The organism is Clostridioides sp. ES-S-0049-02 (genome assembly GCF_020658465.1).
In the GTDB taxonomy this organism is placed as follows: domain Bacteria; phylum Bacillota; class Clostridia; order Peptostreptococcales; family Peptostreptococcaceae; genus Clostridioides.
On the sequence record NZ_JACVWG010000012.1, the window covers coordinates 1 to 57,671 of the forward strand.

A 57,671-nucleotide genomic window follows, 5' to 3' on the forward strand; every position below is an offset into this window, starting at 1 on the left:
TGTGGTTACAATAGCAGAGAGGATACACCTGTTCCCATTCCGAACACAGAAGTTAAGCTCTCTAGCGCTGATGGTACTTGGTGGGAAACTGCCTGGGAGAGTAGGACGTAGCCACGTAATTTTTTTTGAGTAAATTTATAAAAAATAAAAAATTTTTATTTTTTGTGTTTAGACATGGCAAATTTGGGACATAATATAATTGTAAAACTTAATAGCAAAAATAAATTACTCAATCTCCCCCACTTAAAGGCCTCTATCCCCCATAGAGGTCTTTTTTATTATGTCTAATTTGCTATATCAGTTATTTTATTTATTTTAATTCTATCTTATTAGTCAGTATATTTATTTAAGTTTAGTATAATTTAACAGAAAATATATGTGATTTAACATCTATTTTAATAAATTTACTATATGTTCACTTTGTCTTAATATGCCCTTTACAAATAAAGAGTATTATTAATTTATAAGTAAATCGTATAACTAAACAAAGTATTTTGAGGAGGATAAAAAATGGCAGATATAAGACTAGAAAATGTCACAAAATCTTATGATAAAAAGAACACTGTTATAGAGAACTTGAACCTTACTATAGAAGATGGTTCTTTTACGGTATTGGTAGGCCCAAGTGGCTGTGGAAAATCTACTACACTAAGAATGATTGCTGGGCTTGAAGATATAACTTCAGGTAATTTAAAAATTGAAGAAAATGATGTAACAAGAACTGATGCAAGTAAGAGAGATATAGCTATGGTATTTCAGAATTATGCATTATATCCACATATGACTGTAAAAGAAAATATAGAATTTGGTTTAAAGAATAAAAAAGTTCCAAAAGAAAAAAGAGAAGAACTTATAACAGAGGTTATTGATATAGTTGGATTACAAGAATATTTAAATGTAAAGCCAGGAAATTTGTCTGGAGGACAAAGACAGAGAGTAGCATTAGCTAGAGCAATGGTTAAAAATCCAAAGGTATTTTTAATGGATGAACCATTATCAAATTTAGATGCAAAACTGAGAAATCAAATGAGAACAGAATTAATACAGTTACATCAAAAATTAAAATCTACATTTGTTTATGTAACTCATGACCAAGTCGAAGCAATGTCAATGGCGGATAAAATAGTTATAATGAACAAAGGAGAGATAATGCAAATAGGTTCTCCAAAAAAAATATATCAAGACCCTAAAAATTTGTTTGTGGCACAATTTATCGGAAATCCTTGTATGAACATATTAAATATGAAGGATAATATCAAACTTGGATTTAGGCCTGAAAAAGCTGTATTAGAAAGTATAAATATAGATATAAAAAATGATGATACTTTTAATTTGCTTGGAAAGGTTATAACTAAAGAGGTATTAGGAAACGAAACTATATACTGTTTATCTGTTCTTGACAGTGAAGTAAGGGTTAAAACAGAAAACGATATATTTGATATAGGGAAAACTTTGAAAGTAAATGTATTAGAAAAGGATTTATATTATTTTAATAAAGATGGGCAAAGAATAAATGATATAAAAGAATGTAAGAATATGTATTCTAAAATCAAAGGAGATATTTATGAAAAAGCAATTTAATAAAGCATATTTGTACATAACACCTGCAATTATAGGAACTTTACTGTTTATAGTATATCCAATAATTAAGACAATATCGCTGAGTTTCAAATCAGGAAGTCTTCTTAGTTCAACTTTCGAAAATGTAGGATTAAATAATTACACAGAGCTTTTAAAAAATCCAGAGTTTATACAAACTATAACGAATACTGCAATTTATACTTTTTTTATGGTAATTATATCTATATCACTAGCTATAGTACTTGCTGTTTGGTTAAATAAAAACTCTATAATACACAATTTGACACAAAGTATAATCTTTACACCACATGTAATTTCACTAGTATCTGTAGCTGTATTGTGGCTTTGGATTATGGAGCCACAGTATGGCTTTTTAAACTGGATACTGTCAACATTGCATTTACCAACATCAAAATGGCTTTCAAGTGAAAGTTCAGCTTTAATGTCATTGATTCTAATAGGAATATGGAAAACTCTTGGATACAATATTTTAATCGTGTTATCAGGTCTTAAATCGATACCAAACTATATATATGAGGCTTCTAAACTAGACAATGCAAACAAGATAACGAATTTCTTTAAGGTAACATTGCCATTATTATCGCCAACAATATTTTTTCTCATGATAACAACAACAACAGCATCATTTCAAGTGTTTGACGAAATAAGCATAATGACACAAGGTGGTCCATTAGGTTCAACTAACATGTTATCTTATTATATATATGAGTCTGGATTTATATATTACGATATAGGGCAAGCAAGTGCAGCAAGTATGTTTTTATTAGCCATAGTTATGATTGCTACATATGCTAATTTCAGACTATTATCAAAAAAAGTTCATTATCAATAAATAAAAAATATATATTATAAGGCGTGTTAAAAAGGAGGACAAAATGGACATTATAAGACCTATTAAAAAAGATAAAGCTTATATAAAGAAAATAGTATCAAAATCAATAGAAGTATTAATTCTACTACTTTTATCTGCAATATTTATATTCCCTTTTATATGGATGCTTTCAACATCTTTTAAAAACCCACAAGAAATGATGCAACTACCACCTACAATAATACCAAATGATATAGTACTAGGAAATTATACTACAGCATGGAATTCAGGACCATTTTTTAGATATTTATTAAATAGTATCTTTGTGACAGGTAGTATTTTAATTGTACAGTTTTTAGTGATGGTTCCTGCAGCTTATGCATTTTCTAAGATTAAATTTAGAGGTGAGAAGGTATTGTTTGGACTATTACTCATAGGACTTATGATTCCTCCACAAGTAACTTTTTTACCTGTATATATGATGATGAGTAAATTTGGATTTATAAATACATATGTGCCACTTATAATTCCATTTATGACATCTTCATTTGGTATATTTCTGCTTAGACAAAATTTTATGCAGATATCAGATGAGATTATTGAAGCAGCTAAATTAGACAATACTTCGGACTTAAAAATAATGTTTAAAATAATGGTTCCTATGGCAAAACCAGCAGTAATAACATTTATATTATTTAATTTTATATATCATTGGAATAACTATTTCTGGCCTTTAGTAATGACAAATACAGATGCAATAAGGACTTTACCAATCGGAGTAGCTCTTCTTAAATCTTCAGAAGGAATTACTGCATGGAATGTAATAATGGCAGGAAATATAATTTTAATTTTACCAATAATTCTTGTTTATATATTTGCAAATAAAAAAGTAAAAGAAGCTTTTATGTATTCAGGAATAAAATAAAAAGTCAAAAACTAAATTTGGAGGATGGAAATGAAGCTTAAAAGAAAATTAGCAACAGGATTAGCAATAACATTATTATTAGGTTCTTTAGTTGGGTGTTCAAATTCTAATGACTCAAATACATCTAAAGGAGAAAAGACAGATAGCAATATTACAAAGATAGATTTCTGGGCACCTTTGGGTGGAACTAATGGTGAAACTGCACAAAAAATGGTTGACCAGTTTAATAGTGAACATAAAGACATACAAGTAAATATGCTAAAACAAAAAGATTACTATGAAAATGCAACAAAATTACAAGCTGCATTAACTTCTAAAGACCAACCAGATGTAACATTATTAGAAATAACTCAAACAGGTACATTTGCATCAGCAGGAGCTTTAGTAGATATGAGTAAATACTTTGATAAGGCATACCAAGAAAGATTTTTTTCTGGTCTTCTAACAAATTCATATTATGAAAATAAGTTTGTTGGTATGCCATTTAATAGAAGTACACCAATACTATACATAAATAAGGATATGGCAGTTAAAGCAGGCCTTGACCCTTCAGGACCAAAGTCATGGGAAGAACTTAAAACATATGCTAGTAAAATGACAAACAAATCAGAAGATACGTATGGATTTGAAACTCCAATAGATATTTGGTTCTATGAAGCTATGGTAATGCAAAGTGGAGGAGAAATAACTGATGGAAAAAAAGTAGCATTCAATAATGAAGCAGGTCAAGCACCAGTTAAATTCTGGCAAGATATGATGAAATCTGGAATAATGAAAATGCCACCTGGTGAAGATTATAATGCTTGGGATGTAGCAAAGCAAGATTTTGTAAATGGTAAAGTTGGTATGATATTTACATCAACAGCAGATTTAGCAGGTCTTATGCAACAAACAGACGGTAAGTTTGAAATATCAACAGCATTTTTACCAAAAAATCAAAAATATGCAACGCCTACAGGGGGAGCAAACTTAGTTATGCTTGAAGGTGGAACAGACAAAGAAAAAGATGCAAGTGCAGAATTTATGGAATGGATGACTCAAACAGATAAAATAGTTCAATTTAGTTCATCAACAGGATATCTGCCAACAACTGAAGATGCAACTAAATCAGAAAAATTACAAACATTGTATAAAGAAAAGCCACAATATAAAGTTGCAACTGACCAATTACAATATGCTGTTGCCCTTCCAATGTTAAATGGATATAAAGAAGCAACTGATAAGTTAATGGATGAAATTAAAAAAGGTCTTACTGATTTAAATGTGGCGCCAAAAGATGCAGTAAGCAAAGGAACTTCTGCAATGCAAGCAGTAATAGACAAGACTAATAAATAATTATAGACAGGTATGAAATGTTGATGAAATATCACCTGTAACATATATAGATTATAGATTGATTGAATGTATCCAATAATATATGAATGAAGAGGTAATGTAAATGACAAAAGTTATAGTATTATCAGTAGATTCTTTATTTGAAAAAGATTTAGAATTTGTAAAGAATCTACCAAATTTTAAATCTATCTTAGAAAATTGTTCTATGGTGAAAAATATAAATTGTGTATATCCAACTTTAACATATCCTTGTCATACAAGTATGGTTACAGGAGTATATCCTAAAAAACATGGAATATATCATAATGAAAAATTTGACCCCAATAAAGAAAATAAAGATTGGTATTGGTATTCAAAAGATATAAAAGTAAAGACAATTATAGATGTAGCAAAGGACAATAATCTGACTACTTCTAGTATCTTATGGCCTGTAATGGGTGCAAATCCAAATATAGATTATAATATTGCAGAGATATGGGCTCCTAATAGAGAAGATGACCCAAGAGAAATTTTTGAAAAAAGTTCAAGTAAGGTTATAATGGATAGTATTTATGATAGACATTGTCACTATATTGATTGGAAATTAGAGCCTAATATGGATTTGTTTGGAGTAAATTGTGCTATAGATGTAATAAAAGAATATAATCCAGATTTAATGTTAATACATCTAGCAACTTTGGACCATACACGACATAACCATGGTTTGTTTAATGAAAAAGTAAATGAAGCCTTGAAAATGAATGATAAATGGTTAGGAGATATAATTCAAGCTACAAAGGATGCAGGTACATATGAAGATACAAATTTTATAATACTTGGAGACCATGGTCATCTTAGAGTTGATAAAGTTGTAAATCCAAATGTTTTACTTAAATCACATGGATTTATAACAGTAGAAAATGGAGTAGTTAAGAATTTTGATGCCTATGTAAATTCGTCAGGTATATCAGCACAGATAATAGTAAATAACCAAAATAGATTAGAAGAGTTGAGAGTATTGCTTGAAGAGTTTAAAGAAGAATTATTTATAGAGAATATATTTACCAGAGAAGAAGCATCCAATCTTGGACTTGAAGGCGACTTTGAAATGGTAATTGAAGGAATTGAAGGAATTTCATTTGGAAATGATTTAGAAGGAAATATTATAGAGGATTCTGATATAAAAGATTACAAGTTTGCTGTTGCTACACATGGTCATTTACCTACTAAGGGGAATAGACCTCCGTTTATAGCTTTTGGACCTAAAATAAAAACAGGCGTAGTAGAGGAAGAAGGCGACTTAAGAGCTCATGCAGCAACTATATTAAGACTATTCGATTTGAAGCTAGACGGAGTTGAAAAAGAAGCATTTGATTTCATTATATAAACTGGATAAAGTATTTATTTTCCATTACTTATAGACTTCTATTATAAAGATAGAAGTCTTTTTTTATATTTTAGATTTAAGTAAAATTTAAATGGGTAAAATATTTAAAATAACTGAAACAATTCTAGAAAGGTATGATATAATAATACATGTTAGGAACTAATGTTCGAAAAGAAGGAGTGATACTATGGATTTTAAAATAAAGTCAGACTTCAAACCAACAGGTGACCAACCAGAAGCTATTAAATCAATAGTGGATTCTATAAATAGAAATGAAAAATTTTCGACATTGTTAGGTGTAACAGGTTCAGGAAAAACATTCACAATGGCAAATATAATACAACAAGTTAAAAAACCTACCCTAATAATGGCTCATAATAAAACACTAGCAGCACAACTTTATAGTGAGTTTAAAGAATTTTTCCCAGACAATGCAGTTGAATATTTTGTAAGTTACTATGATTACTATCAACCAGAGGCATATGTAGCTCACAGTGACACTTATATAGAAAAAGATGCAAGTATAAATGACGAAATAGATAAACTTCGACATTCTGCTACAGCATCTATTTTAGAAAGAAGAGATACTATAATAATATCTTCAGTATCTTGTATATATGGTTTGGGGGACCCAAAAGATTATAAAGAACTTATGTTATCTATAAGACCTGGTATGCAGAAGGATAGAGATGATGTAATAAAAAGGTTAATAGAGATACAATATGAAAGAAATGATATAAATTTTACAAGAGGGACTTTTAGAGTTAGAGGAGATATATTAGAAATATTTCCAGCTAGCAATGATGAAAAAGCAATAAGAATAGAGTTCTTTGGTGATGAAATAGATAGAATAACAGAAATTGATTATGTAACAGGAAAGATTGTTGGGACAAGAAATCATGTTGTTATCTTCCCCGCATCTCACTATGTAACAACACCAGAAAGAATTGAAAATGCAATTGTTCAAATTGAAGATGAACTTCAACAACAAATTGAGACTTTTAAAGAAAATGATAGGCTTTTAGAAGCACAACGGATTGAGCAAAGAACGAAGTATGATATAGAAATGTTAAAGGAGATAGGGTTTTGTCAGGGGATAGAAAACTACTCAAGGCATATTACTGGAAGAGAAGAAGGAGAAAGACCATATACATTAATGGATTTCTTTCCAGATGATTATTTGATAATTGTAGATGAGGCACATGTTACTATTCCGCAAGTAAGAGGAATGTACGCAGGAGATAGATCAAGAAAAACATCTCTTATAGAAAATGGATTTAGATTACCTTCTGCACTTGATAATAGACCGTTAAATTTTCAAGAATTTGAAGGAAACATAAATCAAATATTGTTTGTAAGTGCTACACCAGGTCCTTATGAAATTCAACATTCTGAGACTATAGCTGAACAGATAATAAGACCAACAGGTCTTTTAGACCCAATTGTAGAAGTAAGACCTATAAATAATCAGATAGATAATTTAGTAGGGGAAATAACTAAAACAATAGAAAAAAATGAAAGAGTGCTTATAACCACTTTAACTAAAAAAATGAGTGAAGATTTAACTAATTACCTTAAAGAAATAGGAATAAAAGTTAAATATCTACATTCAGATATAGTTACATTAGAAAGAACAGAGATAATAAGAGACTTAAGACTGGGAAAATTTGATGTACTTGTAGGAATAAATTTACTTAGAGAAGGTCTAGATATACCAGAAGTTTCACTTATAGCAATTTTAGATGCAGACAAAGAAGGTTTCTTACGTTCCGAAACAGCATTAATACAAACTATTGGACGTGCAGCTAGAAATGAAAATGGAAGAGTTATTATGTATGCTGATAGGATAACTGATTCAATGCAAAATGCTATTGATGAGACAAAAAGAAGAAGAGCTATACAGAATTTATATAATGAAGAACACAACATAACTCCTAAGACTATACAAAAAAGTGTAAGAGATAGTATAGAAGCAACTAAAGTTGCAGAGGAAGAAGTTGTCTATGGAATAACTGATACAGATGATAAAGAAGAGATAAAAGATAATATAGAAAAATTAAAATCAGAGATGATGGAAGCTGCTCAAAACTTACAATTTGAGAGAGCGGCAGAATTAAGAGATAAGGTAAAACAGTTGGAAGAAAAATTGGAAAAATAGAAAGGTAAAAACAAGGTTATGGAAGATAAAATTATAATAAGAGGAGCAAAAGAGCATAATTTAAAAAATGTAGATTTAGAGTTACCAAGAGATAAGTTTATAGTTTTTACAGGATTGTCTGGTTCTGGAAAGTCATCTTTGGCATTTGATACGATATATGCAGAAGGCCAAAGAAGATATGTAGAGAGTTTGTCTGCTTATGCTAGACAGTTTTTAGGGCAAATGGAAAAGCCAAATGTAGAATATATTGAAGGTCTATCACCAGCTATTTCAATAGATCAGAAGACTACTTCAAAGAATCCACGCTCTACAGTTGGAACAGTAACAGAAATATATGACTATTTGAGATTGTTATTTGCAAGAGTAGGCGATGTATATTGTCCTACATGTGGTGAAAAAATAAGTCAAATGACTATTCAAGAAATAGTTGATAAAATGCTAGATTTTCCAGATAGAACTAAGTTGCAAATACTTTCGCCAATTGTTAGAGGTCAAAAAGGTACACATAAAAAGGTCTTAGATAATATTAAAAAAGAAGGATTTGTAAGAGTTAGAGTTGATGGGGAAAACTATGAAGTAAGTGATGATATTGTTTTAACTAAAAACCAAAAACACAGTATAGAAGTAGTAGTGGATAGAATAGTAGTCAAAGATGGAATAGAATCTAGACTTGCAGATTCAATTGAAACTGCGGTTAAACTATCAGATGGTCTTGTAATAGCTCAAATAATAGATGGAGAAGAGATTCTTTTCTCAACTAAATTTGCATGTCCAGAACATGGAATTGGGATAGAAGAATTATCTCCAAGAATGTTTTCATTTAATGCTCCTTTTGGAGCTTGTGATGTTTGTAATGGTCTTGGGGAAAGTAAAGAAGTTGACCCAGAACTAGTTGTACCAAATAAAGATTTATCAATAAAACAAGGTGCAGTGGCTGCTTGGGGTTCAACAGGTGTCAACGACGATACTTATTATAGCAAAATGATAAAAAGTTTAGCAGAGCATTTTAATGTATCTCTGACAACTCCATTTAAAGATTTACCAGAAGATTTTGTTCAAGAGTTACTTTATGGTAAGGATAATATAATGGTAGAGTTTGTTTATGAATCAAAATTTGGAGGAACTAGAAATTATAAATCATATTTTGAAGGAGTAGTAGTAAACTTAGAGAGAAGATACAAAGAAACTAACTCAGAGTATATGAGAGACAAAATTGAAGAATATATGGCAGAAAGACCTTGTCCAAAATGTAAGGGATTGAGACTTAAAAAAGAGGTTTTATCTGTTTTAGTTGATGGAAAAAATATAATGGAAGTAACAAACTTATCTGTTAACGAATTGATAGATTTTATGGAAAATGTAACTCTTACAGAAAAGCAAAGATTTATAGCTCATGAAATTATAAAAGAGATAAAGGGAAGAGCTAAGTTTTTAAGAGATGTTGGTCTTGATTATTTGAATTTATCAAGAAAAGCTGGAACACTTTCAGGAGGAGAAGCGCAACGTATAAGATTAGCAACTCAAATCGGTTCAGCATTAGTTGGAGTGTTATATGTGCTTGATGAGCCAAGTATAGGTCTTCATCAAAGAGATAATGACAGACTTATAGGCACTCTTAGACATCTAACAGATTTAGGAAATACTTTAATTGTCGTAGAACATGATGAAGATACAATGAGAGAAGCTGATTATGTTATAGACATTGGACCTGGTGCAGGTATACATGGTGGTGAGATAGTTGCACAAGGAACTTTAGATGAAATAATAGAAAATGAAAACTCAATAACAGGTCAGTACTTAAGTGGAAAAAAACAAATATTAGTTCCTGAGACTACTAGAGAAGGAAATGGAAGTTTTATAGAAGTAATCAAAGCATCAGAAAATAACCTAAAAAATATTGATGTAAAATTGCCATTAGGTAAGTTTACATGTATAACAGGTGTTTCAGGTTCTGGGAAAAGTACACTAATAAATGACATACTTTATAAAGGTGTTGCAAGTAAAGTGAATAGACTAAAACAAAGAGCTGGTAAGCACAAAGAAATAAAAGGAATTGAAAATATAGATAAGGTTATAAATATTGACCAAAGTCCAATTGGAAGAACACCTCGTTCAAATCCAGCTACTTATACAGGGGTATTTGATTTTATAAGGGATATTTTTGCTGCTACTAATGAAGCTAAAGCAAGAGGATATAAAAAGGGAAGATTTAGTTTTAATGTAAAAGGTGGTAGATGTGAAGCTTGTAAAGGTGATGGAATAATAAAAATAGAGATGCACTTTCTACCAGATGTATATGTTCCTTGTGAGGTTTGTAAGGGTGAAAGATACAATAGGGAAACATTACAAGTAAAATACAAAGATAAAACTATATCTGATATACTAGATATGAATGTAGAAGAAGCTGTTGAGTTTTTTGAAAATATACCAAACATAAAAAGAAAGCTGGATACATTGATGGATGTAGGTCTTTCATACATTAAATTAGGACAGCCTTCAACTCAATTGTCTGGAGGAGAAGCACAACGTATAAAATTAGCATCAGAACTTAGTAAAAGACCAACAGGAAAGACTTTATATATATTAGATGAACCTACTACAGGACTTCATATGGCAGATGTAGATAAGCTAATTCACGTATTACAAAGATTAGCAGATACAGGAAATACAATTATAGTTATAGAACATAATCTAGATGTTATAAAGACTTGTGATTATGTAATAGACCTAGGCCCAGAGGGTGGAGATAAAGGTGGAACTATAGTTGCAACTGGAACACCAGAAGAAGTATCTAAAGTTGAAGGGTCTTATACAGGTCAATTCTTAAGTAAATATTTCTCTTAGGTTATATAAACTGTGTAAAATTTTAACTGTAAATATATAAAAATAAGTTGAAAATATTAGAAGTAAATAAATTAAAAATAAATTGTAGATAATTACCAAACATAAAGTCCATATTGTTCTTCGTATTTGAGATTGCTTTTAAATCAATTATAGAAGATGATATGGACTTTAACTTGTGTACAATGCTGGAAATTGAATAACTTTTTAATTTTCACATTTTAGGGTATAATTTTAATATAAAACTTAATGTTTTGGAGGGCGATATGTTTGATATACAAGACCACTTAAAAAAATTACCTTCTGAGCCTGGTGTATATTTAATGAAGGATAAATACGACCATATAATATATGTGGGAAAAGCCATATCTCTAAAAAATAGAGTAAGGCAGTATTTTCAATCTTCAAAAAACCATACATCTAAAGTAAAATCTATGGTTAAGAATATATATAAATTTGAATACATTATAACAGATTCAGAGTTGGAAGCATTAATACTTGAATGTAATTTAATAAAAAGATATAGACCAAAGTATAATGTGTTACTTAGAGATGATAAAACTTACCCATATATTAAGGTGACTACAAATGAAGATTATCCAAGGATTTTAAAGGTTAGAAGGGTTCTTAAAGATAAAGCAAAGTATTTTGGACCATATACTAATATAACTGCGGTAAATGATACTTTAGACCTTATAAACAGTACCTATCCAATAAGAAGTTGTAAAATTGACATAGAAAAAGCGATAAAAAATAAAACAAGACCTTGTTTAAACTTACACATAAATAAGTGCTTAGGACCTTGTACAGGAAATGTATCCAAAGAAGAATATGGAAAGATGATAGAAGAAATTATAATGTGTCTATCGGGGAAAGAAGAAAAGTTGATGGAGCTCTTAAAAGAAAAGATGAATGAGAGTTCTATGAATTTTAGATTTGAAGAAGCAGCTATATATAGAGATAAAATAAAGAGTCTTGAAGAAATGATACAAAAACAAAAAATAGATGCTACTGTAACCGATTTAAATCAGGATGTAGTTGCGATGGCAAGAGCTCATAATGAAGCCTGTGTACAAGTATTTTTTATTAGAAATGGTAAGATTGTTGGGAGAGAACACTTTATACTAGAAGGGATAATGGATAGCCCAAGAGCTTCTATATTGAGTTCATTTGTAAAACAATTTTACAATGAGCAAGAATATATACCTAAAGAACTAATTATAGAAGATGAGATAGAAGACAGTTGTATATTAGAAGAATGGCTATCGTCTAAAAAAGGGCAAAAAGTAACAATAAGAGTACCACAAAAAGGAGAGAAAAAAAGCCTAGTTGAAATGGTGAGAAAAAATGCAGTAGAGTACCTTGAAAAATTTTCTGATATGAACAAAAGGAAATATGAAAAAAGTATTGGAGCATTAGAAGAATTAAAACGATTGTTAAACTTAGAAAAATTGCCAATAAGAATAGAGTCTTTTGATATATCAAATATACAAGGAGTAGATTCAATTGGCTCTATGGTAGTCTATACAAATGCTAAAAAAGATAAAAAAGAGTATAGAAGATATAAAATAAAAACAGTCATTGGACCTAATGATTATGATTCCATGGCTGAAATTGTAGATAGAAGATTGAAACATGGAAATTTACCTGACCTTATATTGTTGGATGGAGGAAAGGGACAGGTTAGCGCTGTAAAAAAAGTATTAGAACTTAATGATGTAGACATACCACTTTGGGGAATGTACAAAGACGATAAGCATAGGACTAAAGGGTTAATATGTAAAGAAAAAGAAATCGAGTTGGATAAGACAACTAGTTTATATAGATTTATTGCTAGTATACAAGAAGAAGTTCATAATTATGCAATAACATATCATAGAAGTCTAAGAAATAAAGCTTTGACAAAATCTATCTTAGATGATATACAAGGGATAGGTGAAAAAAGAAAAAAAGCACTGATGAGTCATTTTAAAGATGTAGAAGCCATAAAAGAAGCTACTTTTGAAGAACTTTTAGAAGTAGAAGGAATGAATAAAAGCATTGCAGAGAATGTTTATAATTTTTTTAGGAAGGAAGAAAATTGATGGAAACTAGCAATAAAGTATCAATAAGAGAAATAATAAAAGATTTAAAACTTAAAGTAGTATACATGCCTGATGATGTAGATTATTATGTATACTCTCAAGATATAAATAGACCAGGTTTACAATTTGCAGGATATTTTGATTACTTTGCATATGAGAGAATACAAATAGTTGGAAAAACAGAATATAATTTCTTTGGATTGATGGATAATGAAATTCGAGAAGAGGTACTAAATAGATTTTTCTCATATGAAATACCAGCTTTAATAATTTCTAGAGATTTAGAAATAAAACCAGATGTGATTGAAAAGGCTAAAAAGTATAAGAGAATACTTTTAAGTACAAACAGAAACACAACTAGACTTATAAATAGATTATCAAACTATTTAGATAATAAGTTAGCACCACATACAACGATTCATGGAGTTTTAGTTGATATTTATGGTATAGGTGTTTTGATAAAGGGTGAGAGTAGTATAGGAAAGTCAGAAACAGCATTAGAACTAATTCAGAGAGGTAATAGATTAGTTGCAGATGATGCTGTAGAAATAAGAAAATTAGATGAAAGTATGTTGATGGGTCAGTCTCCTGAATTAATAAGACATTTCCTAGAGATAAGAGGAATAGGTATAATAGACGTCAGAAGTCTATATGGTGTAGGAGCTATCAAAAATTCTAAAATGATAGATTTAGTAGTACATTTAGAAGCTTGGGATGAAAATAAGTATTATGATAGGCTTGGATTAGATAAAGAATATGAAGAAATACTTGGTGTTAATGTAGAGAAGTTAGTTGTTCCTGTAAAGCCTGGAAGAAATACTGCTATGATACTAGAAGTAGCAGCAATGAATTTTAGACAAAGAGGAATGGGGTATGATGCAGCTCAAGAATTTACTAAGAAACTATCAAAACTTATTGATACTAAGTAATAGAGAGTGCATATAAAATAAAATTGTATAGAATAGTTATAAAATATATATTATATAATTGGAGTTTAAATTAGCTTTTAAGGTTATTAGTTTAAATTTAATACTATATTTAAATTTATTATATGATAAGGAAGTTGGAGTCTTTATGGGAATGAACTATTTTAGTAAGCTTTTAGAAAGTACTACTGAAAAAGAACTGCTCTTAAATAAAAAATCAAATAATATAAGTACAGCTAGATTAATATCTTTTTTAATATTGATAGCGGGATTTGCTATTGGATTTTACAATAAAAATATAGTAGGTATTTTTGTTGGAATTGTAGCATTGATTCTATTTATTTCACTTTTAGTTATTCATAATAAAATAAAAGAGGAAGAATCGTATTTTAAGAGTAAGTGTGAAGTGCTGGATAAGTATGTTAAGAGATTTGGTGATGAGTGGAAAGAATTCAAAATAGATGGAAAAGAATATATACAAGAAGAAAATTCACAAGCAAAAGATTTAGACTTATTTGGAAGAGCATCACTATATCAGTATATTTGTATAGCTAATACATCCTATGGAAAGAAGTCTTTAGCTAAGTCCTTATGGAATGAAAATCCAAACGATAATATAATCCTAGAAAGACAAACAGCAGTAAAAGAGCTATTATCAAAACAGGATTTTTCTATCCATATTCAGACCTTGAGTAATATAATTGGTAAGGAACAAAAAACCAACTCTGATGGAAGTATAGAGTCATTTATAGAGTATGGAGAAGATAAAAAAGTATATATACCTAAGTGGATGCATGTTTTTACTTGGGGTTTGCCTACTGCAACAATACTATCTTTTATATTTTTTATATTAGGGTTTTTGCCTGTGCTACCTGTTTTTTTACTTTTTGTACTTCAGCTAGGATTTGGTGGGTTTGGGAATACAAAGCTTATGCAGACTTTATCCCCATTATTCTCATTTAGTAGAAGTATACAAGTATATGAAAAGATGTTTGAAGTTTTAGAGAAAGAGACATTTGAAAGCCCATATTTAAAAGAATTACAAGCAAAACTTTCTAAAGGTAATGGTGTTTCAAAAGGTATTAAACAGCTGAACTCAATAGGTAATGCAGTAAACTTAAGATATAATCAAATAGTTTATATACTTGCTTGTGGTGTTCTTATGTGGAATTATCACTGTGCAGAATCTCTAGAAAGATGGAAAAGTGTATATGGAAATCAAATTAGAGGATGGCTTGAATCTATTGGAGAGTTTGAAGCTTTGATAAGTTTAACTATTATTGGTCAAGTAAAAGAAAATACATGTTTTCCAATAATAAAAAGCGAAAGTATTCCAAAGTTAGAAGTTGAAGAAGTATACCATCCATTAATAGCAGAGAAAAGTGTTGTAGCAAATTCAATAAAATTAAATTCTCAAACCTGTATCATTACAGGTTCAAATATGTCAGGGAAGACGACATTTTTAAGAAGTATTGGTGTAAATTTAGTATTGGCGTATGCAGGTGCTCCAGTATGTGCTAAAAATTTTGATGCCACATGTATGTATATATTTACATCTATGAGAATACAAGATGATGTAAGCCAAGGTATATCAACTTTTTATGCTGAAATTCTCAGAATAAAATCAATGATTCAATATAGTATAAAAGAATTACCGATGTTAGTTTTAGTTGATGAGATTTTTAAAGGAACTAACTCTGCTGATAGAATTATTGGAGCAAGTGAGGCAGTAAAGAAACTATCAAAGCCATGGATTATAAGTATGGTTACAACACATGATTTTGAGTTATGTGACCTTTCAAGTGGTGGAGATGTAGAGATTGTAAACTACCATTTTTCAGAGTACTATGTTGATGATAAAATCTATTTTGACTATGCCATAAAAGATGGAAGATGTAAGACTACAAATGCAAAACAGCTTATGAAAATGGCAGGGATACTTTAAGAAAGATAAGCGTAGAAATGTAGCTTATTATGATTAAAATAGAAAGGATTGTATAAAGTACTTAAAAGCACTTTATACAATCCTTTTATTTGAGAATATTTTAGTTTTCAATTTGTTAAAATTTATTTAGCTTCTTCACAAGCACATTCTTTTGGACATTCTTCATAAATACAACTCTTATCAAAGTAATGAGTATGAAGGTATTTATGAGCTACATCGCTATTTGGATCTCCAAAGAAGTCTTTATAAATAGCTTGTAAGTCAGGATTTTCATGAGACTTACGAATAGCCTTATTTCTATCTATCTCATACAATGCATTAGCACGTCTATCAATTATATCAGTATTACCATGATGGTAAGGTTGACCAGCTCCTCCAACACATCCACCAGGGCATGCCATAACTTCTATGATATGGTATTTACATTCTCCACTTCTAACTTTATCCATCATTTTTCTAGCATTTTTAAGTGTATTTACAATACATACATTGACTGTAGTTCCATCAACATCTATACTTGCTTCTCTGATTCCCTTAAGCCCTCTAACATTAGTAAAGTTTACATTATCTAAAGTTTTGTTAGTTATCTTTTCATATGAAGTACGTAGAGCAGCTTCTAAAACTCCACCACTTGCTCCAAATATAGACGCAGCACCAGTAGATTTTCCTAATGGATTATCAAAATCCTGGTCTTGAAGATTAGGTAAATCAATAGCAGCTTCTTTTATCATCTTAGCTAGCTCTCTAGTAGTTATAGAAAGGTCAACATCTAATATTCCAGATTCACTTAATTCTTCTCTTGAAGCTTCATACTTCTTAGCTACACAAGGCATTACAGATACAACATAAAGGTCATCTGGATTAATTCCTAGTATTTTAGGTGCATAGTAATTCTTAGCTATAGAACCAAACATACCTTGAGGAGATTTACAGCTAGATGCTAGATTTAATTGGTCTGGATAATTGTGTTCTAAGAAGTTTACCCATGCAGGGCAACAGCTTGTTAATATAGGTAGATTTTCACCTTTTTGAATTCTTTCTATAAATTCAGTAGCTTCTTCCATTATAGTGAAGTCTGCACCAAAGTTTGTATCGAATACATGCTCAAACCCAAGTGCTTTTAAAGCAGCAACCATTTTTCCTGTAGATATTGAACCTGGTTCTAATCCAAACTCTTCACCAATAGCAACTCTTACAGCAGGGGCAACTTGCACTACTATAGTTTTTTCTTTTTTATTTAAAACATCCCATAGTTTAGGAACATTATCTACTTCTGTTAACGCTCCAGTTGGACAGACAGAAATACATTGGCCACAGAATGTACACTCTGTTTCAACCATATCAGCATTAAAAAATGTACTAACTAAAGTATTAAATCCACGATTAACTCCAGATAATGCTCCAACTGTTTGGATATCATTACATACAGTTTCACATCTTCTGCATAATATACATTTAGAATGGTCTTTAACTAAAGATTTAGTAGAGGTATCTTTACCTGCAAAAGACTTAGAACCTTGATATCTTATCTTTCTTACTCCTAAATCAGCAGCTATAGTTTGTAATTCACAGTCTCCATTTTTTTCACATATAAAGCAATCTTGTGGATGGTCTGATAATAGTAACTCAACAATAGTTCTACGAGCATTTAATGCTTTAGCACTATTAGTTTGAACTCTCATACCTTCCTTTATAACTGTTCCACAAGCTGGAACTAAACCTCTCTCTGTCTCAACCATACAAACACGACAAGAAGCACAAGTATCAAGCTTATCTATCTCATTCATATGTAAATGACAAAGGTTATGTATTTTTATATTTATTAGTTTTGCAGCATCTAAGATAGAAGTTCCACTAGGTGCTGAAACATGTTTGCCATTGATAGTTAAATTAACTAAACTCATTGTTATTCCTCCTCCAAATAAGTTATTTCTTGATTATAGCATTAAATGTACAATTATCTATACAAGCACCACATTTTAGACACTTAGAAGTATCTATTGTATGTTGTTCTTTAACAGAACCTGTTATACAACCAGCAGGACACACTCTAGAACATTTTGTACAACCCTTACAAGCATCTGTTATGAAGTAAGAAAGTAAGTTTTGACATTTGCCAGCAGGACATTTCTTATCTACAACATGTGCTATATACTCATCTTTGAAATATTGAAGAGTACTTAAAACAGGGTTTGGAGCAGCTTTACCAAGACCACATAATGAAGCAGTTTGTATAGTTTCAGCAAGGTTTTCTAGGTCGTCTAAATCTTGTAGAGTACCATTACCTTCTGTAATTTTAGTTAATATTTCTAATAATCTCGTAGTACCTATACGACAAGGTGTACATTTACCACAAGATTCTTCAACAGTAAACTCAAGGAAGAATTTGGCTATATCTACCATACAGTCAGATTCATCAAGAACAAGCATACCACCAGAACCCATCATTGAGCCTATAGAGCTTAATGAACCAAAATCTATAGGTATATCTAAATGTTCAGTTGGTATACATCCACCAGACGGTCCACCTGTTTGAACTGCCTTGAAGTTTTTGCCTTCAGGAATTCCTCCACCAATTTCAAATACAATATCTCTTAAAGTAGTACCCATTGCAACTTCAACAAGACCTACATTTTCTACTTTTCCACCAAGAGCAAAAACTTTAGTACCACTAGAATCATCAGTACCTAAGTTAGCAAACCAATCTCCACCATTAAGTATGATTGCTGGAATATTAGCAAAAGTTTCAACATTGTTTAAGCAAGTAGGAGATTTCCATAATCCACTTTTAGAAGAACTATAAGTCTTCATTCTAGGTTCACCACGTCTACCTTCAATTGAATGCATTAAAGCTGTACCTTCACCACAAACGAAAGCTCCTGCACCGTATTTTAATTCTAATTTGAAGTTAAATCCAGTACCTAAAATATTTTCACCAAGTAAGCCATGTGCTTCAGCTTGAGCTATAGCTACTTTTAGTCTTTCTATAGATTTTGGATATTCAGCTCTTATATATATGTACCCTGTATCAGAACCTATAGCATATCCACATATTGCCATAGCTTCTAGTACACTATGAGGGTCTCCTTCAAGTACAGATCTATCCATGAATGCACCAGGGTCTCCTTCATCAGCATTACAGACAACGAATTTTTTATCAGTTGGGCCAGCAGGATTCTTTGAAGCAGCTTCCCATTTAGAACCTGTAGGGAATCCAGCTCCTCCTCTACCACGAAGACCAGAAGTCTTTACTTCTGCAATAACTTCTTGAGGAGTAAGAGTCGTTAAACATTTACCTAGAGCTAAATAACCATCATTAGCAATATAATCCTCTAAACTATCTGGGTCTATAAGCCCACAATTCTTTAGAGCTATACGTAATTGTTTTTTGTAGAAAGACATTTCTTCTTGTGCTTCTACTTTTTTATTTAAAGATTCTTCTTCATATAATAATTCCTCAACAACTGTATTTCTAATTAAGTGATTTTGAACTATCTTTTCAGCATCAGATGGTTCAACTTTCACATAGAAAACGTTATCAGGATAAACTTTTACGATAGGACCTTGAGCACAGAAACCAAAACAACCTGTTAAACGAACATCAACCTTGTCTTGTATTCCTGATTTTTTTATTTCATTTTCTAACTCACTAACTATTTCCATACTGTTTGAAGATGTACATCCAGTATCACAACAAACAAGTAATTCTCTTCTTAATACATTTTCCTTAGAATAATTTTTTCTTAGGCTAAGACTAGGTTTTAGCTCATCAGCTAAAACTTTTAATTCATCAAATGAATTTACTTTACGCATTATTTATTCACCCCTCTTAACAATTCAATTCTAATTCTCTATAAGTATCCAATATTTCGCTTACTTGATCTGGTTTTACTTTACCATAAACTTTACCATTTACAGTAACAACTGGAGCTAAACCACATGCCCCCAAACATCTTAAACCTTCTAAAGAAAATTTAAAATCACTAGTAGTTTCTCCAACTTTTATACCAAGCTGTTTTTCAAAAGCACTTAATATCTTATCAGCACCTTTTACAAAACATACAGTACCTAGACAGACACTTATTTTATACTTACCTACAGGTTCTGTAGTGAAATAAGAATAGAATGTAACAACCCCATATACCTTTGCAGGAGCTACTCCAAGTCTTTTAGCAACATGAAGTTGTACTTCTTTTGGAAGATATCCAAATATACCTTGAGCTTCATGTAGAACTTGTATCAAAGCACCTTCCTTTGTTGCAAGAGAGTCAATAAATATATCTAATTCGTCAAATAACTGCTTGTTGTGTGAAATAAAATCGCACATAACAAATCCCCCTTTTCTTTTTAAAGTTATTATTTTTCATAAAATAATTAACCATGAGTTGACACCAATATTATGTTGGTGAACAAAACCAAAACAATAAAGAAAGAATAATATACAACAATTTCTTTATTCATAAAAACAATGCAAAAAAGTTACCTATTAAAAAAAAACTATACTAGTCTATTATAATATAAAATAATTCAGAATAGTTAAAAAAAATAAAAAAAATGGACTGAATCCAATAAAAAAAAAATAATATATATAAAAAACTTTAAAAAATAAACCAAAAGGTAAAATTTTTATAAAATAAAAGATTTATAAAACTGATGATAATAGTCTAGAAATTGATTCCTTGATTTTTATATAAGTAGACCTAGAATTATATACATCTAATGTTATTTCTTTTGAATCTAAAATATCATTTTCAAATATAACTCTTTGCTCTAGTGCTTTTTTTGAAGAGTACATAAATGCATTTACTTCAAAATTAAGCTCAAAGCTTCTTATATCCATATTAGCTGTTCCTATAGAACATATAGAGTCATCTATAACTATTGTCTTAGCATGTAAAAATGCATTTTCACCATAAGTGTAGATTTTAGCTCCAAATTTTAAAAGTTCTCCAGCATATGAATATGATGCCCAGTATACAAAAGGATGGTCAGGTTTAGAAGGAATCATAATTCTTACATCAACACCAGATAAACAAGCTATTTTTAAAGTATCTATAAATGTTGAGTCAAGTATTAAATAAGGACTCTGTATGTATATATACTTTCTAGCTTTCTGAATCATTTTAAGGTAACCATATTTAATTTCATCAAGTTCTAATATATCTGGACCACTTGATACTATCTGAATCCCAATATTTTCAGAAGGACAATCAGAAGGTGTTTCACTTTCTACGAAGTACTTTTCTAAATCTAAATCTTCTTTAGTTGTATATCTCCAATCAAGGATAAACCTCATATTTAGGTCAATTACACAATCACCAGTAAGTTTAGTATGTGTATCTCTCCATAGACCAAATTTTGGATTTCTACCTAGATATTCGTCTCCAACATTGTATCCACCTACAAATCCTACTTTTCCATCAATGACAACTATTTTTCGGTGGTTTCTGTAGTTTAAGTTAAAGTTTACAATTTTTAAGAATGATGGAAAGAAACTTCCAACTTTAACACCACTTTCTTTTAATCTAGAAAGTGTACTATTTTTTAGTGTTCTACCACCAACGGCGTCAAATAAAAGTCTTACTTCTACACCTTCTTTGGCTTTATCTACTAGAATGTCAATTATTTCAGTTCCGATTTTGTCATCTTTGAAAATGTAAAACTGTATGTTTATATATTTCTTTGCTTTCTTAAGTTCTTCAAGAAGAGTGTTAAAAAATTGACTAGACTCAGCGTAAATCCACACATCGTTATTATTGGTATAATGAGCATTATTTGAATTAGCTAATGCATAAATCATATCCTTATGTTGATGTATCTCTGAATTAATTTCAGATGTAGATTGTAATTTAACTTGAGTATCTAGTATATTGCTTTTGATTATCTTATCATCCTTTTCTTTTAATCTAAACATATTGTTTTTTGAAATATTTCTGCCAAAAGCTATATAAAGTATAAATCCAAGAGCTGGTATTAATACTAATATAAGAAGCCATGTTAGAGTTGTATTTATATTTCTCTTTTCTCTAAAAATGAGATTTAGTATAACCATGAAATTAATTATATATATTGTAGTAACTGCTATTTCATATATTGACATTTCGAAAAATGATATATCAAACATAAAATTTCCTCCTTTAAATATTTATTAAAATAAGTAATTATATATAATAACACAAACATATATCTATTATATATAATACCTCAACAATAAAAAAGTAAAATAAATATTCGAAAGGTAAATTTTTCAAATTCAATATAAATTATTTCGAAATTAACAAAGTTGGTATATAATAAATAATATAATTATATGAGACAAGTATATATAAACATATAGTATATTTTTTATATTAATAAAATTTATTATATATCATATTGTTATTATATAATTATTGCCATAAAAAGACAAGGAAAAGTATAATTTTTAAGGGGGAAGGATTTATGAGTAAAGGATTCTTGACACCTGGGGAAACTGCACAAGCAACTATAAGTGCAGGCATTAAAAAAGCGAATATTTCAACACAAAATGCAATTTTATTAGGTTTACTTGGAGGAGCATTTATAGGTTTTGGGGCATTGGGTAGTATAATAATTAGTCAGACTTTTGGTAAGATAGACCCAGGAATAGCTAGTTTTTTAAGTGCTATGGTCTTTCCAGTAGGTCTTATGCTTGTAGTGGTAGCAGGGGCAGAATTATTCACTGGAAATACCTTAATGTTTATTCCACTTATGGATAAAAAAATAACATTAGGGAAAATGCTAAGAAACTGGGGATTAGTTTATTTTGCAAATCTAGTAGGTTCACTACTTTTAGTGGCACTTTTATATTATTCTTCTACATTAACAGGGGATGTAGCTACAAAAGCCATAGCTGTAGCAGAAGCTAAAGTTAATTCAACGATAGTTTCAATGTTTTTAAAAGCAATACTTTGTAACATTTTAGTAGTTTTAGCTGTATGGATGGCTACAGCATCTCAAGACATAGTATCTAAGTTAGCCTCATGTTGGACAGTAATAATGTTATTTGTGTTATGTGGATTCCAACATAGTGTTGCAAATATGTTTTTTATACCAATGGGAATGGCATTAGGAGCAGATATTACTATGGTTCAATTAATAACTAATTTGGTATTTGTAACGCTTGGAAATGTAGTTGGAGGTTCTATAATAGTTGGGGGAATTTATTATCTTTGCTATGTGAAAAATAGTTAGATAAATAATACGAATTAAATAGCCTTTTAAAGCATTGATATCAGCGATATTGATGCTTTTTTTAAATTATTTATGTTCTTTTATATGTTGTTATTTTTTTTTTTTTACTTTATTATATATTTATTGAATATAGTTTGGAATTAAAAAACTTAAAAATATGAAATCTGTATGATAAGCAAAATCATATATTATTGAATATAGTTAATACTATATATTAATATAATTTAGATAATAATGACAACTGAAGTTTAGTATAATTTGGGAGGAAATACAATGAATAATCAAGATATATATGAAAATTTATTAAATATATTAAGCAAAGATGATATAAAAATAGATGAACCTATGAAAAAACATATCTCATTTAGAGTTGGAGGGCCAGCCGATATATTGGTTAGACCTAGAACTGAAGAGCAGTTAAAAAATGTACTTCAATTAGTGAAAAAAGAGTCTATTCCATATTTAATAATTGGAAATGGCTCAAATATTCTAATTAAAGATGGTGGAATAAGAGGCATAGTAATAGAACTTGCAGACAACTTTAATTCTTATGAGATAAAGGGCACTAAAATAATTGCTCAGTCAGGAGCTTTATTATCTGTTTTAGGTAAAGCTCTTCAAAAACAAGAATTAAAAGGATTTGAGTTTGCCTCAGGTATACCTGGAACATTGGGTGGAGCATTAGCCATGAATGCAGGAGCATATGGTGGTGAAATGAAAGATATAGTAAAATCGGTAAGATTAATAGATATGGAAGGAAATATCTTTGAACTGTCAAATGAACAGATGGAATTTGGGTATAGAAAAAGTATAATAACGAAAAATGGGTATATAGCTTTATCAGCAGAAATAGATTTACAAAAAGGAAATTATGATGAAATAAAAAGTTTAATGGATGATTTAACAACAAGAAGAACAACTAAGCAACCATTAAATTTTGCTAGTGCAGGAAGTACATTTAAAAGACCAACAGGATATTTTGCAGGTAAGTTAATAGAAGAAACTGGACTAAGAGGACTTACTTTAAGAGGTGCTCAAGTATCTGAGAAGCATTGTGGATTTGTGATTAATTTAGGAGAAGCAAGTGCTAAAGATATTTTAGATTTAATATATGTTATAAAAAGTGCTGTATATGCCAAGTTTGGGGTTATGTTGGAAGAAGAAGTCAAAATACTTGGAGAGGATTAACAAATGAAAATATTGGCTGATTATCATACACATACATTATATAGTCATGGTAAGGGAACTATTGAAGATAATGTAAAGGTGGCCATTGCTAAAGGGATAAAGACAATCGGAATATCAGACCATAGTTATAAACATATTGCATATGGTGTAAAGAGGAAAGATATTCATAAAATGAGAGAAGAAATAAATTCTTTGAATGATAAATATAGTGATATAAATATACTTTTGGGTATGGAGTGTAACATATTAGATGATAAAGGTAATATAGACATGGATGAAAAATTTATAAAAGAACTTGACTATATCATGGCTGGATACCATTTTGGTTCTACTCCTACATCATTTGGAAGTTTATTAAATCATTGTAATAACTATATTTTTAAAACTGAAAAAGCAAAAGAGTATAATACAAAAGCTGTAATAAATGCTATGAATAATAATGATATTTTTGTAATTACACATCCTGGTGATAAAGGTGATGTATATATAGAAGAAATAGCAAAGGTAGCAAAAAAGACAGATACAAGGCTTGAAATAAATAGTAGTCATTCTTTTTTAAATGTAAAACAAATAAACGAAATAAAAGAAATAGGAAATAAATTTATAATAGGGTCAGATGCACATTGCCCAGAAAGAGTGGGTGATTTTAAACGAGCTATAAAAGCTGTATATGATTCAAATATGGATATATCATTAGTAGAAAATATTATAGTGTAATAATCGAAAGATAAAAGTGTAATAAACAGAAGATAAAAAGGAGGAGTTAGCAATGAAATTTGTTATAGTTACAGGTCTTTCAGGGTCTGGAAAAAGTGAAACAATGAGAGCTTTAGAGGATATGGGATTTTATTGTGTAGATAATCTACCTCCTGCTTTGATAACTAAATTTGCAGAATTATGTTATCAACCAAATTCAAGTATTGATAAAGTTGCTCTAGGTATAGATATAAGAGGAAGAAAGTTTTTTGAAGCTCTTCATGAAAGTTTAAACTACTTAGAAAAAGAAAATTATAAATATGAAATGGTGTATTTAGATTGTAATGATGATGTATTGTTAAAGAGATATAAAATGACAAGAAGAAATCACCCATTGGCGAAAGACATGCAAATTCCAGAAGGTATAAAAATGGAAAGAAAAATAATGGAGCCTTTAAAGGGATTTTCTACATGCATAATTGACACAACTAATATGAAACCAAAAGACCTTAAAGAAGAAATAAAGAAAATATATTCTTCTGGTGAAGATAATCCTAATTTAACTATATCTGTAGTATCTTTTGGATTTAAACATGGTATACTTGCGGATGCAGATTTAGTATTTGATGTAAGATTTCTTCCTAATCCATATTATGTTGAAGAATTGAGATCTAAAACTGGTGACGATAAAGAAGTTAGAGATTATGTCATGAATTCTAAAATTAGTGAGGAATTTTATGTGAAACTTTTGGATATGATTCATTTCTTAGTACCTCAATATATAGAAGAAGGAAAACAACATCTAGTAATTGGTGTTGGATGCACAGGTGGAAGACATAGGTCAGTTACTATAACAAATCTTATAGCGGAGGATTTATCTAATAAAGGATATAGAGTTGTAAAAAAACACAGAGACTCTATGTTACGATAATGGAGGCAAACATGGCTAAATTACTTATTATTGTAGGAATTTTAGGTTGGATTGCATTAATTGTATCGTTATTTATATATAAGAAAGCAAAGAATGAAAAAGTAAGGTTATTTCAGAGGTCTGTTATTGAAAATAGAGACCCTAATGTAGTAGTAATAGGTGGAGGAACTGGTCAATCAGTGTTTCTGAGGGGGCTTAAACACTCTACGCAGAATATAACTGCGATTGTTACTGTTGCTGATGATGGTGGAGGTTCAGGAGTATTAAGAGAAGACTTAGGAATGCTTCCACCAGGAGATATAAGAAATTGCCTGTTAGCACTTGCAAATATAGAACCAACTATGAATGAAGTTATGCAATATAGGTTTACAGAAGGACTTTTAAAAGGTCAAAGTTTTGGGAATCTATTTTTAGCTGCTATGAATGGATTATATGGAAACTTTGAAAAAGCTGTGTATAAATTAAGTGAGATTTTTGCTATAACAGGTAGGGTTTTGCCAGTAACACTAGAAGATGTAAACTTAGTTGCCAAATTAAAAAATGGTGAAATAGTAAATGGCGAATCTAGTATACCTGAAGAATCAAAAAATCAAAAAAGTTCTATTGATGAGATTTTTTTAAATCCTAAAGATGTTAAACCATTAGGAGATGTTATTGCATCTATTTATGATGCTGATATTATAATTATGGGTCCTGGAAGTTTATATACTAGTATAATACCAAACTTACTTGTAGATGGTGTTGTAGACGCCATTAAAGCCTCTCTAGCACCAAAAGTGTATATATCAAATATAATGACTCAACCAGGGGAAACAGAAGGATATAATGTATTAGAACATATTAATGCGATAATAAAGCATACTGACAATAATTTGATAGATTATGTGATAGCAAATAACGAAATATTGCCAGAAGGAATGCTTGATTTATATAAACAAGATGGAGCAGAACAGGTTTTACTAGATAAAAAACAAAAAGATAAGTTAAAAGAGATGGGTATAAAAACCGTAGAAAAAAATTTGATTGAAATAAAAAATAATTATATAAGACATGATGCAAAATATATATCTAACATAGTTATTGAGTTAGCCCTAAATCATAATTACAACAAAAGTTAGTAAAAAAGGATTTTAAAAAAAAGTGTAGAAATCCTTATCATTATGTTAGTTTTAAGGAGTGAACATCGATGAGAGAAGAGGTTAGTGCTGGTGGTGTAGTCCTGTTTGGCAATACGATTCTTTTACTAAGGAAGTTCAATGGAGATTGGGTGCTACCCAAAGGAAAAGTAGAAGAAGGGGAAAATAACCAAGAGGCAGCATTACGTGAAGTAAGCGAAGAAACTGGAGTAAAAGCAGATATATTGAAATATTTAGGTGAAATACACTATACATTCAAAGAAAACTGGGATGAAAATAGAGCAGTTCATAAAACAGTTTTTTGGTACTTAATGCAAGCAAAAAATATGGATACTATTCCACAAAAAGAGGAAGGCTTTATTGATGCTAAATTTATCCATCTAGATAGAGTGGTAGACCTAGCTAGGTATGATGATGAAAAGGAAATAATAAAGGTTGCCTTGCAGGAAATAAAAAAAAGGTTAAAGAAAAATTAGTTAATGGGTGATATATATGTCTTTTTCAACTGAAACCAAAAATGAACTAGCGAGAATTGTATCTGAGAATGAATGTTGTAATATAGCTGAACTGTCAGCTCTAGTTAAATCAGGGGGAAGTATACAAATTGTTGGATATAAAAAACTAAATTTAAAAATAACAACAGAATTAAACTCAATAGCCCGTAAAGTCTTTAAGTTATTAAAAAAGAATTTCAGCATAAATACTACAATTTCTGTAAATAAAAATCAAATGTTAAAGAGAAATAATAGTTATGTATTAATGGTAACAAGTGAAATGGGTTCAGAAATGTTATTAAAAAAATTAGGTGTATTGGAAGAAAAAGAGGGATTTTTTACTATAAATAGAGTTCCAGAAAGTTTGGTTAAACATGAGGGATGTAAAAGAGCTTTTATAAGAGGAGCTTTTCTTGGTGGAGGTTCTATAAGTGATCCAGAAAAAAACTATCATATGGAATTTGTAACTAACAATGAGGATTTTGCAGATTCATTAAAAGAACTTATAAATTCTTTAGGCTTTAATAGTAAAATTGTGGCTAGAAAAAATAATTATGTTGTTTATCTTAAAGAGAGTGAACAAATATCCGATTTATTAAGTATTATAGGAGGACACCACGCTCTTTTAAGTCTCCAAAATACTAAAATAGTAAAAGAAATGAGAAATAATGTAAACAGAATAGTAAATTGCGAGACAGCTAACCTTTCTAAAACAGTAAATGCAGCCGTAAGACAAGTAGAAAATATTAGACTAATACAAGAAACTATAGGGATTAGTAGCTTACCAGAAAATTTACAAGAAATAGCCAAGATTAGAATTGAGTATGAAGATATGACTCTCAAGGAGCTTGGAGAGATGTTAGACCCGCCAATAGGAAAATCTGGTGTCAATCATAGACTTAGAAAAATAGAAGAAATCGCAACAGACTTGAAAAAAAAATCATTATAATAAATTTGAGGGGACAATCTCAAAATAAGAATTAATTTCAACATATAGGGTTATAGGTGGAAGTTAATTCCTATTTTGAGATAAAAGTCTCTGTTTTTGTTTTAAGACATGTATTTGTGGTAAAATTAAATTTATAAAACAGGAGGTGATTTAATGGAAAAAGATTTTGCTCATCTTCATGTACATACCGAGTATAGTTTACTTGATGGATTTTCGAGGGTGAAAAAACTTATAAAAAGAGCTAAAGAATTAAATATGAGTTCAATTGCTATTACTGACCATGGCTGTATGTTTGGTGTTATAGATTTTTATAAAACAGCTATAAAAGAAGGAATAAAACCAATTATAGGGTGTGAAGTTTATACAGCTGCACGTGGATTAAGAGATAAAGACCCTAATTATGATAAATATCAAGGACATTTAGTTTTGTTAGCTAAGAATATGGAAGGCTATAAAAATTTGATAAAAATAGTCTCAACTTCATATGTAGAAGGCTTCTACTATAAGCCTAGAGTCGATATGGAAGAACTTAGAAAGCATTGTGAAGGGATTGTAGCACTTTCTGCATGTCTTGCAGGAGATGTTGCACGTGCTTTGATGAATAGAAATTATGAAAAAGCAAAAAAGTTTGCCATTGATTACAAAGATATATTTGGTGAAGAAAATTTCTTTTTAGAAATTCAAGACCATAATTTACCAGAACAGAGAGAAGTGAATTCTGGATTAGTGAAATTATCAAAAGAGACTGGTATTCCACTAGTTGCTACTAATGATGTTCACTATGTAAATAAAGAAGATTCAAAAATACATGATGTTCTTATGTGTATTCAAATGGGTAAAACAGTAAATGACCCAAATAGAATGAGATTTGGAAGTGATGAGTTTTATCTGAAATCAAGAGAAGAAATGGAAGAGTTATTCCCATATGCACTAGAGGCTATTGATAATACTGTAAAAATAGCCGATATGTGTAATGTAGAGTTTGATTTTAATACTATACATCTTCCTAAATATGATGTTCCAGATGGATATACACCAGAAACTTATTTAAGAGAATTGTGTTTTAATGGATTAAAAGAAAGATATGATAATCCTGATAGTGAGATACTAGATAGATTAAACTATGAATTAGATGTAATTGAAAAAATGGGTTATGTGGAATACTTTTTAATAGTTTGGGACTTTATAAATTTCTCTAAAGAAAATAATATTATAGTAGGACCAGGTAGAGGTAGTGCGGCAGGTTCAATAGTAGCATATACACTTAAGATAACTGATATAGACCCAATAAAATATTCTCTCCTATTTGAACGTTTTCTAAATCCAGAACGTATATCTATGCCAGATATAGATATAGATTTTTGCTATGAAAGAAGAGAAGAAGTTATAGACTATGTAAAGCGAAAATATGGTGATGACCATGTTGCACAAATAATAACTTTTGGAACAATGGGTGCAAAAGCCGCAATAAGAGATGTTGGAAGAGTATTAGATATAGGCTACAATAAGGTTGATAAGATAGCTAAAGAAATACCATTTGCTTTAGGAATGACTATAGATAAGGCATTAGATACAAATCCAAACCTTAAGGATTTATATGACCAAGACCCTGAAACAAAAGAGATAATCAATATATCAAAGCAAATAGAGGGAATGTTAAGACATGCTTCCACTCATGCAGCAGGAGTTGTTATATCCAAAAATCCTGTAGATGAGTATGTACCTCTGTACAAGCATCAAGATGCAATCACAACTCAATTTACTATGACAACACTTGAAGAACTTGGTCTTTTAAAGATGGACTTTCTTGGATTAAGAACACTTACAGTTATAAGAGATGCACTTGATTTAATAGAAAAGAATAGAACAATAAAAAATTACACTGAAAATATAGATTTTTCAAAGATGGACTATGATGATCCAAAGGTATATGAAATGCTTTCATCTGGAAATACTTTAGGAGTGTTTCAGTTGGAAAGTGCTGGTATGAGGAGTTTTATGAAACAACTGAAACCAGATAATTTTGAAGATATTGTAGCGGGAATATCCCTATTTAGACCAGGTCCAATGGACTCTATACCTGCGTATATAAAAAATAAAAGTAATCCAAAAGATGTAACATACTTACATGAGAAATTAAAACCAATAATGGAAGTTACATATGGATGTTTGGTATATCAAGAACAAGTTATGCAAGTTGTTAGAGATTTAGGTGGATATAGTTATGGTCGTAGTGACTTGGTTAGAAGAGCCATGAGTAAGAAAAAAATGGATGTAATGGAAGAAGAAAGACAATATTTTATTCATGGGAAATTTGATGAAGATGGCAACATAGAAATTGCAGGGTGTGTTAGAAATGGTGTAGAAGAGGAAATAGCCAATAAAATATTTGATGACATGATAGATTTTGCTCGTTATGCATTTAATAAATCACATGCAGCTGCATATGGAGTTTTAGCATATGAGACAGCTTATTTAAAAACATATTATCCTGTTGAGTTTATGGCAGCTTTAATAACTAGTGTTATGGGAAATACTGATAAGGTAGTTGAATATATAAGAGAATGTAAAGCATTAGATATAGATGTGTTGCCACCAGACATAAATAAAAGTTTTTCAAAATTCTCGGTTGAAGGTGACAACATAAGATTTGGTCTGGCTGCTGTAAAAAATGTTGGTGTAAATATAATAAATAATATAATTGATGAGAGAGAGTCTAAGGGATTATTTATAGACTTAGTTGATTTAGTTAAGAGATTAGACCAAAAAGATACAAATAAAAGAGTAATAGAAAGCTTAATAAAATGTGGAGCTTTTGATAATATAAGTGAAAATAGAGCTAGTCTGATGGCTGGTTATGAAACTTTATTAGAAAGTGTTTCTATGGACAGAAAGAAAAATGTTCAAGGTCAAATTTCATTATTTGATGCTTTTGGAGATAGTGAAGAAGATAGTGACTTTCAACAAATATATAATTTACCTAAAAGACCAGAATATGAAGAAAGAGAGAAACTTAATCTTGAAAAAGAAGTTCTGGGAATGTATGTAAGTGGGCATCCTTTATCGCAATTTGAAAAAGAATTACAAGAAAAAACATCTATAGATAATGGAAAGTTAAATTCATTAAAAGAGGATGAAGAGTCATATATACAAATGAATGAAACTGATGCAATAATGGGTGGAATGATTGTAAATAAAACGATAAAAACCACAAAAAGAAATGAAATTATGGCATTTATTGAGTTAGAAGATTTATATGGTGCTATAGAAATAATAGTTTTTCCTCAGTTATTACAAAAATATAATGTTATTTTAAACGAAGATAATATAATTTATGTAAAAGGAACATTAAGTATAAAAGAAGGCGAAAATGCAAAACTTATAGCTAGAGAAATAAAAGATATAAAAGACAATACTGACTTTGAAGCTAAAAAATATAATTCAGTAAGAACTAAAAATGTACAAAATGTGAAGTTAGAAAGTGGAAAAAAACTGTATTTAAAAATAGATAGTATGTCTGACACAGATACAACTTACAATATTATAGAAATAGCAAAGCAATATCCAGGCAATGACAGTATATACTTATATCCTATGGATGAAAATATAAATGGTAAGCGCAAAGCATATAAAATGACAGGAGTATCCACCTTTATATGTGATGAATTTATAAACAATTTAGAAAGATTACTTCCTAAGGATAACATAAAGATAAAAGCTTAATTTTTTGGATAAAAATCTAAATATATTATAATAATATGAAAAATATTGTCCGTTTTGTGATATAATATCACAAAATGGACATTTAAGGACATTTAATTTTTTTAGTCTTGATGGGATTGAAAAATGATATAGGGACGAAAAAAGTCCATTAAGATGTGATAAGAATGATTATAATAAAAATTTGACATAAAATCCAAGGAGGTAAAAAATGAAAACTATAGGATTACTAACAAGTGGAGGAGATGCTCCAGGAATGAATGCTGCAATTAGAGCGGTTGTAAGGTCAGCAATATATTATGGATGCAAAGTATATGGAATCAATAGAGGATATAAGGGATTGTTGGAAGAAGATTTAACTGAAATGAACTTATCTTCTGTTGGGGATATTATACACAGAGGAGGAACTATATTAAAATCTTCTAGATGTGAAGAATTCAAAACAGAAGAAGGTAGATTAAAGGCAGTAAAAATTCTTAAAAAGTATAAAATTGACTGCTTAGTAGTAATTGGAGGAGACGGTTCATTTACAGGAGCTCAAAAACTTAGTGACTTAGGATTTCCAGCTATAGGTATACCAGGAACTATAGATAATGACTTAGCATATACAGATTACACTATAGGATTTGACACTGCAATGAATACTATTATAGATGCTATAGGTAAAATAAGAGATACATCATCATCTCATGAAAGAGTTAATATAGTAGAAGTTATGGGAAGACACTGTGGAGATTTAGCCTTATATGCAGGTCTTGCAGGAGGAGCTGAAACTATAATAGTACCAGAAGTAGAGGTTAAAGTAGATGAAGTTGCTTTAAGATTAAAGACTACTCAAAAAAGAGGTAAGAGACATAGTATAATCGTGTTGGCAGAAGGAGTTGGAAGTGCTAGCGATTTAGAGAAGGAACTTAAAAAAGAATCAGGAGCAGATTTAAGAGTAACTGTATTAGGTCATGTTCAAAGAGGAGGAAGCCCAACTGTATTTGATAGAATACTAGCAAGCAGACTTGGTGTAAGAGCTGTAGAATTACTACTAGATGGAAAGTCAGCTAGAGTTGTCGGAATAAAAGAAAACAAAATAATTGACTTAGAAATAAGTGAAGCTTTATCTCAAAAGAAGGTTTTTGATAAAGAAGCTTATGAAATGGCAAAAATATTATCTATATAAATCTTAGTATTTAAAATAAATCTGTGAAATAATATTTCAGGAGGAGCAAATATGTTAAATAATGTAAAGAAAACAAAAATTGTTTGTACACTAGGGCCAGCATCACAAAGTGAAGAAGTTTTAACTCAACTTATGCAAAATGGTCTAAATGTGTGCAGATTTAACTTTTCCCATGGTTCACATGAAGAACACAAGGAAAGAATAGATATGGCAAAAAAAGTTAGAGAAAAACTAAATAAACCAGTTGCTATATTATTAGACACTAAAGGTCCAGAAATTAGAACAGGTAATTTTGCAGACCCAGAGGTATCTTTAGAAGAAGGACAAAAATTTACTATAACTATGAAAGATGTTGTAGGAACTAAAGAAATATGTACAGTAAGTTATAAGGGTCTTGCGGAAGATGTTAAAGTAGGAGATTCTATACTAATAGATGATGGCTTAGTTGGTTTAAGAGTAAAAGAAATAAATGGCGAAGATATAGTATGTATCGTTGAAAATTCTGGAATAGTAAAAAATCATAAAGGTGTAAATGTGCCTGGTGTAAAAATAAATTTACCAGCAATAACTCCTAAAGATATAAGCGACATAGAATTTGGAATAAGCCAAGGTATAGACTATATAGCTGCCTCATTTGTAAGGAAAGCATCTGATGTACTAGCAATAAGAGAAATTTTAGAAAATAACAATGCAACTGATATACAAATTATATCTAAGATAGAAAATCAAGAAGGTGTAGAAAACTTAGATGAAATATTAAAAGTTTCTGATGGTATAATGGTAGCTAGAGGTGATTTAGGTGTTGAAATACCTACTGAAGAAATGCCAATAGTTCAGAAAATGATGATAAAAAAATGCAATGAATTAGCAAAACCAGTTGTAACTGCTACACAAATGCTTGATTCTATGATAAGAAATCCAAGACCAACAAGAGCAGAAGTTACAGACGTAGCTAATGCTATATATGATGGAACAGATGCAATAATGTTATCTGGAGAAACTGCTGCTGGGAAATATCCTGTAGAAGCTGTAAAAATGATGGCTACAATAGCAAAAAGAACAGAAGAAACTTTGGATTATGATAGATTGTTAAAGGAAAATGGTACTAATAATGTTACAGTAACAGATGCAATAAGCCATGCTACTTGTACAACAGCTGTAGATTTAGATGCATCAGCTATAATAACATCTACTTCTTCAGGTTATACTGCTAGAATGGTGTCTAAATTTAGACCAAAATCTCCAATAATAGCTACTACAAATAATGAAAAAACTATGAATAAACTAGCTCTTACATGGGGAGTTTATCCAGTTAAATCTTCTGTTGCAGGAAATACAGATGAAGTTATAGAAAAAGCAATAGAAGCAGCTAGACAAGCAGATTATATAGATAATGGAGAACTAGTGGTTATAACTGCTGGAGTACCAGTAGGAGTAAGCGGAACTACTAACTTAATAAAGGTTCATGTAATAAGTGAAGAAATTGTTCAAGGTATAGGTGTAGGTAATCAAACAGTAGAAGGTAAAGTTCGTATAATAAAAAATGGAGATACTTGTGTAGACTTCAATAAAGGAGATATATTAGTTTCTACAGCTACTGATGCTGAAATGAACAATTATATAGAGAAAGCAGGAGCTGTAGTAACTGAAAATGGTGGAATGACATCACATACAGCTATCGTAGGAATAAATTTAGATATACCAGTTATTGTGTCTGCAAATGATATAACTAATCTAGTAAAAGATGGAGAAGTTGTAACAGTGGATGCATCAAGAGGTGTAATATATAGAGGTTCAACTAGAGTTTTATAAGAAAATAATAAATTTATTTTGTCAAGGGGCTTTATAAGCTCCTTTTTTTTTGGTAAAATAAAATATTGTAGCTTAGTAAAAAATATAGTTTAGTTAATAGCAAGATTTTAATATATATTTAAAGAAAAGAATTTGTAAGAATTTAAATTTAATATAGTGATTGGAGGGTGATTTATGCTTTCAAAAAACGAGATGTATATTGTAGATATAGTAGACATTGGACAGGCTGGAGTAGGCGTTGGAAAGTACAATGGTATTACAGTTTTTGTAGAGGGCGGATTAATACAAGATAAAGTTAAAGTTAAAATTAATAAGGTCAAGAAAAATTATGCTGTAGGAGACATTGTTGAAATAATAGAGAAGTCTCCATTTAGAGTAAAAAGAGTGTGTAGTGACAATCTTAAGGATTGTGGAGGGTGCCAAATACAAGATTTAGACTATAATAAACAACTTGAAATGAAAACAAATGAAGTTAAACAAGTGCTTACAAGAATAGGTAAGTTGGATGATGTGGTAGTTCATGATACTATAGGCATGGAGAAGCCATATAGATATAGAAATAAAGCTCAATTTCCAATACAAAAGAACAATGGAGTTCCTATTATTGGTTTTTACAAAAAGAAGACTCACGATGTAATATCGACAGAAAAATGTGTAATACAACATGAACTAAATGATAAAATTGTTAAGATAATAAAAACGTATATAAGAGCTTATAAGGTAAGCATATATGATGAAAAGTCTCAGACTGGAGTAATTAGACATTTGGTGACAAAAATTGGATTTACAACTAAAGAAGTAATGGTTGTATTAGTTGCTAATGGAAACAGACTTCCATATCTTAAAGAATTAGCTTCAGTATTAGAGGAAAATATACCTGGATTTAAGACTTTAGTTGTAAATATAAATGAAAAAAATACAAATGCCATTCTTGGAAAAGAGAATATAGTTGTGTATGGAGATGGTAAAATAAATGATTATATAGGAGATTTAGTATTTGAGATTTCTCCATTGTCATTTTTCCAAGTAAATCCTATACAAACTAAGGTATTATATGATAAAGCTCTTGAATATGCAGATTTAAAGGATACTGATACTGTTTTTGATATTTATTGTGGTATAGGTACAATATCTTTATTTTTAGCGCAAAAGGCTAAAAAAGTTTATGGAATAGAAATTATAGAAGATGCTATAAAAGATGCTAAGGTAAATGCTAGATTAAACAATATACATAATGCTGAATTCTATGTGGGTAAGGCAGAAGAGGTTGTTCCTAAGATGTATAGTGAGGGTAAGACTGCTAATGTTGTAGTTGTAGACCCACCTAGAAAGGGTTGTGACGAAAAGGTTTTAGAGACAATTGTTTCAATGAATCCTGAGAGAATTGTTTATGTTTCTTGTAATCCTTCTACTTTAGCAAGGGATTTAAATTATCTAAATATGCATGGATTTAAATGTATTGAGGCACAACCTGTAGATATGTTCCCTCATTCTACACATGTGGAAACTGTAGCGTTGCTTTCCAAACTTGATTCAAAGAAGCATATTAGTGTGGAATTTCCAATGGATGATATGGACTTAACAAATGCATAGAGTAAAGCAACATATGAGCAAATCCAAAACTCTGTTTTTAAAAAGTATGGATTTAAGGTGTCTACACTTTATATTGCGCAAGTTAAGAGGAAGCATGGTTTAGAAGTTAGGGAGAATTACAATATATCAAGAAATGAAAATCAGAAAGTTCTGAAGTGCTCGGTTGAAAAAGAAGAAGCTATTTTGGTTGCTTTGAAGTATTTTAAAATGTTGAAATAAAAAGGGACTTTATTAAATAGCATTCTATATAATATATTAATCTTTTTTTGGGGAAATAAAATGAATAGAAAGTCAATAAATGAAAATGTAAAAAGAAGATTATATGCTGAATCAATGGGAAAGTGTATGAATCCAGATTGCCAAGAAAATTTATTTATAAAAGATAATGATATTATGGAAAAGGCTCATATTGCTCCCTACTTTGAAACAGAAGATAATTCGTACGAAAATTTAATTATTTTATGCCCTAATTGCCATAAGAAGTTTGACAAGATTAATTCATTAAGTGAAGAAACCGTAAAAAAGTGGAAAGAAAATAGAAGAAAGCAACTAGAGTCTTTTTTCTCTACTAAGTATGGTTCCTTTGAAGAACTTAAAAAGGTAGTTAGTCCTTTATTGAATGAAAACAAGTATATTTATGAGAATTATTTTTTAGGAGATAAAAAAGCATTATGGGATAAATTTGAACCTCAAGCATTATCAAGTAATGAAAAATTAAAGTTATTACTTGAAAATAATATGAACCTATTTCAAAACCATTCAGAGAAAGGGTATTCTAATTTAGAAGTGGTTCGTAAATTCATTACTCATATTAATGAATTTATATGTACTCGATTGGACGAAGAAAAAAATAGAGCAGTACTTTTTCCAGAAAAGATTAATTCAATATTTGGGATTGTACCTGTAAAAGAACATCTTATGCCGTCTACTGAGTCATTGGAAGGTTTTTTAAAAATTATGCAAAAACAGAATAGAATAGAGGAAATTTTATTAGGAATAGATGAACCATACATTTTATTGAAGGATGATGATAAAGTAGTTTTGACGGATACACCTAGGTTAAGACAATTATATTTTGATAACAAGTGTTTTATAAAAACAGGTGTTAGATTAGAAAGCTTAAATTTTGCTTTGAAATATCTGAAATCTAGAAACATTAATTTTATCTATAAAGATCCAATTATGCTAAGAGAAATTATTGTAAATGGTGTAAGTATATTTTTTGTTTATGAATATTGTTTGAGCAAGGTCTTTCTGACCAAAATGTCTCCTGAACCAAACTCTGTAATTGTAAATTTACATAATTGGAATGGGCAGTTCTGTATTTCACAAGAGGCCTATGATTTAGCGAATACATTTGGAGTTACTTTGCTTACAATTGAGGATTTTTACAGATATGTCAATAAAATCAAATAATAATATTATTATCAATATAATAATAGATAACATTATGTTGTTTGATGAATTTGATGAGGTTTATATTTTTGGATCTATTTTGAACCCGAGTAAATTTTCGAATGATATTGATCTTTTACTGTTATATTCAACTTTTTCATCTAATCTAGTGGAAAAGGAAATTCAAATAAGTGAATTTTTAGAGAAAATCAGTAGATACCATTTAGATATAACCGCGTTGAGTTTTGAAGAAGAAAAAGATATTAACTTTATAGATAGATTAAATTATAACTATATAATGGGAAAGTGAGCTTAGGTAATTATGATTAATTAGACTTACTGTTTTGATGAATAGGTTTGGACAATGATAAGCATGTGGAAAATGTGGTTTTGATACAAAGAAAAACTATGTAGAAAGTTTTAATTTTAGGCATTTCTTGAACCATTTTGTTTTTAAAAATGAAGATGATAAAATTGGTAATGAACAGTTGAAAAAATATATTAATGTTTCTGTGGTTATCGATATGGAGGGTTAAGATAGAATAAAATTAAAAGTTATGAGATACTGTGAAAACAGTATCTTTTTTTTATGTCTGGACGTTCAGAAATGAGCACCTATTTTGTGTAAACAATCAGGGGGAAAGTAGTTAGTATACAACAAAAAAATAAGAAACTTTTATCTTTATTAAAAAAAGAAATAAAATCATTCTATTTAATTGATATTTATATAATATGAAGAAATACAAATGAATTTTGGTATACTTGTGGGAAATGAAGAGGAATACTTAGAATTTTGTAGAATATTAAAATTAGAACTTATTATAGATATATAAAGTAAGTTTTGAAAAATATAATAATTTATTAAAATATTGTGAGATGAGAGAGGTTAATTTACTATGAAGGAAGCAACAGAAGCAAGGGAGTCAAATAAAGGAGATAATTTTCATTTCATTTGGTCTGCTAAAAAATCACTTCAATTGTTAGAACCTGGTACAGAGCTGGAAGCATTCTATGTAGAAGGAACAAGTATTGAAGATGATGAAAAGTCATTATTATCAATAGATGTTGCTGAGTATTTTGAAGGAAAAAATATGAAGATGCAAGTAGAGTGATTTTTTCTCAATTAAAATATAGTATTTCACATGGTGATTTACCTTGGATACTTTCGTCTTTATCAGTATCTACAAATTCAAGAAAAGCTAATTCAATTATTCAATGACTAGCACAGATATATAAAGATTTTAAAAAAAGTATCCTAAAGATATAGAAAAATTAAGGCTAAAATTAGTAATCAATAGAACTATAGAAGAGAACTTTAAAAAGCTTATAGATAATTGTGATGAAGAAATTGAAAAGAATGATTGTAAAAATTATCTCAGTTTAAAGCATGCACTACCTAAAGAAAATCATGAGTATTTAAAGTCATTTTACAAAAAGTCAAAGTTGAGTACCATAGAATTTGTAGATTTTTTAAAATGTATTGATTTGATTGAATGTGGAAGTGACATAAGAGATATACATGAATCAGAGGTAATTAGTTCTTTGGTTAGATTGGGAGTGTTAAATTTGAAAAATAATTATGATAAGCTAATGCAATTTATAAAAAATAAATGTCTCCAGAGGAAAATGATACAGTGTCAATTGACAAAAATACTATGGCAAATTTCTTTAATACAATTTCAAATGGTTTGTTTCCTTATAATTCACAAGTAATAAAACCACAAAAACATATTAAGAGAAATATTAGTGATGATATTGTCAGAGAAATAATTATTAGTAGAAATCAATATATTTGTTTACATGCAACTGGCGGAATAGGTAAGGCTACAGTAGTGTATGATTTAGAAGTGAATTGCCAATTGGCTCATTAGTATTATTATATGATTGTCTTGGTGGTGGATTATATTCATACATACAAAAATGCTATAGTACAGTTAAGAAATGAATTAGCATTAAAATTATTACACGCCATTTCTTGTTAAAACTAATTTAGATGAAAGTGACTATTTAAGAAATTTTTTTATTATACTTAAACAAGCATCTAATTATGTAAAAGTAATTAATAAAGCAGCAGCTATATTATTAGTATTAGATGCGGTTGACAATAGTTATTCAGTATCATAAGTATTAGGAGATACTTGTTTTGCAGACAAACTCTTGAAAATTACTTTACAATAAAATATTTCAATTTTAGTTATATCAAGAACAGAACGATTAGAAAATTTTGAATTACCTTATGGAACAACTATGATTAAGTTAGAAGGATTTAATAAGGAAGAGCAACGTAATTACATTGATATGTTTTATGAAAATGTATCAGGTTCTAAATGTGAAGAAGTAAAAAAACTTACCAGTAAAAATACAAAGGTTCAATACTATGTTTTTTCTAAGATATCTTATACTATTGAGGAAGTGTTGCAATATCTCAACCCAAATGGAAAAGACTTGAATGGGATATTCAAAAAATCAATAAAAAAGATAGATACTAGAATAACTTCAGAGATAATATATTTTGAAGAGTTGTGTAGATCATTAGTTGAATTGCAAAGACCAATTCCAGTTGATATTATTACAAGTTCTACTGATTATAATATTGAAAAATTGGAAAGTGCATGCTTTGAATATTTGATTAGTATTTATTTAGGAAATGGGATTATAACCTTTAGAGATAAAGACTTTGAAAATTATTTAAAAACAACAATTAAAAATAGTGAGTTAGCAATAACAAAAATTGCTGGAACTCTTTATAATAAGTGATTTGATTATGATTATTCTATTAAATATTTTCATATTTTTCTAGAGAAGACTCAAAAACTAAATGAAATTTTGGATTCAATTTATACTATAAACAATATTAATATTTCATTAATCGAAGATGAAAAAACGAAATTATATCAAAATGAATTAAAAGTGCTTTCTCAATTGATGATATTTATAATAATAATTATAAGTTAGATGCACATAAACTTTTGTATTTATTAACTAAATGTAGAGCTACTGATGCTGGAGTGAAAAAAATTATATTAGATAATATTGAACTAGCTAAAAATTAGGATTTGAAAGTATCATATCCAGATATATTTCGAGAAAATCAAAGTTTAGTTCATTAAATGAATTAACATTACAAATATATTCAAATTCATTAATTAAATATACTGAGCGAACAGATTAATTTTTGCTACATCTTCTGTAACAATAAAATAATATTCAAAAGAAGAAAAGAATAATAGAAACTTTTAACATATAGTTGATAGACTACATGTATCACGATTAGGCATATACATGGCAATGGATATGATTAGTGAATTGGATGCATGATTAGAGTCCATATCCTATTTAAGAATTTTGATATCACTTATAGTTTACTTTTGCAAGGAGATATAGAGAAAGTTAAATCTATAATTAGCCTCTATGATGATATAGATATGTTTGCAGGATGTGCAATTGCATTTGAAGAATTAAATTATTCTATAAACAATGAAATTTGGATTTTAGGCGAAAATCTTACTAATTATATAGAAAAAAAGAAAAAATACATGTAATGGACTTAAAATATAGGATTAGTATAGCAGAATTATTATTAAAAAGAGGGAAAATTAAGGAATCAGAAAATATAGATTATAATACCGAAATAAGAATGGATTTTTCATATATATCATTTTATGAAATGAATGGTGAATTGCCAAAGGAATATACATTTAGATTGTATGCATTAAAGAAGTTCTTAAAATGTGAAAAATATGCCTTTAAGACAAGTTATAGAGTTGGGGGTTCCAATAGCAAAATAATTACTATAGTAGGAGGAAAAAGAGTGATTCAGAAGATACCAGAATATAAATTACTTGTTGAAACAGACGCACCATTTATTAGAGCTATAAATCATTGTCATGAAATATATGAAAATTTGAATCAAACAATAATAGGTATTTCAAACTTAAAAAATCACAATTTATCTAGAGTTATTTAGGAGAATTCAAGATATGTTCTTGGAGAATTATGGTGATACTTAATATTAATTAAAATGTAAAGAAATCTAGTTGAGAAAATGCATTATAAGCAGATTTGTAGTAAGCAGTAATATATATGTAGTAAGGGGGACTAAATGGATAATATACTAATTATTTTTATATGTACTATAGTTATATATTTACTTTTTATTTTGATAGATAAAAAAATGACGAGAATAAGGTTTAGATTTAGAGAAAGAGAATTTGAAATCAAATATCCTACAATGAGTAGTCTAATAACTTTTCTCATTAAATATATAGCGATGATTTTACTGTTCATATTTACTGTTCTTCAAGAAAAAACGCAGTTTATGCGAATTCCTTTAAATTGCGATCCAATAGTTTTAACTGTAGCTATTTATACTATGTATGGAATATTTATTTCATTTATACAATTCTTAATTAGTTATTCATCAGCGAATAATCGGGATCTTTATTGGGGAAAAAGTAAAACAAAATTAATTATTATGGACAGCATTGAATATAGGATGTTCAATTCGGAATTATTTAGGATGTTACTCTTATATTTATCTGTTTATTCAATTTTAAATTTCAAGAAAATATTTTTACTGAGTAAATATAATGGTTATGCTGAGTCACTTTTTTATGTTTCTATAACAATCATTATAATGGAATTTATTGTTTTATTTATAAAGGGATTAATGATTAGTAATGTGCTATTTTATGTTCAAGAGGATAGAGATAGGATAAATAGGCAAATTAAAATAACTATTTTAAAAGAGTATCAGTTTGTATTTAACGAAACAATAAAATCAAAGAATCTTGATTTTATAGAAATATTATTTGTGGATTTATCAAATATAGAAAAATCACAAAGGGAAGAAATGGTATATTCAGTATTATGCCATGTATATTCATGGTATCAATGGGTTGGGGAAAGCAAAGATAAAAAGATTTTGCTTCCATTAAAGAAAATTTTCAAAAGGGTAGAGAAGGAAAACTCATATTATAAATTAGTAAGTTTACGATTAATAAATTCGAATTTTTGGAATCAGTATGAGAAAAGTGAGCTTAAGCTACAATTTGAAGAGTTACTAAAAATATATATAAAACAAGAAGATTTTATGTTCAATTTCATAAAAAAAGAATCTGGTGATGATAAAGAGAAATTTTCATCCATGTTTGAGAGAGTTTATAAAACTGACAATACATTATTAGGTGAAATTAATTTTTTAGATCTTCCTACAGCAATTTGGAAAGCCATTTTTTCTCAAGAAGATATTATTTCATTATGCAACTCAGTTCGTAACCTTCAAATGATGAAGATGCTAGATCATTTGTTCAAAAGTAGTGATTATTATTGTACAGAATTATTGCGAGAAAAAATAATTGAACAATATTGTAAGTTTATAATAAAAGTTTTCAATAAGAAAAAAGAAATAATCTTGCAAATGGATAGTAGAAAAATCGCGGATACATTAGATATTAAAATTTGCAAACAAGAAAAGAGGAATTTTAATCAAATACAGGGAGAGGATACATGTAGGACTTATATAAATTTTAGAGAAGAATTAAAAAGATTACTCAAGTATAAACTGTTACATTACTTTATTGAGTTGGAGAATAATGAACTTAACCGAAGTTTTATAAATAAATTAGGTGAGTTCATGGAAGAAAAATATATTATGTTTTTTATTACTTATCGTATTCTATATACAGGATCAGATTATTCAAAATGGAGGGAAGAAATAGTCTTTTTTAAAAACCTAATTTCATCTAGACATTATGAAGATAACATTCTTGGAAAACAGAATGTGGATTTTGTTGCTGAAGCCATAGCAAATGTCAATATAGGTCATAAAATTTCTTATGATTTAATTAATTGGATTTTTCACAATATAAATTCTCCAATAAATGAGAATATAGTAAAGGCATGTTCTGAAAGAAGATATTTGAGTTTAGCGACTTTTATATCATTTAAATATATTTTTAAAGATGGATGTTTTTATTATAGAATATTAGAAGATATAAACTTTCTAAATGATGAAATAAGGATTCAATTTATTAATGAAATCTCAAAAATAAGAGGTGTAATGAAAGAAGAGTACTTTATTAAGGTATTATACGATATCTTTGATTGTCAAAAATATAAAATAGGAATTGATAAATTGATATTAAATAGTAATTTTGAAATGCTCATGATTGTAAATGATTTCATAAATATAAAAAACATGATGGAATATATTAGTAAACATGAATGGAGAGGAAATGATGGAGTATTAAAATTTTTGCTTATCAAATTTAGTGAATTTAATTACCAAGAGCTATTATCATCACTTGATTTTGAAGTACAACATAACATTGCTCAGCAGTTTGAAAGAATCTTATCTCAATCACTTAAAACAGTAGATAAGTATGTCGACGATTTATGTATTCGAGCGTCTTATCTTGGTAATGAAGTTCCTCAACATAGAAAGGATAAAGCTATCAATATACTAAGTAAACTGATTTTAGGATAAATTTAATTTTTATTGAATTTATCTTTAAATTATATTTGAAATTCTGAAATCTGAATATCTGAGAAGTGTTTGTTACTTCAAAAATGTCATAGAGTGAAAAGGATAGCGTTTCAAATCGATAAATAGAAATGTAAAAATAATTCTAGATATAAACTGAGGGAATCTATGGAACTTATAATATTAATAGTTCCATTTTAACATCTTTTATATCTATGCTTATGAAAGGTAGATTTGTGCAATTCAAAGACAAAAAGAAAGTGGAAAGAAGAGAGATATTAATTGACTCCTTTAGAACAAGAAATATAAGTAAAATTGATTTTTATATGTTTGCTTTTCTTAGTTTATTTATATTTGCGAGGGATAGAGATAATTCATGTATTCCCTTATGTTTATTTGGGATACATGAAATTTTAAATAGAAAGTATTTGAAGGGTTTTTTATACATAGTAGAAGGAAATATTATACTTATTCTTAGTCCATATGTGATTGGTCAAATATTGTTTTGAGAGATACATTAATAGCTTTAATCGATTTATTCTGTAAACGTAATAATTTCTATAAATAGTCGCTTAAAGATTATGATAAGTACAGTTATAATTAATGTAGTTTTAAAAATCTATTTAATGATACACGAAGTATGAGGTTAGAATGTCTTGTGTTTGTTGTTTTTTTGATAATAAAAATCAGAGAAAATTAAAAAAACTGTTTTGTAGTCTCATCATTTGAACAAAAACTCCAGCTTTATAAGTCACAGTATATAGATGAATTTAAGAAGATGGATTACATTTGAAAATGCTCATGTGATTTCTCAATAAAAAATATAAATAACCAGATATTTTATTTTCCAAAATATAATTGGGTATATAAAAAGGATGTATGATTTTTCTAATTCTATCAATATAACTATAAATCAAGTATTACCTTGATTAATAAGAAATGAATCAAAAATTAAATATGATAATTAAAATTTTATATTTTAAAAAGGATGACTAATAAAATTTTAGGAGACAGCATACTGTTTCTGATACTGACTTTTTCAGTAGAAAATAAAGACAATATTTGCAAAGAATGTTTACTATCACAACCATAGTACTGATTATTTTGAAAGGTAGGAATATTTAGGAGTTGTGTATCAATTAACTAAATCTACAGATATATTTCAGGAGCATGTGAGATATTCACAGCAGGATTTTAATTATTGTTTTTTGTCCTAGAAAAAAAAGAAAACAAGTATAACGAAAATTTATTATATTGTTTCCATACAGTATGCATTGGGGAGTGTAATAGAGGTAAAGAACTTTTGGATGTTATTCAAAGACTAGATGATTTTGGATGAAAATTAAAAGAACAAAATATAATCTATAATATGAATGATTATATTTTTCTAAAACATAGAATTGAATCTAACCTTGAGTATATGAAACAGATAGTGTAGGTTCAAAGTGTTATTATCAGTTTCAACATGGTTATATTGGGTTTTATTAATCTATCATTTGGTTAAAACTGTGATAAAAATTGTTTACACTCCAATTAATAATGGTATTATAAAATGGAGTGAACTGAGATGAAATCAATTAAAGATAGTAAAGAAAAGAGTATTGCATGTAAAATAGAGATTTTAGAAAATATATAATAGAAAAGGAAAGATATTTTTGATGCTTGATATTAGCACTCCTGATTTAGCCTATAAATGCTTACAAGAAATTTTAGGTATTTAAGGTGAAGGTATTGACTTGAGTAAATTGAAACAGTCAAACCTATTTGTGAGATTCGGGAGGGCAAAGAAACTTAACGATTTTAATGTCAATAGATACTTTTTTGTTTCAAACTATATTATATAGCATTGGAAGAGAGGAGAATCAACAGAAATAAGAGTATTGTAAATGTTTATGGAAAATTTATCATAGCTAATGTCTATGATGAGAAATGCAGAAATTATATAGTATCATTCAGAGTCTAACTAGATTTGGCTGGCATCGAATGTACAGATGTTCTAAGTAATAAACGACAGAAGGTGGTTTATTGGTTTAATATAGTATAAATGCTATGTTACACTATTTAAAAGCAGGTAATTACAATAAGGTTTTTATAACCCAATTACTATTAAAAGAAGCTATAATGTGTTGTATATAGAAATTGTAAAATTTAGAAAACTTAAAATTAATTATCTAAAGGTTACGATAATGGGTAGTTAGAAAATAATGCAACGAATTACAGATAAAATATTTTTATTATTTTTAGTTTTTAAATGAATTTTTATTGGGATTGTAGAGCGGAAGGCGAGTTGCGAATTGCTATAAATTTGATGGTGGAAGGCAGATTTAAATTCACAAAATGCAGGCAGAAGAGCCTAAAAAATTACATTCATAGGTGGTTCTTTATGAAATACACTGGAGTTCCAAATTCAACAAGTATATTTTGGTATCCTTAAAATATGTAGAAACTGTAGCTAAGATAATCAAGCATAGTAACATTTGTAGGAAGTATATATCAATAATATATTGTATTGCCACCGAATTGCCAAAACAATGTAATTTTGGTGGCAATTTTAGTAAAAATTATAAAACATTATACAAATGAAAAGGGTGGTAATCAAATCTTATCACCCCTTCATGCATCTGAAATTATTTAATCTTAAAACCAACTAAAATTTCCTTTGTTGTTTCTCTTTGTATAATATAGAGCATAATCAGATTGTTTATATAAAGATTGAAACGTATCTAAGTTGCTTTCTAGTCTTGATATGCCTATAGAGCAAGAATTGATATCAGAACATAACTTTGCAACTTTTTTTGCTTTATTTTCAACATCTTCCTTAGACTGATTGATATATTCAAATACAGCAAATTCATCTCCTCCAAGTCTTCCAATAATAGCATTATTGGTAAACACTTTAGTCAAAACATTAGCAAATTGTATTAATATTTCATCTCCTCTAATATGACCAAATATATCATTTATTTGCTTAAAATTATCTAAATCAAAAATATAAAAATACCCACATGAAGTAGTTTCTAGCATTTCTTTTATATGTACTTCAAAAAAATGACGATTATATAATCCAGTCATAAGGTCTTTTTCTGATTTCAACTTAAATTCATTAGCCATAGCTAGAGCTTCTTTTGCTTTTTCAGTTATTGTTTTAGGATAGTATTCATCTTTTACCTGATCAAAGTTTGGAATAGAATGGTGTATATGGAGCAGTGTGATTTTACCATCTATAACTTTATATACCATAGTAAATCGAGTATCCATTTCTACATATATGTCTCTTTCTAAGTACTCTTCTTCTATTACCCATAGAGTTCCATATACTATAAAAGTTTCATTTGTAACTTTAGTACATGAGTACCACTCATCTATAATTTTAAAATTTATTTCTTCTGATTCTATTTGGTCTTTTTCAAGATTTATAATGAAGTTCTCTAATGATGTATAGAATTCATGTTTTCCTGTTCCAAACAATGTAAAATTATCATCTAATAAAGACATGATAAATTGTAAGCCATCCTCGTCTGGATTTAAAATATAAATGTGCCAGATTTTCTTTGATAAATCACATAATTGTTCTTGTATTGTATTATTTTCCATAGAGTAACCCCTTAAGATTTGTAGTTTATAATTCTTTTAGTTAGTACTATTTATTTGGATGCTTGTGACAATATTATAATATAGAATTAAAAAAATTGCATCTGATTTGTACAATAGTGTACTTTATAAGAAGAAGCATAGGGTAATCATCTCTAATGTAAATAATGTATTTTTAAATTTTGATTAAAGCAATTAATGAAATTTAATTTCAATTGTAAAGAAATAAAATAAATTTAAATATATGAGCATCTTAAATTATACTTGAATATAAAAAAATTTTATGGTAAAATATCAGCAATAATATTAGTAAAGGAGTGTCTTGCTTGATGTCGGAGTTATATATAATGGTAACCAACAAGTAAATAGTTGGAGACGCATAGGTATTCTGTTTAATCAGAATTTTTAAGTGTATTTTTGATACATTTAATTGTTGTGTCTTGTTCTGCCTTTATAGATAACTAACATATGACAACAAATAATAATATTATTATATATTACTTTGTTAAATTGTGGTGTAGTGGGCTTTAATCTGCTACACCTTTATTAATTTTCCATAGTGTTATTTTAAATATAATTATGTTGAAATAGAAAAGATTAAATTTTCTAGTCCACAGGAGTTTTCTGTTTTTGTGTAGGTAAATAATACCACATAAAAAGGCAGATATGAATACCTGTGGACTTTTTTTGTAGAAAATACAAGATATGGAGGCAATAAAAATGAGTATTATTGAACTTAATGAACTGACTAAATCTTATAGGAGATTTGAGAAAGAACCAGGATTTATGGGAAGTATAAAATCTTTATTTAATAGAAAATATACAGAAAAAACAGCTATATCATCCCTTAATTTAAAAATAGAGGAAGGAGAATTTGTTGGATTAATAGGTAAAAATGGAGCTGGAAAAACAACTCTTGTCAAGATGATGACTGGAATTATTGCTCCATCTTCTGGAAAAATCTCTGTCATGGGTTATTATCCAAATAAGTTAGAAAATAACTTTAAAAAACAATATGCTGTTGTTATGGGGCAAAAAAGTCAGCTATTTTTTGAATTGACGCCAGCAGATACATTTCTTTTATTTAAAGAGTTATATGATATATCTGATGAAGAGTATAAAAAGAATTTGGATTATTTTATAGAGTTGTTTGAAGTATCTGATTATATAAATGTTCAAGTTAGAACACTTTCTTTAGGAGAAAGAATGAAAATGGAGCTTATTGTAGCACTTCTTCATAATCCTAAAATTTTATTTTTAGATGAACCAACAATAGGTCTAGATGCAGTGGCACAAAAACAAATTAGGTATTTTCTGAAAGAAGTAAATAAGAAAAAAGGTACTACAATAATGCTTACCTCTCATTATATGGAGGATATAAAGAGCCTTTGTAGTCGAAGTATTGTCATAGAAAATAGTCATAAAATATATGATGGCTCTACAGATGAATTATTTAATCATTTTCAAAAATATAAGAAAATAACAGTTAGCTTCACTGATGAAACTAAAATTTTATTTCCAAAAGACTATAAGATTATTGAGCAAACAAAACATAAAACATCAGTAATTGTACCAAAAGAAAAAGGTAATGAAACTGTTAAATGGATTTTTGATAAGTATGATGTTGAGGATGTAACAATTGAAGAAGAAGATATAGGGAATGTTGTAGAACGAATATACAAAGAAGGATGTGAAGAGTATTATGAACAACTATAATGAAGCATATTCAAGACAATCATTGTTTTATAGATTTAAACAAAATATAAGAAAGTACTATGAAATAGCTAAAATTAATTTCAAAGTACAACTTATTTGGAGGTTTGATGTAGTAGTTAACATGATGTTTACTATTATAAAAATTTTATTTGCTTATATTTTGTGGAAGGCAATTTTTGGTGAAAATGACATAGTTTCTGGCTTTACATTTAATTCAATGTTGTCTTATTATATAATAAGTTCATTTTTATCAGGTATTGATATGTCAAGAAGTACAAGTGAGGAGATATGCAATCGTGTAAAGTTGGGTACATTTTCAAAATACATGATTATTCCGATTGGTGCACAAAATTATTTTTTTGCTAAAAATTTTGGAATGACCTTTTTTTACTTAGTATTTAATATGATTTCTGCTTTTGTATGGATTTTTATATTTAAAATAGATTTTGCTTTTACATCAAATCCAATACAAATTTTAATTTCAATTTTGATGATTTTCTTAGGGCTTATTTTTATGATGCAGCTTCATTTCTTTATTGGAATTTTATCATTTAAATTTCTAGAGATTGGTTTTTTTAGAATGATAATCGATAATATAACTGAATTTGTTACAGGAACAATGATACCGCTTGTTCTTTTGCCAGAAGTTGTAGTAAATGTTATGAAATTGTTTCCATTTTATTACACAACCTATTTACCATCTATGTTATTAATAGGTAGAAATAGTAATGATGCAGTACAAGGACTGATTATTATAGCATTATGGGTTTTATTCTTCTTTATAGTAAATAAAATTGTCTATAAGAAGATGAGAACACTATTTGATGGGGTGGGGATATAATGAAAAAAAAATTTAAAATAATATTTATGTTACTAAAAATGAAACTATCAAAAATGATGGTGTTTAGATTTGATTTTTTTGGAGCATTTTTTGTAGATAGTTCATTATTTATATTACAATTGTTAATGTTTAATGGCATTTACTCTCATGTAGATTCAATAGGAGGTTGGCAGCGTGGAGAGATGATAATATTTATAGGAACTTTTTCATTAATAAATGCTATAAATATGACCATTTTCTGTTTTGGAATTTATGATATTCCACGCAAAATTCAAGAAGGAGAATTAGATTATTATATTACAAAGCCAATAGACCCATTGTTTAGATTGACATTTGAGAATATTAATATCGGTTCATTACCTTTAGTTTTTGCAAGTATACTTATAGTTGTATATGGAGTATCTGGATTAAATTCAGAAATAAATTTTGCTATGGTACTGGCATATACATGTATGGTGTTATTGATGACATTGCTTTTTTATGATGTGTGTATTATATTTCGGACAATTCCATTTTTTGTTATATCATCCTCTGCTATAATGAGATTGGAAGATAATTTACTACCAATGAATATGAAAATTCCAGGTGTAATTTATGAAGGTATTTTTAAGCTACTATTTTATTTGATTTTACCATATGGAATTATGTCAACAATCCCAACTCAAATTTTGTCTGGGACATTAACAATAAAAGGATTAATCTACTCAATTAGTATTGTATTTGTATTTACAGTATTTATGTGGAGGTTTTGGAAATTAGGACTGAAACATTATAAAAGTGCAAGTAGTTAATAAATTTTCAGTTTAGAGGTGACAAGGAATGAAAAATATAGCAAATATTATTACTATACTTAGAATCATTTTATCAATAGCTTTGCTCAAAATAGAGATGTTTTCTTCTTTATTTTTTACAGTCTATATTATGTGTGGAGTAAGTGATTTTCTTGATGGATATATAGCTAGAAAAATGAATATAGAAAGTAAGCTTGGCTCAAGGCTTGATAGTATGGCTGATATATGTTTAGTAATATCAATGTTTATTATTATGCTTCCAGTGATAAATATTTCAAAATATATAGTATTATGGATATTAACAATTGTCCTTGTTCGAATTACATCAATAATTATAGTGATTCGTAAATACAACACATTTGCTATATTACATACATATGGAAATAAATTATCTGGTTTTATGTTATTCTGTTTACCTTTAGTTTATAATATTATGAATACAAATTTACTTGCAAGTATAGTTTGTGTTGTAGCAAGTATTTCAGCCACTGAAGAAGTAATAATACATATATTATCTAAAGAGTTAAAAATAGATATTAGTAGTATTATAGAAGTACTTATTTCATAAACCTGTTTCATATGATACTAGACAATAGAAACTAAAATTTATGTAAGTATTGATTAAAAGACGAAAAATAATTAGATTAAAGATTAAGGTATTATACTTATCATATATGATATTATAATAGCAAGATATATTAAAACTCTATTTAAATAATTATATATAATTTTTATGGGATTATATACGATTGTAGATACTATATTTGTATCTAGATTTGTAGATACAAATGCTTTATCTGCAATTAATCTTGTCTGTCCTATTATTAATATTATTGTTGGACTTGGAACCAGGCTTGCTACTGGAGGAAGTGCTATTGTAGCTTGCAAGATGGGGAATGGATATGGATGGAGCAAAGAAAATTTTTACTTTGATTATATTATCTGTAGCTATAATTGGAATACTAATTACCAGTATAGGTTTACATCATCTATGTTTACAGCATTATCTAATGGAAAGATATCTGCAATATTATCTTTTTTACGTACATTTGGTTTTATAACTATAGGTTTATTGACATTACCAAATATCTTGAATATAGATGGAATATGGTTAGCAGTGCCAATTGCTGAGTTTTTAACCTTATTTTTAACAGTTAGTTTTATATATAGATATAAGAATAAGTATAACTATATATAAATACAATAATAAATATAATTAATATATATCTTTTTCGACTGTACATCATTTAGCCCATAAGTAACGATTTTTCATTTATTTATGGGCTTTTATTGTATTCTTTCCTTTGGATTCATTCCTTAACTGACAAGTTTGTTCCTAACAACAGTACGATTTTAATGTTCTTTTACCATTTTGTTATCCATATACTGAATAATCAAATCAGCACCAAATTCATTACCACCTGCATTTCTAATTTCTTTTTGCATAAGCAATATACTTTGAGCTATAGTCGAATCATTAAGAACAGCTAAGGTAGAATTTTTAAGAATGTCACTTGTAATGTGTTTGTGAGAAATCTTTTTTCCTAAGTTTAAGCGTTCAATTTGCTGTGCGTTAGTTGGTTGGTCACTTATAAACGGAATAACCACCATAGGAACGCCAAAATAAAGAGACTCCATAACACTATTTAAGCCACCATGAGTTATAAAAACACTTGCTTTTTCTAATATTTCAAGCTGTGGTACAAAAGGGAAAATATAAAAATTATTTGGTATCTTACCTAAATCTGATATATTTATTGAATTACCAACAGATATAATGACAGTTACATTTTCATCTTTAAAAGCATTGATACATTTTTTGTAAAATGACATTGCTTTATTTACAATTGTACCTAGAGAAATATAGACCAAATTATTTTTTGATTTTGGCAATATAAATTCATTTTTTTTATTACGTTGATAAATAGAGGTACCCAGAAACTTAAATTTATTTTCTGAAAAATCTTCTGCATATGGTTGGAATTTTTTTACAGTATATACAAGATTAAGTTCTGGAGGATTTTCAGTAATCTCTTTTAACCAAGAATCAGTCTTTAATTTAATTCCCTTTGACACTTTTTTAGTCCATCTACGACATACCCATTCAAAACGAAATACACTTAACACGCCACCCGAATTAATAAATTCTTTCATCAAAACTTTATTAGTAGCTGGTGCAGTAATAATCCTAATAACAGGTTTATTGAATCTCTCTGCTATATGTTTTCCTAGAAAGAAAAAATGCTCATAAATAATTAAATCGAATTCATGTGCTACCTTTATAGAGGCTTGATAGACATTTTTTATTTGAATAGAAAGTTTTTCGTTATCTTCATAATAAAGGAAATCAGCTCCCACTTCTAAGACTTTATCTTTCCATTCTTCAGTTAGTAAGTATGTTACAGAATTACCTCTATTCACTAATTTTTCCACTAACCCAAGGGTAGGGTATACGTGTCCAGAAAAAGGTAAATTTATAAATAAAATTTTCATAATCAAACCTCCTTAAAATTTTTTTATTATATATTCACTTTGTAAATATAAGAGGTGGAACTTTTAACGTTCTACCTAAAAATTCAGAAATAACTGTATGCTGTTTATTTTTATTGGACCTTATTATTAACTAATTTGTAAAATAGTGAAATGCTCTAATGATTTGTAAAATAGCTCTTGCTTAGAGCTAAAATAATGATAAAACATTCCAACTTCTCCATTAACCTTATTTAATATCATGCTAACAGAGATGATTTCATACCCATACTTTAAAAATAATTGAATAGCAGAATCTAGTATTTCTTCTCTTTTTCCTCCTTCTAAAGCAGATTTTCTTGCCATAAAATTAGCATCTTATTCAAATAAACAGAATATTGTTCTGTTTATATTTTATAATACGATTTAGATAAAGTCAATTATAAACAGAATATTGTTCTTATAATATAAAATATTAAAGCTTACACATGTGGAAGTATGATACAAATCTTTAATTATTTATCTTAAAATATTCTAGGTGTTATCATTAAGACTATTACTGTTTTCTTATTAAAGCTATAAAATCTATATAAAATTAATTTTCTAGAGTTCTTAAAAGATTATTACTGCGATTTTAAAGGTGTTACTTTGACTTTTTTAGTGATTGATTTTATCTATTAGAAATGTTACTATTAGTAATATAAAAGGAGAGTAAATAAAATGGACAAAATTATTTTAGGATTACTTATGCTTAAGAAGCTGACAATTTATGAACTGAGAAGTATCATAGAAATGAATTTCACTTCTATGTGTAGCAACAGTATGGGAAGTATTCAAGCAGCAATAAAAAAGTTGCTTGAAAAGAAGATGATAGTGTATGAAGAGTTTGTTGAAAATAGTGTCAATAAGAAATTTTATGCATTAACGGATGCAGGAAAAGCATGTTTTTTAGAATGGGTAGAGACGTCTATGGTTGCAGGTAAAGTGAAGGATATGGAATTAAGTAAATTATTTTTTATGGGATTTGTTCCAACGCAAAAAAGATTGTCACTAATTCAATCTTATATTGTTGACCTCAAAAAGGAAAGAGAGCAGTTGGAGAATATCAAAATACAAGACATCAATGTTGCAAAATTACAGTATATTACCTATCTAGAAGAAAACCAAGAACAGTTTAATCACTTTTTACAAGATACTGAACATTCCAACATACAAAGAGATATTCAAGATATAATTGATTTTGAGTTATTGACCTTAAAGTTTGGAATTGATAGGACAAATTTTGAAATAGCATGGTTTGAAAATTTAAAGAAGAAATTAATTAATGAGTGGCCAAACAATAGTCAGAATCAAGGAAAAGGGGGTAGCTAACATGAAAGGAACTGTAATAATAACTGGAGCTAATTCAGGGATAGGAAAGGCAGCAGCATTTAAGTTTGCATCAGAGGGTTATAGGATTATAATGGCATGTCGTAATATTCAGATTAGTGAACCCGTGTGTCAGGAAATTATAGCTAAAACTAAAAATATTAATGTGGATTTGCTTCAACTAGATATTTCATCGAGACAATCAATTTATAGTTTTTGTGAGACCTATAAAAAAAAATACAATGTATTGGATATCTTAATCCATAATGCTGGACATTTTAAACATGGAGAAAAAAATTTTCAACGAAGTATTGATGGTATAGAATTAACATTTGCTACCAATCTATTTGGGCCAGTTCTTATGACCAATTTATTATTGGATATGCTTGCTAAATCAAAAAATCCTAAAATTCTAAATGTATGTAGTACAAATATAAAGCATTTTTTTGATGAAAGAAGAAAAATTAATTTTGGAGTTTTAAGTGGTGAAACTGTAGAAGATAAAGAATATAATTCTTATAAAATTTATGGAGATTCTAAAATAGCTTTACTTATGGTTACAAGTATGATGAAACAAGAATACAAGCCTTATAATATAAGTGTAAATGCAATTATGGTTCCAGCAACAAAAATGAGTAAAGAAACAATTAAGAAATTTAATTCGTATTGGAAAGTACTTGCATTTTTACAAAACATTATTATACCAAAATCAGAAATTATTGGAGAGGCTTACTTTTCGATTTGCACCTCTAATGTTTATACAGGTATGACTGGAAAACTAATAAATCACCAAGGAAAGATTGTTGAAATGGCTAATGACTCAATATCATTTATAAAAAGCATTACAAGCACAGATGTTTATCCACCTTATGTCAATAACAAAGAGACAATAGAGAAAGTATGGACTATATGTAAACAATATGTTGAAAATGCTAAATGTAATTTGCTAGCATAACACATATAATTCATAAGGTTATTATAGCAACAACATAATCTTATTAATATTTCTAAAAGGATGGAATATTCTTGATAATTCTGTTCAAACTTTATTTAATTGTTTGAATTAATATGAGAAAGATTACAATTAGCTATAATTTAATTTATAATTGATATGTACTTGATTTTGTTTAATTATTTGAATATACTTTAAGCAGAACGCATAGAGTTAGAGGGTTAGTAGATAAAAGACAATAACTCTTTATTAGGAGTGATTTTACTATGGAAACATACTTTGATAAGAAAATATTACTTGTTGATGATGAAAAAGATATAATAAATTTAATTGAGGAAGTATTGATAAAGGATGGCTTTAAAAATATTGTTAAAGCTTATAATGGCTTAGATACGATTTCTTTGTGTAAGATAGAATGTCCAGATGTTGTTATTCTCGACATAATGTTACCTGATGTAGATGGCATAGAAGTGTGCAAAAAAATTAGAGAGTTTTCATATTGTTCAATTCTCTTTCTTTCATCAAAAGATGATGATATTGACAAAATACTTGGTCTTAGTAGTGGAGGAGATGATTATATAACAAAGCCATTTAGTCCAAGAGAAGTTGTTTTTAGAGTCAAATCTCAGTTGCGTAGACAACAATATCAAAGTGTTGTATCATCAGAAAATTCAATAATTAGGTTAGGTAATATTACAGTTGATACAGAAGGATGCCGTGTGTATAAAGATGCAAATGAAATTGAGTTAACAGGTAGAGAATATCAGCTTTTAAGTTATATGGCTCAAAATTTAAATAAAATTATAGGAAAAGAAAGTCTTTATGAACAGGTATGGGGTGTATATAGTAGTATATGCGACAATACAATTATGGTACATATAAGACATCTAAGAGAAAAGATTGAAGATAATCCTTCAAATCCTAAAATACTTATAACAGTCAAAGGGCTTGGATATAAGCTTGTGAATAGAGTTGATTAGGATGAATTTTAGTGATTGTTTTTTAGGCACTCATTTATGAGTGCCTATTAATATGCTTATACTTTAGTAAAATATTTACGATTTCAAATTAAATACCTTGTCAATCCAACCTTTATAAAACTTTTCTTCGTGAGAAACTAAAATAATACTTCCCTTAAATTGTTTCAAAGCATTTTGTAAAGCATCTTT

Annotated in this window: 45 protein-coding genes and 1 rRNA gene (1 of these 46 running past the window's edge); 38 read left to right on the forward strand and 8 right to left on the reverse strand. The window is 28.7% G+C overall.

Going from position 1 to position 57,671, the window contains the following annotated elements; translation table 11 throughout:
• The 11 genes from rrf to IC213_RS17340 all read left to right on the forward strand — a co-directional run bounded on the left by rrf (position 1) and on the right by IC213_RS17340 (position 15,993).
• Positions 1-117, forward strand: a 5S ribosomal RNA gene (gene rrf, locus IC213_RS17290).
• 393 nt (positions 118-510) lie between these two features.
• Positions 511-1,581 (forward strand): ABC transporter ATP-binding protein, encoded by a 1,071-nt coding sequence (locus tag IC213_RS17295; RefSeq protein WP_227836318.1) that lies wholly within the window; start codon positions 511-513, stop codon positions 1,579-1,581.
• Positions 1,565-2,434 carry a carbohydrate ABC transporter permease gene (locus IC213_RS17300; RefSeq protein WP_227435546.1) on the forward strand — a complete coding sequence of 290 codons (870 nt, stop codon included), beginning with the start codon at positions 1,565-1,567 and terminating at the stop codon, positions 2,432-2,434. The genes IC213_RS17295 and IC213_RS17300 overlap by 17 nt, the downstream gene beginning before the upstream one ends.
• A 43-nt stretch (positions 2,435-2,477) precedes the next feature.
• Entirely contained in the window at positions 2,478-3,338 is an 861-nt protein-coding gene (locus IC213_RS17305) for a carbohydrate ABC transporter permease (protein WP_227481802.1), read from the forward strand.
• 30 nt (positions 3,339-3,368) lie between these two features.
• Positions 3,369-4,673: an ABC transporter substrate-binding protein gene (locus tag IC213_RS17310; RefSeq protein ID WP_227481803.1), complete on the forward strand. Its 1,305-nt coding sequence runs from the start codon at positions 3,369-3,371 to the stop codon at positions 4,671-4,673.
• A 103-nt stretch (positions 4,674-4,776) separates the two neighbouring features.
• Positions 4,777-6,039: an ectonucleotide pyrophosphatase/phosphodiesterase gene (locus IC213_RS17315; RefSeq protein ID WP_227863305.1), complete on the forward strand. Its 1,263-nt coding sequence runs from the start codon at positions 4,777-4,779 to the stop codon at positions 6,037-6,039.
• A gap of 187 nt (positions 6,040-6,226) precedes the next feature.
• Entirely contained in the window at positions 6,227-8,197 is a 1,971-nt protein-coding gene (uvrB, locus tag IC213_RS17320; RefSeq protein ID WP_227836316.1) for an excinuclease ABC subunit UvrB, read from the forward strand.
• A gap of 18 nt (positions 8,198-8,215) precedes the next feature.
• A complete protein-coding gene (gene uvrA / locus IC213_RS17325) occupies positions 8,216-11,041 on the forward strand; it encodes an excinuclease ABC subunit UvrA (RefSeq protein WP_227863306.1) in 2,826 nt (941 codons plus the stop codon).
• 263 nt (positions 11,042-11,304) lie between these two features.
• Entirely contained in the window at positions 11,305-13,122 is a 1,818-nt protein-coding gene (gene uvrC, locus IC213_RS17330) for an excinuclease ABC subunit UvrC (protein WP_227831767.1), read from the forward strand.
• The gene (gene hprK / locus IC213_RS17335; protein ID WP_227435572.1) at positions 13,122-14,051 is read left to right on the forward strand and encodes an HPr(Ser) kinase/phosphatase; all 930 of its coding nucleotides are present in this window, start codon (positions 13,122-13,124) and stop codon (positions 14,049-14,051) included. Before uvrC ends, hprK begins: the two co-directional genes overlap by 1 nt.
• Before the next feature lie 151 nt (positions 14,052-14,202).
• Complete coding sequence (locus IC213_RS17340; RefSeq protein ID WP_227831766.1) at positions 14,203-15,993, forward strand: MutS-related protein; 1,791 nt, start codon at positions 14,203-14,205, stop codon at positions 15,991-15,993.
• Between the two features lie 122 nt (positions 15,994-16,115).
• On the opposite strand, the gene IC213_RS17345 is transcribed toward IC213_RS17340, so the two are convergent.
• From IC213_RS17345 to cls, 4 genes are all read right to left on the reverse strand, one after another.
• Positions 16,116-17,897, reverse strand: a complete 1,782-nt coding sequence (locus IC213_RS17345; RefSeq protein ID WP_227435576.1) for an NADH-dependent [FeFe] hydrogenase, group A6 — start codon at positions 17,895-17,897, stop codon at positions 16,116-16,118.
• Positions 17,898-17,919: 22 nt separating this feature from the next.
• Positions 17,920-19,806, reverse strand: coding sequence for an NADH-quinone oxidoreductase subunit NuoF (locus IC213_RS17350; RefSeq protein ID WP_227831765.1), 1,887 nt, complete (start codon positions 19,804-19,806; stop codon positions 17,920-17,922).
• A gap of 16 nt (positions 19,807-19,822) precedes the next feature.
• On the reverse strand, positions 19,823-20,320 hold the full coding sequence (locus tag IC213_RS17355) for a complex I 24 kDa subunit family protein (RefSeq protein ID WP_227435580.1): 498 nt from the start codon (positions 20,318-20,320) through the stop codon (positions 19,823-19,825).
• 315 nt (positions 20,321-20,635) lie between these two features.
• A complete protein-coding gene (gene cls / locus IC213_RS17360) occupies positions 20,636-22,117 on the reverse strand; it encodes a cardiolipin synthase (protein ID WP_227435582.1) in 1,482 nt (493 codons plus the stop codon).
• Positions 22,118-22,434: 317 nt separating this feature from the next.
• Between cls and IC213_RS17365 the strand changes: the two genes are divergently transcribed.
• From IC213_RS17365 to IC213_RS17455, 19 genes are all read left to right on the forward strand, one after another.
• Positions 22,435-23,205 (forward strand): formate/nitrite transporter family protein, encoded by a 771-nt coding sequence (locus IC213_RS17365; RefSeq protein ID WP_227435585.1) that lies wholly within the window; start codon positions 22,435-22,437, stop codon positions 23,203-23,205.
• A 273-nt stretch (positions 23,206-23,478) separates the two neighbouring features.
• Positions 23,479-24,393 (forward strand): UDP-N-acetylmuramate dehydrogenase, encoded by a 915-nt coding sequence (gene murB, locus IC213_RS17370; RefSeq protein WP_227435587.1) that lies wholly within the window; start codon positions 23,479-23,481, stop codon positions 24,391-24,393.
• 3 nt (positions 24,394-24,396) lie between these two features.
• Positions 24,397-25,110, forward strand: coding sequence for a PHP domain-containing protein (locus tag IC213_RS17375; protein WP_227435589.1), 714 nt, complete (start codon positions 24,397-24,399; stop codon positions 25,108-25,110).
• A 52-nt stretch (positions 25,111-25,162) separates the two neighbouring features.
• Positions 25,163-26,020: an RNase adapter RapZ gene (gene rapZ, locus IC213_RS17380; RefSeq protein WP_227863307.1), complete on the forward strand. Its 858-nt coding sequence runs from the start codon at positions 25,163-25,165 to the stop codon at positions 26,018-26,020.
• Positions 26,021-26,031: 11 nt separating this feature from the next.
• Complete coding sequence (locus IC213_RS17385; protein ID WP_227435600.1) at positions 26,032-27,138, forward strand: gluconeogenesis factor YvcK family protein; 1,107 nt, start codon at positions 26,032-26,034, stop codon at positions 27,136-27,138.
• Between the two features lie 68 nt (positions 27,139-27,206).
• The gene (locus tag IC213_RS17390) at positions 27,207-27,632 is read left to right on the forward strand and encodes an NUDIX hydrolase (protein WP_003416968.1); all 426 of its coding nucleotides are present in this window, start codon (positions 27,207-27,209) and stop codon (positions 27,630-27,632) included.
• Between the two features lie 16 nt (positions 27,633-27,648).
• Positions 27,649-28,599, forward strand: a complete 951-nt coding sequence (gene whiA / locus IC213_RS17395; RefSeq protein ID WP_227435601.1) for a DNA-binding protein WhiA — start codon at positions 27,649-27,651, stop codon at positions 28,597-28,599.
• A 153-nt stretch (positions 28,600-28,752) separates the two neighbouring features.
• A complete protein-coding gene (locus IC213_RS17400) occupies positions 28,753-32,322 on the forward strand; it encodes a DNA polymerase III subunit alpha (protein WP_227435603.1) in 3,570 nt (1,189 codons plus the stop codon).
• Positions 32,323-32,530: 208 nt separating this feature from the next.
• Positions 32,531-33,490, forward strand: a complete 960-nt coding sequence (gene pfkA / locus IC213_RS17405) for a 6-phosphofructokinase (protein WP_227435605.1) — start codon at positions 32,531-32,533, stop codon at positions 33,488-33,490.
• A gap of 51 nt (positions 33,491-33,541) precedes the next feature.
• Positions 33,542-35,302, forward strand: a complete 1,761-nt coding sequence (gene pyk, locus IC213_RS17410; RefSeq protein WP_227481808.1) for a pyruvate kinase — start codon at positions 33,542-33,544, stop codon at positions 35,300-35,302.
• Between the two features lie 174 nt (positions 35,303-35,476).
• Positions 35,477-36,895 (forward strand): 23S rRNA (uracil(1939)-C(5))-methyltransferase RlmD, encoded by a 1,419-nt coding sequence (gene rlmD / locus IC213_RS17415; protein WP_227863308.1) that lies wholly within the window; start codon positions 35,477-35,479, stop codon positions 36,893-36,895.
• A gap of 279 nt (positions 36,896-37,174) precedes the next feature.
• The gene (locus IC213_RS17420; RefSeq protein ID WP_227863309.1) at positions 37,175-38,311 is read left to right on the forward strand and encodes an HNH endonuclease signature motif containing protein; all 1,137 of its coding nucleotides are present in this window, start codon (positions 37,175-37,177) and stop codon (positions 38,309-38,311) included.
• 79 nt (positions 38,312-38,390) lie between these two features.
• Positions 38,391-38,600 (forward strand): hypothetical protein, encoded by a 210-nt coding sequence (locus IC213_RS17425; protein ID WP_227863310.1) that lies wholly within the window; start codon positions 38,391-38,393, stop codon positions 38,598-38,600.
• A gap of 586 nt (positions 38,601-39,186) precedes the next feature.
• Complete coding sequence (locus tag IC213_RS17430; protein ID WP_227824527.1) at positions 39,187-39,402, forward strand: hypothetical protein; 216 nt, start codon at positions 39,187-39,189, stop codon at positions 39,400-39,402.
• Between the two features lie 522 nt (positions 39,403-39,924).
• Positions 39,925-40,161, forward strand: a complete 237-nt coding sequence (locus IC213_RS17435; protein WP_227824526.1) for a hypothetical protein — start codon at positions 39,925-39,927, stop codon at positions 40,159-40,161.
• A gap of 376 nt (positions 40,162-40,537) precedes the next feature.
• On the forward strand, positions 40,538-41,047 hold the full coding sequence (locus IC213_RS17440) for a hypothetical protein (protein ID WP_227824525.1): 510 nt from the start codon (positions 40,538-40,540) through the stop codon (positions 41,045-41,047).
• A 611-nt stretch (positions 41,048-41,658) separates the two neighbouring features.
• Positions 41,659-41,832, forward strand: a complete 174-nt coding sequence (locus IC213_RS17445; RefSeq protein ID WP_227863311.1) for a hypothetical protein — start codon at positions 41,659-41,661, stop codon at positions 41,830-41,832.
• On the forward strand, positions 41,832-42,257 hold the full coding sequence (locus IC213_RS17450; RefSeq protein WP_227824523.1) for a hypothetical protein: 426 nt from the start codon (positions 41,832-41,834) through the stop codon (positions 42,255-42,257). Before IC213_RS17445 ends, IC213_RS17450 begins: the two co-directional genes overlap by 1 nt.
• Before the next feature lie 135 nt (positions 42,258-42,392).
• Positions 42,393-44,777 carry a hypothetical protein gene (locus tag IC213_RS17455; RefSeq protein WP_227863312.1) on the forward strand — a complete coding sequence of 795 codons (2,385 nt, stop codon included), beginning with the start codon at positions 42,393-42,395 and terminating at the stop codon, positions 44,775-44,777.
• A 2,634-nt stretch (positions 44,778-47,411) separates the two neighbouring features.
• Here IC213_RS17455 and IC213_RS17460 read toward each other — a convergent pair.
• The gene (locus tag IC213_RS17460; RefSeq protein WP_227824521.1) at positions 47,412-48,368 is read right to left on the reverse strand and encodes a diguanylate cyclase domain-containing protein; all 957 of its coding nucleotides are present in this window, start codon (positions 48,366-48,368) and stop codon (positions 47,412-47,414) included.
• Positions 48,369-49,085: 717 nt separating this feature from the next.
• On the opposite strand from IC213_RS17460, the gene IC213_RS17465 reads away from it, so the two are divergent.
• The 5 genes from IC213_RS17465 to IC213_RS17485 all read left to right on the forward strand — a co-directional run bounded on the left by IC213_RS17465 (position 49,086) and on the right by IC213_RS17485 (position 52,911).
• Complete coding sequence (locus tag IC213_RS17465; protein WP_227435631.1) at positions 49,086-50,081, forward strand: ATP-binding cassette domain-containing protein; 996 nt, start codon at positions 49,086-49,088, stop codon at positions 50,079-50,081.
• Entirely contained in the window at positions 50,068-50,922 is an 855-nt protein-coding gene (locus IC213_RS17470) for an ABC transporter permease (protein WP_227435633.1), read from the forward strand. Before IC213_RS17465 ends, IC213_RS17470 begins: the two co-directional genes overlap by 14 nt.
• On the forward strand, positions 50,922-51,713 hold the full coding sequence (locus IC213_RS17475; RefSeq protein WP_227860654.1) for an ABC transporter permease: 792 nt from the start codon (positions 50,922-50,924) through the stop codon (positions 51,711-51,713). The genes IC213_RS17470 and IC213_RS17475 overlap by 1 nt, the downstream gene beginning before the upstream one ends.
• A 28-nt stretch (positions 51,714-51,741) precedes the next feature.
• The gene (locus tag IC213_RS17480; protein WP_227835053.1) at positions 51,742-52,281 is read left to right on the forward strand and encodes a CDP-alcohol phosphatidyltransferase family protein; all 540 of its coding nucleotides are present in this window, start codon (positions 51,742-51,744) and stop codon (positions 52,279-52,281) included.
• Positions 52,282-52,446: 165 nt separating this feature from the next.
• Entirely contained in the window at positions 52,447-52,911 is a 465-nt protein-coding gene (locus tag IC213_RS17485) for a hypothetical protein (RefSeq protein WP_227435640.1), read from the forward strand.
• 155 nt (positions 52,912-53,066) lie between these two features.
• Here IC213_RS17485 and IC213_RS17490 read toward each other — a convergent pair whose 3' ends face one another.
• Both IC213_RS17490 and IC213_RS17495 read right to left on the reverse strand, forming a co-directional pair.
• Positions 53,067-54,206, reverse strand: a complete 1,140-nt coding sequence (locus tag IC213_RS17490) for a macrolide family glycosyltransferase (RefSeq protein WP_227435642.1) — start codon at positions 54,204-54,206, stop codon at positions 53,067-53,069.
• A 126-nt stretch (positions 54,207-54,332) separates the two neighbouring features.
• Entirely contained in the window at positions 54,333-54,548 is a 216-nt protein-coding gene (locus tag IC213_RS17495; RefSeq protein WP_227435644.1) for a TetR/AcrR family transcriptional regulator, read from the reverse strand.
• Positions 54,549-54,902: 354 nt separating this feature from the next.
• Here IC213_RS17495 and IC213_RS17500 point away from each other — a divergent pair, with 354 nt between their 5' ends.
• The 3 genes from IC213_RS17500 (at position 54,903) to IC213_RS17510 (ending at position 57,482) form a co-directional block, all read left to right on the forward strand.
• Positions 54,903-55,553: a PadR family transcriptional regulator gene (locus IC213_RS17500; protein WP_227863313.1), complete on the forward strand. Its 651-nt coding sequence runs from the start codon at positions 54,903-54,905 to the stop codon at positions 55,551-55,553.
• Between the two features lies 1 nt (position 55,554).
• Positions 55,555-56,505, forward strand: coding sequence for an SDR family NAD(P)-dependent oxidoreductase (locus IC213_RS17505; protein ID WP_227824519.1), 951 nt, complete (start codon positions 55,555-55,557; stop codon positions 56,503-56,505).
• 263 nt (positions 56,506-56,768) lie between these two features.
• Positions 56,769-57,482 carry a response regulator transcription factor gene (locus tag IC213_RS17510; RefSeq protein WP_227863314.1) on the forward strand — a complete coding sequence of 238 codons (714 nt, stop codon included), beginning with the start codon at positions 56,769-56,771 and terminating at the stop codon, positions 57,480-57,482.
• A 75-nt stretch (positions 57,483-57,557) separates the two neighbouring features.
• On the opposite strand, the gene IC213_RS17515 is transcribed toward IC213_RS17510, so the two are convergent.
• Positions 57,558-57,671 carry the final stretch of an ABC-F family ATP-binding cassette domain-containing protein gene (locus IC213_RS17515; protein WP_227863315.1) on the reverse strand. The gene runs 1,416 nt beyond the window's last position, so 114 of the gene's 1,530 nt are visible here — the last part of the coding sequence; its start codon lies off the right edge, out of view; its stop codon occupies positions 57,558-57,560.

Excerpts from the sequence above, each read along its gene's own strand:
- IC213_RS17295 (WP_227836318.1), top strand. The coding sequence starts at position 511 with ATGGCAGATATAAGACTAGAAAATGTCACAAAATCTTATGATAAAAAG.
- IC213_RS17300 (WP_227435546.1), top strand. The coding sequence starts at position 1,565 with ATGAAAAAGCAATTTAATAAAGCATATTTGTACATAACACCTGCAATT.
- IC213_RS17305 (WP_227481802.1), top strand. The coding sequence starts at position 2,478 with ATGGACATTATAAGACCTATTAAAAAAGATAAAGCTTATATAAAGAAA.
- IC213_RS17310 (WP_227481803.1), top strand. The coding sequence starts at position 3,369 with ATGAAGCTTAAAAGAAAATTAGCAACAGGATTAGCAATAACATTATTA.
- IC213_RS17315 (WP_227863305.1), top strand. The coding sequence starts at position 4,777 with ATGACAAAAGTTATAGTATTATCAGTAGATTCTTTATTTGAAAAAGAT.
- uvrB (WP_227836316.1), top strand. The coding sequence starts at position 6,227 with ATGGATTTTAAAATAAAGTCAGACTTCAAACCAACAGGTGACCAACCA.
- uvrA (WP_227863306.1), top strand. The coding sequence starts at position 8,216 with ATGGAAGATAAAATTATAATAAGAGGAGCAAAAGAGCATAATTTAAAA.
- uvrC (WP_227831767.1), top strand. The coding sequence starts at position 11,305 with ATGTTTGATATACAAGACCACTTAAAAAAATTACCTTCTGAGCCTGGT.
- hprK (WP_227435572.1), top strand. The coding sequence starts at position 13,122 with ATGGAAACTAGCAATAAAGTATCAATAAGAGAAATAATAAAAGATTTA.
- IC213_RS17340 (WP_227831766.1), top strand. The coding sequence starts at position 14,203 with ATGAACTATTTTAGTAAGCTTTTAGAAAGTACTACTGAAAAAGAACTG.
- IC213_RS17345 (WP_227435576.1), bottom strand. The coding sequence starts at position 17,897 with ATGAGTTTAGTTAATTTAACTATCAATGGCAAACATGTTTCAGCACCT.
- IC213_RS17350 (WP_227831765.1), bottom strand. The coding sequence starts at position 19,806 with ATGCGTAAAGTAAATTCATTTGATGAATTAAAAGTTTTAGCTGATGAG.
- IC213_RS17355 (WP_227435580.1), bottom strand. The coding sequence starts at position 20,320 with ATGTGCGATTTTATTTCACACAACAAGCAGTTATTTGACGAATTAGAT.
- cls (WP_227435582.1), bottom strand. The coding sequence starts at position 22,117 with ATGTTTGATATATCATTTTTCGAAATGTCAATATATGAAATAGCAGTT.
- IC213_RS17365 (WP_227435585.1), top strand. The coding sequence starts at position 22,435 with ATGAGTAAAGGATTCTTGACACCTGGGGAAACTGCACAAGCAACTATA.
- murB (WP_227435587.1), top strand. The coding sequence starts at position 23,479 with ATGAATAATCAAGATATATATGAAAATTTATTAAATATATTAAGCAAA.
- IC213_RS17375 (WP_227435589.1), top strand. The coding sequence starts at position 24,397 with ATGAAAATATTGGCTGATTATCATACACATACATTATATAGTCATGGT.
- rapZ (WP_227863307.1), top strand. The coding sequence starts at position 25,163 with ATGAAATTTGTTATAGTTACAGGTCTTTCAGGGTCTGGAAAAAGTGAA.
- IC213_RS17385 (WP_227435600.1), top strand. The coding sequence starts at position 26,032 with ATGGCTAAATTACTTATTATTGTAGGAATTTTAGGTTGGATTGCATTA.
- IC213_RS17390 (WP_003416968.1), top strand. The coding sequence starts at position 27,207 with ATGAGAGAAGAGGTTAGTGCTGGTGGTGTAGTCCTGTTTGGCAATACG.
- whiA (WP_227435601.1), top strand. The coding sequence starts at position 27,649 with ATGTCTTTTTCAACTGAAACCAAAAATGAACTAGCGAGAATTGTATCT.
- IC213_RS17400 (WP_227435603.1), top strand. The coding sequence starts at position 28,753 with ATGGAAAAAGATTTTGCTCATCTTCATGTACATACCGAGTATAGTTTA.
- pfkA (WP_227435605.1), top strand. The coding sequence starts at position 32,531 with ATGAAAACTATAGGATTACTAACAAGTGGAGGAGATGCTCCAGGAATG.
- pyk (WP_227481808.1), top strand. The coding sequence starts at position 33,542 with ATGTTAAATAATGTAAAGAAAACAAAAATTGTTTGTACACTAGGGCCA.
- rlmD (WP_227863308.1), top strand. The coding sequence starts at position 35,477 with ATGCTTTCAAAAAACGAGATGTATATTGTAGATATAGTAGACATTGGA.
- IC213_RS17420 (WP_227863309.1), top strand. The coding sequence starts at position 37,175 with ATGAATAGAAAGTCAATAAATGAAAATGTAAAAAGAAGATTATATGCT.
- IC213_RS17430 (WP_227824527.1), top strand. The coding sequence starts at position 39,187 with ATGAAGGAAGCAACAGAAGCAAGGGAGTCAAATAAAGGAGATAATTTT.
- IC213_RS17440 (WP_227824525.1), top strand. The coding sequence starts at position 40,538 with ATGATTAAGTTAGAAGGATTTAATAAGGAAGAGCAACGTAATTACATT.
- IC213_RS17450 (WP_227824523.1), top strand. The coding sequence starts at position 41,832 with ATGGACTTAAAATATAGGATTAGTATAGCAGAATTATTATTAAAAAGA.
- IC213_RS17455 (WP_227863312.1), top strand. The coding sequence starts at position 42,393 with ATGGATAATATACTAATTATTTTTATATGTACTATAGTTATATATTTA.
- IC213_RS17460 (WP_227824521.1), bottom strand. The coding sequence starts at position 48,368 with ATGGAAAATAATACAATACAAGAACAATTATGTGATTTATCAAAGAAA.
- IC213_RS17465 (WP_227435631.1), top strand. The coding sequence starts at position 49,086 with ATGAGTATTATTGAACTTAATGAACTGACTAAATCTTATAGGAGATTT.
- IC213_RS17470 (WP_227435633.1), top strand. The coding sequence starts at position 50,068 with ATGAACAACTATAATGAAGCATATTCAAGACAATCATTGTTTTATAGA.
- IC213_RS17475 (WP_227860654.1), top strand. The coding sequence starts at position 50,922 with ATGAAAAAAAAATTTAAAATAATATTTATGTTACTAAAAATGAAACTA.
- IC213_RS17480 (WP_227835053.1), top strand. The coding sequence starts at position 51,742 with ATGAAAAATATAGCAAATATTATTACTATACTTAGAATCATTTTATCA.
- IC213_RS17485 (WP_227435640.1), top strand. The coding sequence starts at position 52,447 with ATGGGATTATATACGATTGTAGATACTATATTTGTATCTAGATTTGTA.
- IC213_RS17490 (WP_227435642.1), bottom strand. The coding sequence starts at position 54,206 with ATGAAAATTTTATTTATAAATTTACCTTTTTCTGGACACGTATACCCT.
- IC213_RS17495 (WP_227435644.1), bottom strand. The coding sequence starts at position 54,548 with ATGGCAAGAAAATCTGCTTTAGAAGGAGGAAAAAGAGAAGAAATACTA.
- IC213_RS17500 (WP_227863313.1), top strand. The coding sequence starts at position 54,903 with ATGGACAAAATTATTTTAGGATTACTTATGCTTAAGAAGCTGACAATT.
- IC213_RS17505 (WP_227824519.1), top strand. The coding sequence starts at position 55,555 with ATGAAAGGAACTGTAATAATAACTGGAGCTAATTCAGGGATAGGAAAG.
- IC213_RS17510 (WP_227863314.1), top strand. The coding sequence starts at position 56,769 with ATGGAAACATACTTTGATAAGAAAATATTACTTGTTGATGATGAAAAA.